The sequence below is a fragment of the Azospirillum sp. A23 genome, from assembly GCF_042938965.1.
In the GTDB taxonomy this organism is placed as follows: Bacteria; Pseudomonadota; Alphaproteobacteria; order Azospirillales; family Azospirillaceae; genus Azospirillum; species Azospirillum melinis.
In genome coordinates, this window is record NZ_CP170664.1 from 281711 (window position 1) to 337451 (window position 55741).

At 68.3% G+C, this 55741-nt stretch carries 51 protein-coding genes (2 of these 51 cut by a window edge); 13 read left to right on the plus strand and 38 right to left on the minus strand.

The annotated features are described in order from the left end of the window. Window positions 1–215, minus strand: partial view of a LysR family transcriptional regulator gene (locus ABNQ40_RS06670; RefSeq protein ID WP_109048559.1) — the 5' end (the start) only. It extends 730 nt beyond the left edge of the window; 215 of the gene's 945 nt are visible here — the first part of the coding sequence; its start codon is at window positions 213–215; its stop codon lies beyond the left edge, outside the window. Window positions 216–336: 121 nt separating this feature from the next. Here ABNQ40_RS06670 and ABNQ40_RS06675 point away from each other — a divergent pair, with 121 nt between their 5' ends. Both ABNQ40_RS06675 and ABNQ40_RS06680 read left to right on the plus strand, forming a co-directional pair. Continuing rightward, complete coding sequence (locus ABNQ40_RS06675) at window positions 337–888, plus strand: hypothetical protein (RefSeq protein WP_109048560.1); 552 nt, start codon at window positions 337–339, stop codon at window positions 886–888. Continuing rightward, on the plus strand, window positions 885–1868 hold the full coding sequence (locus ABNQ40_RS06680) for an NAD(P)H-quinone oxidoreductase (RefSeq protein WP_109048561.1): 984 nt from the start codon (window positions 885–887) through the stop codon (window positions 1866–1868). The genes ABNQ40_RS06675 and ABNQ40_RS06680 overlap by 4 nt, the downstream gene beginning before the upstream one ends. A gap of 59 nt (window positions 1869–1927) precedes the next feature. On the opposite strand, the gene ABNQ40_RS06685 is transcribed toward ABNQ40_RS06680, so the two are convergent. The 3 genes from ABNQ40_RS06685 to hyi all read right to left on the minus strand — a co-directional run bounded on the left by ABNQ40_RS06685 (window position 1928) and on the right by hyi (window position 5050). Further along, window positions 1928–3217 (minus strand): glycerate kinase, encoded by a 1290-nt coding sequence (locus ABNQ40_RS06685; protein WP_109048562.1) that lies wholly within the window; start codon window positions 3215–3217, stop codon window positions 1928–1930. A gap of 117 nt (window positions 3218–3334) precedes the next feature. Next, entirely contained in the window at window positions 3335–4219 is an 885-nt protein-coding gene (glxR, locus tag ABNQ40_RS06690) for a 2-hydroxy-3-oxopropionate reductase (RefSeq protein ID WP_109048563.1), read from the minus strand. A 36-nt stretch (window positions 4220–4255) separates the two neighbouring features. After that, window positions 4256–5050 carry a hydroxypyruvate isomerase gene (gene hyi, locus ABNQ40_RS06695; RefSeq protein ID WP_109048564.1) on the minus strand — a complete coding sequence of 265 codons (795 nt, stop codon included), beginning with the start codon at window positions 5048–5050 and terminating at the stop codon, window positions 4256–4258. Window positions 5051–5346: 296 nt separating this feature from the next. Here hyi and ABNQ40_RS06700 point away from each other — a divergent pair, with 296 nt between their 5' ends. Continuing rightward, the gene (locus ABNQ40_RS06700) at window positions 5347–7392 is read left to right on the plus strand and encodes an NADPH-dependent 2,4-dienoyl-CoA reductase (RefSeq protein WP_109490783.1); all 2046 of its coding nucleotides are present in this window, start codon (window positions 5347–5349) and stop codon (window positions 7390–7392) included. Window positions 7393–7418: 26 nt separating this feature from the next. Here ABNQ40_RS06700 and ogt read toward each other — a convergent pair whose 3' ends face one another. Beyond that, complete coding sequence (gene ogt / locus ABNQ40_RS06705; protein ID WP_109048565.1) at window positions 7419–7955, minus strand: methylated-DNA--[protein]-cysteine S-methyltransferase; 537 nt, start codon at window positions 7953–7955, stop codon at window positions 7419–7421. Window positions 7956–8299: 344 nt separating this feature from the next. Between ogt and ABNQ40_RS06710 the strand changes: the two genes are divergently transcribed. From ABNQ40_RS06710 to hydA, 5 genes are read left to right on the plus strand one after another with little or no spacing between them, the layout of a single operon-like run. Continuing rightward, window positions 8300–9610 carry an NAD(P)-dependent oxidoreductase gene (locus tag ABNQ40_RS06710; RefSeq protein ID WP_109048566.1) on the plus strand — a complete coding sequence of 437 codons (1311 nt, stop codon included), beginning with the start codon at window positions 8300–8302 and terminating at the stop codon, window positions 9608–9610. A 17-nt stretch (window positions 9611–9627) separates the two neighbouring features. Beyond that, window positions 9628–10911 carry an NAD-dependent dihydropyrimidine dehydrogenase subunit PreA gene (gene preA, locus ABNQ40_RS06715; RefSeq protein ID WP_109048567.1) on the plus strand — a complete coding sequence of 428 codons (1284 nt, stop codon included), beginning with the start codon at window positions 9628–9630 and terminating at the stop codon, window positions 10909–10911. 39 nt (window positions 10912–10950) lie between these two features. Then, window positions 10951–12222 (plus strand): Zn-dependent hydrolase, encoded by a 1272-nt coding sequence (locus tag ABNQ40_RS06720; RefSeq protein ID WP_109048568.1) that lies wholly within the window; start codon window positions 10951–10953, stop codon window positions 12220–12222. A 56-nt stretch (window positions 12223–12278) separates the two neighbouring features. Continuing rightward, on the plus strand, window positions 12279–12995 hold the full coding sequence (locus ABNQ40_RS06725) for a TetR/AcrR family transcriptional regulator (protein ID WP_247879637.1): 717 nt from the start codon (window positions 12279–12281) through the stop codon (window positions 12993–12995). A 14-nt stretch (window positions 12996–13009) separates the two neighbouring features. Then, entirely contained in the window at window positions 13010–14452 is a 1443-nt protein-coding gene (gene hydA, locus ABNQ40_RS06730) for a dihydropyrimidinase (RefSeq protein WP_109048570.1), read from the plus strand. Window positions 14453–14500: 48 nt separating this feature from the next. Here hydA and ABNQ40_RS06735 read toward each other — a convergent pair whose 3' ends face one another. The 8 genes from ABNQ40_RS06735 to bdcA all read right to left on the minus strand — a co-directional run bounded on the left by ABNQ40_RS06735 (window position 14501) and on the right by bdcA (window position 24692). Next, a complete protein-coding gene (locus tag ABNQ40_RS06735) occupies window positions 14501–17083 on the minus strand; it encodes a DUF4347 domain-containing protein (RefSeq protein WP_109048571.1) in 2583 nt (860 codons plus the stop codon). A 390-nt stretch (window positions 17084–17473) separates the two neighbouring features. After that, entirely contained in the window at window positions 17474–18757 is a 1284-nt protein-coding gene (locus tag ABNQ40_RS06740; protein WP_098735921.1) for a TRAP transporter large permease, read from the minus strand. After that, window positions 18748–19287 (minus strand): TRAP transporter small permease, encoded by a 540-nt coding sequence (locus tag ABNQ40_RS06745; RefSeq protein ID WP_109048572.1) that lies wholly within the window; start codon window positions 19285–19287, stop codon window positions 18748–18750. Before ABNQ40_RS06745 ends, ABNQ40_RS06740 begins: the two co-directional genes overlap by 10 nt. A gap of 98 nt (window positions 19288–19385) precedes the next feature. Continuing rightward, a complete protein-coding gene (locus ABNQ40_RS06750; protein WP_109048573.1) occupies window positions 19386–20390 on the minus strand; it encodes a TRAP transporter substrate-binding protein in 1005 nt (334 codons plus the stop codon). Between the two features lie 529 nt (window positions 20391–20919). After that, a complete protein-coding gene (locus ABNQ40_RS06755; RefSeq protein ID WP_109048574.1) occupies window positions 20920–21558 on the minus strand; it encodes a TerC family protein in 639 nt (212 codons plus the stop codon). A 267-nt stretch (window positions 21559–21825) separates the two neighbouring features. Beyond that, window positions 21826–22881, minus strand: coding sequence for a Gfo/Idh/MocA family protein (locus ABNQ40_RS06760; RefSeq protein WP_109048575.1), 1056 nt, complete (start codon window positions 22879–22881; stop codon window positions 21826–21828). Further along, complete coding sequence (locus ABNQ40_RS06765) at window positions 22878–23729, minus strand: GntR family transcriptional regulator (protein WP_109048576.1); 852 nt, start codon at window positions 23727–23729, stop codon at window positions 22878–22880. Before ABNQ40_RS06765 ends, ABNQ40_RS06760 begins: the two co-directional genes overlap by 4 nt. 249 nt (window positions 23730–23978) lie before the next feature. Next, the gene (bdcA, locus tag ABNQ40_RS06770; RefSeq protein ID WP_109048577.1) at window positions 23979–24692 is read right to left on the minus strand and encodes an SDR family oxidoreductase; all 714 of its coding nucleotides are present in this window, start codon (window positions 24690–24692) and stop codon (window positions 23979–23981) included. Between the two features lie 73 nt (window positions 24693–24765). Here bdcA and ABNQ40_RS06775 point away from each other — a divergent pair, with 73 nt between their 5' ends. Next, entirely contained in the window at window positions 24766–25380 is a 615-nt protein-coding gene (locus tag ABNQ40_RS06775; protein ID WP_247879638.1) for a TetR/AcrR family transcriptional regulator, read from the plus strand. A gap of 34 nt (window positions 25381–25414) precedes the next feature. Here ABNQ40_RS06775 and ABNQ40_RS06780 read toward each other — a convergent pair whose 3' ends face one another. From ABNQ40_RS06780 to uxaC, 4 genes are all read right to left on the minus strand, one after another. Further along, window positions 25415–26335, minus strand: a complete 921-nt coding sequence (locus ABNQ40_RS06780; RefSeq protein WP_109048579.1) for a sugar kinase — start codon at window positions 26333–26335, stop codon at window positions 25415–25417. A gap of 43 nt (window positions 26336–26378) precedes the next feature. Next, complete coding sequence (locus tag ABNQ40_RS06785; protein ID WP_109048580.1) at window positions 26379–27359, minus strand: DMT family transporter; 981 nt, start codon at window positions 27357–27359, stop codon at window positions 26379–26381. Window positions 27360–27401: 42 nt separating this feature from the next. Beyond that, window positions 27402–28925 carry a UxaA family hydrolase gene (locus tag ABNQ40_RS06790; protein WP_109048581.1) on the minus strand — a complete coding sequence of 508 codons (1524 nt, stop codon included), beginning with the start codon at window positions 28923–28925 and terminating at the stop codon, window positions 27402–27404. 222 nt (window positions 28926–29147) lie between these two features. Continuing rightward, entirely contained in the window at window positions 29148–30548 is a 1401-nt protein-coding gene (uxaC, locus tag ABNQ40_RS06795) for a glucuronate isomerase (protein ID WP_391345858.1), read from the minus strand. Window positions 30549–30882: 334 nt separating this feature from the next. Between uxaC and ABNQ40_RS06800 the strand changes: the two genes are divergently transcribed. Next, window positions 30883–31665, plus strand: coding sequence for a GntR family transcriptional regulator (locus tag ABNQ40_RS06800; protein WP_109051578.1), 783 nt, complete (start codon window positions 30883–30885; stop codon window positions 31663–31665). An 83-nt stretch (window positions 31666–31748) separates the two neighbouring features. On the opposite strand, the gene ABNQ40_RS06805 is transcribed toward ABNQ40_RS06800, so the two are convergent. The 3 genes from ABNQ40_RS06805 to kduI form a co-directional block, all read right to left on the minus strand. Further along, complete coding sequence (locus ABNQ40_RS06805) at window positions 31749–32132, minus strand: cupin domain-containing protein (protein ID WP_109051579.1); 384 nt, start codon at window positions 32130–32132, stop codon at window positions 31749–31751. Between the two features lie 70 nt (window positions 32133–32202). Beyond that, a complete protein-coding gene (gene kduD, locus ABNQ40_RS06810) occupies window positions 32203–32961 on the minus strand; it encodes a 2-dehydro-3-deoxy-D-gluconate 5-dehydrogenase KduD (RefSeq protein ID WP_109051580.1) in 759 nt (252 codons plus the stop codon). Between the two features lie 46 nt (window positions 32962–33007). Further along, window positions 33008–33844: a 5-dehydro-4-deoxy-D-glucuronate isomerase gene (kduI, locus tag ABNQ40_RS06815; RefSeq protein ID WP_391345861.1), complete on the minus strand. Its 837-nt coding sequence runs from the start codon at window positions 33842–33844 to the stop codon at window positions 33008–33010. A gap of 236 nt (window positions 33845–34080) precedes the next feature. Between kduI and ABNQ40_RS06820 the strand changes: the two genes are divergently transcribed. Next, entirely contained in the window at window positions 34081–34536 is a 456-nt protein-coding gene (locus ABNQ40_RS06820) for a methylglyoxal synthase (RefSeq protein ID WP_109051582.1), read from the plus strand. Window positions 34537–34551: 15 nt separating this feature from the next. Here ABNQ40_RS06820 and ABNQ40_RS06825 read toward each other — a convergent pair whose 3' ends face one another. The 5 genes from ABNQ40_RS06825 to ABNQ40_RS06845 all read right to left on the minus strand — a co-directional run bounded on the left by ABNQ40_RS06825 (window position 34552) and on the right by ABNQ40_RS06845 (window position 39363). Next, window positions 34552–35310: a GntR family transcriptional regulator gene (locus tag ABNQ40_RS06825; protein ID WP_376967157.1), complete on the minus strand. Its 759-nt coding sequence runs from the start codon at window positions 35308–35310 to the stop codon at window positions 34552–34554. A gap of 154 nt (window positions 35311–35464) precedes the next feature. Continuing rightward, window positions 35465–36481, minus strand: a complete 1017-nt coding sequence (locus ABNQ40_RS06830) for an ABC transporter substrate-binding protein (RefSeq protein WP_109051584.1) — start codon at window positions 36479–36481, stop codon at window positions 35465–35467. A gap of 66 nt (window positions 36482–36547) precedes the next feature. After that, window positions 36548–37420 (minus strand): ABC transporter permease, encoded by an 873-nt coding sequence (locus ABNQ40_RS06835; RefSeq protein ID WP_391345863.1) that lies wholly within the window; start codon window positions 37418–37420, stop codon window positions 36548–36550. 268 nt (window positions 37421–37688) lie between these two features. Beyond that, window positions 37689–38561, minus strand: coding sequence for an ABC transporter permease (locus ABNQ40_RS06840; protein WP_109051585.1), 873 nt, complete (start codon window positions 38559–38561; stop codon window positions 37689–37691). Then, complete coding sequence (locus ABNQ40_RS06845; RefSeq protein ID WP_199235600.1) at window positions 38551–39363, minus strand: ABC transporter ATP-binding protein; 813 nt, start codon at window positions 39361–39363, stop codon at window positions 38551–38553. Before ABNQ40_RS06845 ends, ABNQ40_RS06840 begins: the two co-directional genes overlap by 11 nt. A 476-nt stretch (window positions 39364–39839) precedes the next feature. Between ABNQ40_RS06845 and ABNQ40_RS06850 the strand changes: the two genes are divergently transcribed. Beyond that, complete coding sequence (locus tag ABNQ40_RS06850) at window positions 39840–40502, plus strand: MarC family protein (RefSeq protein WP_391345866.1); 663 nt, start codon at window positions 39840–39842, stop codon at window positions 40500–40502. 2 nt (window positions 40503–40504) lie between these two features. On the opposite strand, the gene paaK is transcribed toward ABNQ40_RS06850, so the two are convergent. The 12 genes from paaK to ABNQ40_RS06910 form a co-directional block, all read right to left on the minus strand. Then, window positions 40505–41827, minus strand: coding sequence for a phenylacetate--CoA ligase PaaK (gene paaK, locus ABNQ40_RS06855; protein WP_391345868.1), 1323 nt, complete (start codon window positions 41825–41827; stop codon window positions 40505–40507). A gap of 74 nt (window positions 41828–41901) precedes the next feature. Beyond that, window positions 41902–43110 carry a 3-oxoadipyl-CoA thiolase gene (gene pcaF / locus ABNQ40_RS06860; RefSeq protein WP_109051589.1) on the minus strand — a complete coding sequence of 403 codons (1209 nt, stop codon included), beginning with the start codon at window positions 43108–43110 and terminating at the stop codon, window positions 41902–41904. Then, window positions 43103–43561: a hydroxyphenylacetyl-CoA thioesterase PaaI gene (gene paaI / locus ABNQ40_RS06865; RefSeq protein ID WP_109051590.1), complete on the minus strand. Its 459-nt coding sequence runs from the start codon at window positions 43559–43561 to the stop codon at window positions 43103–43105. The genes pcaF and paaI overlap by 8 nt, the downstream gene beginning before the upstream one ends. Beyond that, on the minus strand, window positions 43551–45281 hold the full coding sequence (gene paaH, locus ABNQ40_RS06870) for a 3-hydroxyacyl-CoA dehydrogenase PaaH (RefSeq protein ID WP_109051591.1): 1731 nt from the start codon (window positions 45279–45281) through the stop codon (window positions 43551–43553). Before paaH ends, paaI begins: the two co-directional genes overlap by 11 nt. After that, window positions 45281–46072, minus strand: a complete 792-nt coding sequence (gene paaG / locus ABNQ40_RS06875; RefSeq protein ID WP_109051592.1) for a 2-(1,2-epoxy-1,2-dihydrophenyl)acetyl-CoA isomerase PaaG — start codon at window positions 46070–46072, stop codon at window positions 45281–45283. Before paaG ends, paaH begins: the two co-directional genes overlap by 1 nt. Continuing rightward, window positions 46069–47760: a phenylacetic acid degradation protein PaaN gene (gene paaN / locus ABNQ40_RS06880; RefSeq protein ID WP_109051593.1), complete on the minus strand. Its 1692-nt coding sequence runs from the start codon at window positions 47758–47760 to the stop codon at window positions 46069–46071. Before paaN ends, paaG begins: the two co-directional genes overlap by 4 nt. 55 nt (window positions 47761–47815) lie before the next feature. Then, the gene (gene paaE / locus ABNQ40_RS06885) at window positions 47816–48895 is read right to left on the minus strand and encodes a 1,2-phenylacetyl-CoA epoxidase subunit PaaE (RefSeq protein WP_109051594.1); all 1080 of its coding nucleotides are present in this window, start codon (window positions 48893–48895) and stop codon (window positions 47816–47818) included. Window positions 48896–48956: 61 nt separating this feature from the next. After that, on the minus strand, window positions 48957–49478 hold the full coding sequence (paaD, locus tag ABNQ40_RS06890) for a 1,2-phenylacetyl-CoA epoxidase subunit PaaD (protein ID WP_109051595.1): 522 nt from the start codon (window positions 49476–49478) through the stop codon (window positions 48957–48959). Window positions 49479–49485: 7 nt separating this feature from the next. Further along, a complete protein-coding gene (gene paaC / locus ABNQ40_RS06895) occupies window positions 49486–50250 on the minus strand; it encodes a 1,2-phenylacetyl-CoA epoxidase subunit PaaC (protein ID WP_109051596.1) in 765 nt (254 codons plus the stop codon). Window positions 50251–50265: 15 nt separating this feature from the next. Further along, window positions 50266–50553 carry a 1,2-phenylacetyl-CoA epoxidase subunit PaaB gene (gene paaB / locus ABNQ40_RS06900; RefSeq protein WP_109051597.1) on the minus strand — a complete coding sequence of 96 codons (288 nt, stop codon included), beginning with the start codon at window positions 50551–50553 and terminating at the stop codon, window positions 50266–50268. A gap of 26 nt (window positions 50554–50579) precedes the next feature. Then, window positions 50580–51593: a 1,2-phenylacetyl-CoA epoxidase subunit PaaA gene (gene paaA / locus ABNQ40_RS06905; protein WP_109051598.1), complete on the minus strand. Its 1014-nt coding sequence runs from the start codon at window positions 51591–51593 to the stop codon at window positions 50580–50582. A gap of 471 nt (window positions 51594–52064) precedes the next feature. Continuing rightward, entirely contained in the window at window positions 52065–52664 is a 600-nt protein-coding gene (locus tag ABNQ40_RS06910; RefSeq protein WP_161957998.1) for a Crp/Fnr family transcriptional regulator, read from the minus strand. A gap of 457 nt (window positions 52665–53121) precedes the next feature. Between ABNQ40_RS06910 and ABNQ40_RS06915 the strand changes: the two genes are divergently transcribed. Next, a complete protein-coding gene (locus ABNQ40_RS06915) occupies window positions 53122–53340 on the plus strand; it encodes a hypothetical protein (protein ID WP_391345873.1) in 219 nt (72 codons plus the stop codon). An 84-nt stretch (window positions 53341–53424) separates the two neighbouring features. Here the strand turns inward: ABNQ40_RS06915 and ABNQ40_RS06920 are convergent, their stop codons facing one another. Beyond that, window positions 53425–55741, minus strand: partial view of a hybrid sensor histidine kinase/response regulator gene (locus ABNQ40_RS06920; RefSeq protein ID WP_109047844.1) — the 3' portion only. The gene runs 38 nt beyond the window's last position; only the last 2317 of its 2355 coding nucleotides appear in the window; its start codon lies off the right edge, out of view — the gene reads right to left on this strand; its stop codon occupies window positions 53425–53427.

A 55741-nucleotide genomic window follows, 5' to 3' on the forward strand; every position in this document is an offset into this window, starting at 1 on the left:
GCGCGTTCGAAGAGCCGCTCACCGGCATCGGTCATCGCCAGTGCGCGCGTCGAGCGGACAAAGAGCGGCACGCCGACGCTGTGTTCCAGCGCGTCGATCTGGCGGGCGATGGCGGAGGGCGTCAGCCCGCGCCGCCGCGCCGCGTTGGAGAAGCTGCCGCCCCGGACCACGTCGACGAAGACCGTCAGGTGCTCTGCGAAGCGCGGATCCATCATCTTTGCGTTTCCGGCAAAAAGGTTTCGACATCTGCCTGCATTCTCGCACCTGCGGAGGCTGCGTAAGGTCCATTCCACGAGCCGGGCGCCGGAGCCTGACCGAAGCGAAATGGAGAGTACAATGAAAGTCCTGGATCGCATCCTGTCCCAATCCGCCTATTCGGCCGAGATCGACGTGCCGCTGGATCGGGTGGACATCGAGGAATGGCTGTTCTCCCTGCCGGAGGCCGAATATCAACGCTGCTGCGCACCCGACCATATCGCCGCCGGCATCACCACGACCGATGACGGCCGCCGGATGTCGATCAATGTCGAGATGATCGGTACAGGGCTCGTGGTCCAGCATTACGTGGCCGAGGAAGCCGGCCCGACCTATGTGCGGATGAATTCGATCTCGGACGTCTTCACGGCCAACGGCCGCACGCAGGTCAACGTCGTCTGGGAACTGATGGCCGAAGCCATCGAAAATGGCCGGACCCGCTACACGAACCGGGTGACCGCGCATCCCACGGATGCCTTCATGGATTTTCTGGAGGCGCATCAGCTGTCCTACGAAGCCGCTGCCGCCGCCCGTCAAGCCGCCGGTGGCGACCACAACCGGCGCGAGACGCCCCTTTTCGCGGCCAGCATCGCGCGTCGCGCCGAAGCGCGGGCGCTGGAGGGTGTGAAGTGAGAGCGGCGGTCTTCCAGGACTTCGGCGGGGCGGATGTTCTCCGTCTCGCCGAAGTGCCGGCCCCGGAGATCCGGCCGACGGATCTGTTGGTGCGGGTGCGTGCCGCCGGTGTGAACCGGGCCGATCTTCTGCAGCGGCAGGGGGCCTATGGAACGGAGAGTTACGGCGACAGCCCGCTTCTCGGGCTGGAACTGGCCGGCGAGGTCGTGGAGGTCGGCGGGGCGGTGACGGGGTTCCGCCGCGGCGACCTGGTGATGGCGATCACCGGTGGCGGCGCCTATGCGGAGGTCGCGCGAGTCGATCAGGCGCTGGCTGTCCGCATGCCCGAGCATCTCGGCTTTATCGAGGCGGCGGCAGTGATGGAATCCTTCGTCACCGCCTATGAGGTCGTTGGACATCTGGCGGGTCTCGGCACCGGGCAGACCGTGCTCGTCCACGCCGCGGCGGGTGGTGTCGGCTCCGCCATGGTGCAGGTCGCCCGCGCCTTGGGGGGCCGTGTTCTGGCGACGGCCGGTGCCGGTCGCCTCGGCGATGTCCTCTCGCTGGGTGCCGAGGCGGTCGTCGACTACCGGTCAGGGGATTTCGAGGCGGAGGCCCGGTGGTTCACGGCAGGCCGGGGTCTCGACGCGGTGGTCGATTTCATCGGCGGCGGCACGCTCGCCGGCAACCTGCGCAGCCTGCGGCCGGGCGGGATCCTGGTGCAGGTCGGGCTGATGGGAGGCGGAGGCGATGCGCCAATTCCTCTCGGCCTGCTTCTTCACAACCATCTGCGGCTGGTGGGAACGGTGATGAAGTCGCGGCAGCCGAATGAGAAGCGCGCGATGGTTCAGCGCTTTGCCGACCGTATGCTGCCGCTCGTCGCCTCCGGCACCCTGCGCGCCGTGGTTTCGCAGGTATTTCCCCTGGCAGACGTCGTGCAGGCGCACGAGGCGATGGAGCGCGGCGGCGGTTTCGGAAAGATTGTGCTCACATTGCCTTGAGGAGGGCCTGCACAGGCGCACCTCCTCCAGTATTGACAGTCGATATTGGTCGCGATTCGTCAGGCCGGATCGATCACGATCACCCGGAAGTCGTTCACGTTGGTCCGCGTCGGGCCGGTGACGACCAGATCGCCGAGCGCCTTGAAGAAGCTGTAGCCGTCGTTGTTGGCGAGGAAGGCCTTGGCGTCCAGCCCCATCGCCTCGGCGCGGGCCAGCGTGTCGGGGCGCAGGACGGCGCCGGCATTGTCCTCCGTCCCGTCGATGCCGTCGGTGTCGAAGGCGGCGGCCCGGATGCCGGGATGGCCGTCGAGCGCCACCGCCAGCGCCAGCAGGAATTCGACGTTGCGGCCGCCGCGGCCCTGGCCGCGCACCGTCACCGTGGTCTCGCCGCCGGACAGGATCACGGCGGGAACCGGGGCCGGCTGGCCGTGGCGGGCGACCTGCCGGGCGATGCCGGCATGGACCTTGGCGACTTCGCGCGATTCGCCCTCGATGGCGTCGCCCAGGATGACCGGGGTGTAGCCGCGGTCTCGGGCCAGCGCCGCCGCTGCCTCCAGCGCGTCCTGCGGGGTGGCGATGATGGTGGTCTCGGCACCGGCCAGACGCGGGTCGCCGGGCTTCGGCGTTTCGTCCTCGGCGGCCTCCAGGAAGGCGGCGACGGCCGGCGGCGGGGTGATGCCGTATTTCGCCAGGATGGCGCGGGCATCGGCGAAGCTGGTCGGGTCGGGCACGGTCGGGCCGCTGGCGATCACCGACGGATCGTCGCCCGGCACGTCGGAGACCAGAAGCGACACGACGCGGGCCGGGTGGGCCATGGCGGCGAGCCGGCCGCCCTTCACCGCCGACAGATGCTTGCGCACGCAGTTCATCTCGCCGATGTCGGCGCCGCTCTTCAGCAGAGCCTTGGCGACGGCGCGCTTGTCCTCCAGCGTGATGCCGGGAGCCGGCAGCGCCAGCAGGGCGGAGCCGCCGCCCGAGATCAGGCAGAGCACGAGGTCGTCGGCGGTCAGCCCCTGCACCATGTCGACGATGCGGCGCGCCGCCTCCTGCCCCGCGGCGTCGGGCACCGGGTGGCTGGCCTGCACCACCTCGATCCGTTCGGTCGGCAGATCATGGTCGTAGCGGGTGACGACCAGCCCGGTCAGCGGCCCCAGCCAGTGGTTCTCCACCGTCTTCGCCATCGCCGCCGCCGCCTTGCCGGCGCCGATGACCACCGTGCGGCCCTTCGGGGGCTGCGGCAGGGCCGCCGGCAGCCGGGTCTCGGCGGTCACCGCGGTGAGCGCCGCCTGGAACAGGTCGTGGAGCAGGGCGTCGGCAGTTGGGGCGGCAGTGGGGGCGGTGGCGGTCATGGTCGCTCGGGCGTCGTGGATGGCGGGGCGCTTAGAATGCACGCGAATGGTTGGCAGGCCAATGGTTTGGGTGGGGCGCCATCGGCGGCATCGTCCGCCGGCGGCGCCCCCGAGCCCTTACTTCGACCCGACTTCGTGCCCGGCCAACAGTTCCAGCGCGCGGAGCATGCCGGAATGGTCCCAGGCCGCCCCGCCCTGCGCGGCGCAGGCGTTGAACAGCTGCTGGCAGCTGGCGGTGTGCGGCAGCGACAGGTTCAGCGCCTTGGCGCCGCTCAGCGCCAGGTTCAGATCCTTCTGGTGCAGCTCGATGCGGAAGCCGGGGGTGAAGTTGCGGTTGATCATCCGCTCGCCATGGACCTCCAGGATGCGCGAGGAGGCGAAGCCGCCCATCAGCGCCTGACGGACCTTGGCCGGGTCGGCGCCGGCCTTGGAGGCGAACAGCAGGGCTTCGGCCACCGCCTCGATGGTCAGCGCGACGATGATCTGGTTGGCGACCTTGGTGGTCTGGCCGTCGCCGTTGCCGCCGACCAGCGTGATGTTCTTGCCCATCTTCTCGAACAGCGGCTTGACCGTGTCGAAGGCCTCCTGCGGGCCGCCGACCATGATGGTCAGCGAGGCGGCCTTGGCCCCGACCTCGCCGCCCGACACCGGCGCGTCGAGGTAGGAGCAGCCGAGATCGTTGATGCGCTTGGCGTATTCCTTGGTCTCGATGGGGGAGATCGAGGACATGTCGACCACGATCTTGCCCGCCGACAGGCCGGCGGCAACGCCGTTTTCGCTGAACAGGGCGGCGCCGACATGGGGGGTGTCCGGCACCATGGTGATGATGACCTCGGCCGCCGCCGCGACCTCCGCGCCGCTCGGGCAGGGGATGGCGCCCTTGGTCGTAAGCTCGGCCGGGACCGGCTTGATGTCGTGGACATAGAGCGTGTGACCGGCGTCCAGCAGATGCCCCGCCATCGGGGTGCCCATGATGCCGAGACCGATGAAACCGACCTTCATGACGATAGTCCTTCTCTTTGAATGGATGGGGGCGTCTCAGGCGTGCGCCGGTTCGGTCTTGTAGGGGGCGAACCAGCCGAGCCCCTCGTCCGTCGTCGTCTTCGGCTTGTATTCGCAGCCGACCCAGCCGCTGTAGCCGATGGCGTCCAGATGCTTGAACAGGAAGGGATAATTGATCTCGCCGGTGCCCGGTTCGAAGCGGCCGGGGTTGTCGGCCAGCTGGACATGGGCGATGCGGGCGAGGTTGGCCTCGATGGTGCGGGCCAGATCGCCTTCCATGATCTGCATGTGGTAGATGTCGTACTGCACGAAGAGATTGTCGGAGCCGACCTTGGCGATCAGGTCCAGCGCCTGCTTCGTGCGGGTCAGGTAGAAGCCGGGGATGTCGCGGGTGTTGATCGGCTCGACCAGCAGCCTGATCCCGGCGCCGGCCAGCGCGTCGGCGGCATAGGCGAGGTTGGCGGTCAGCGTGCTTTCCGCCGTGGCGGCATCGGCACCTTGCGGCAGGATGCCGACGAGGCAGTTGACCTGTTTGCAGCCCAGCGTGCCGGCATAGTCGATGGCGCGGGCGACGCCGTCGCGGAATTCCTGCACGCGGTCGGGCAGGATGGCGATGCCGCGCTCGCCGCCACCCCAGTTGCCGGCCGGCAGATTGTGCAGGACCTGGGTCAGGCCATGCTGGCGCAGCTTCTCCGCCAGCGCGTCGGCGGCGAAATCATAGGGAAACAGATACTCGACCCCACGGAAGCCGGCATCGGCCGCCGCGGCGAATCGGTCGAGGAAGGGATGCTCGTTGTAGAGCATCGTCAGGTTGGCGGCGAACTGCACCATGACCGAACTCCCGGTTACGCAAATCGGCCGCCGGGGATGGAGGGGCGGCCCTTGGGTTGGGAGCTTGACCGCCGCGCAGGCCCTTGAGCCAGTTCGCCGAACGGCTTTTTCACACAGCGGAAAGCGGGGTGCGCGAACGATCGGGGCTCGATCGGCCTTCCAGGGGCGCTGGCGGATGCCGCGGAACCTGATTGACGCATACGTCACCCTGAATTAGGATTTGCGCCACCAATCATCAGCCTGCCCAGCGCCGCCAGAAGCGCGGGTTCGATAACCGGAGGACGCGTCCCGTGACCATGCCCGGCTCCCAGCCCTACCCGCATCTGCTGGCCCCGCTCGATCTCGGCTTCACGGTGCTGAAGAACCGGGTGCTGATGGGGTCGATGCACACCGGGCTTGAGGACCGGCGCCGCCATTTCCCGCGGCTGGCCGCCTATTTCGCCGAGCGGGCGCGTGGCGGGGTCGGGCTGATGGTTACCGGCGGCTTCTCGCCCAATGTGGAGGGCTGGCTGTCGCCCTTCGGCTCCACCCTGGCGCGGCATGGCGCGGCACGGGCGCATCGGGTCATCACCGACGCCGTGCATGCCGAAGACGGCAAGATCGCGCTGCAGATCCTGCATGCCGGCCGCTACGCCTACAGCCCGCTGTCGGTGGCGCCGTCGCGCATCAAGTCGCCGATCACCCCCTTCACCCCGCGTGCCCTGACCGCACGGGGGGTGGAGCGCCAGATCCGCGCCTATGTCCGCTGCGCCGAACTGGCGCGCGAGGCCGGCTATGACGGGGTCGAGGTGATGGGGTCGGAAGGCTACCTGATCAACCAGTTCCTGGTGACCCACACCAACCGGCGCACCGACAAATGGGGCGGGCCTTACGAGAACCGCATGCGCTTTCCGGTGGAGATCGTGTCGCGCATGCGCGAGGCGGTCGGGCGCGATTTCGTCATCATCTACCGCCTGTCGATGCTGGACCTGATCCCCGACGGCAGCACATGGGAAGAGGTCGTGCAGCTGGCCCAGGCCATCGAGCAGGCGGGGGCCACCATCATCAACACCGGCATCGGCTGGCACGAGGCGCGGGTGCCGACCATCGCCACCAGCGTGCCGCGCGCCAACTTCGCCTGGGTGACGGGCAAGCTGAAAGAGGCGGTGTCGATCCCGCTCTGCACCACCAACCGCATCAACACGCCGGAGGTCGGCGACGCGGTGATCGGCGAGGGGCTGGCCGACATGGTGTCGATGGCGCGGCCCTTCCTGGCCGACCCGGACTTCGTCGCCAAGGCGGCGGCGGGCAGGGCGGCGGCGATCAACACCTGCATCGCCTGCAACCAGGCCTGCCTGGACCACATCTTCTCCGGCAAGACGGCGAGCTGTCTGGTCAACCCGCGCGCCTGCCACGAGACGGAACTGACGATTGCGCCGGCCATCAAGCGCAAGCGCGTCGCCGTGGTCGGCGCCGGGCCGGCTGGCCTCGCCTGCGCCACCACCGCTGCGGAGCGCGGGCACGAGGTGCATCTGTTCGACGCGGCCGACGAAATCGGCGGCCAGTTCAACATGGCAAAGCTGGTCCCCGGCAAGGAGGAGTTCCACGAGACGCTGCGCTATTTCCGCCACCGGCTGGCGGAGACCGGGGTGGCGCTGCATCTGGGGCGGCGGGTGAGCGCCGATGAGCTGGCCGGCGCCGGATACGACGAGGTGGTGCTGGCGACCGGAGTGGTTCCACGCGACCCGAAGATCCCCGGTCAGGACCATCCCAAGGTGCTGACCTACATCGACGTGCTGCGCGGTGCCAAGCCGGTCGGCCGGCGCGTTGCCGTGGTGGGCGCCGGCGGCATCGGCTTCGACGTCAGCGAATTTCTGGTCCAGGAAGCGCCGTCGCCCAGCCTGGACCCGGCGCTGTGGCGGGCCGAATGGGGCGTCGCCGATCCCGCCGAGGCGCGCGGCGGCGTCGCCGGCATCCGCCCGCACCTGACGCCACCCGCCCGCGAGGTCGTGCTGCTCCAGCGCAAGGCGAGCAAGCCCGGCGCGGGGCTGGGCAAGACCACCGGCTGGATCCACCGGGCTCAGCTGAAGATGAAGAACATCCAGGCGCTGTCCGGCGTGAATTACGAGCGCATCGACGACGAGGGGCTGACCGTCAGCTTCGGCGAGAAGCGCGAGCGGGTGCAGACGCTCGCGGTGGACAGCATCGTCCTGTGCACGGGGCAGGAGCCGTTGCGCGAGCTGCACGCCCCGCTGGAGGCCGCCGGCATCGCCGTCCACCTGATCGGCGGTGCCGACGTCGCGGCCGAACTGGACGCCAAGCGCGCCATCGCCCAGGGCACCAGGCTGGCGGCGGGGCTGTAGGGGAGCGGCTCGAACCTGTTCGACCGTCATCCCTGCGAAGGGGGATTTGCCGCTGCCCTCTCATGCGTCAGCAGCCAGCGCTTGCGCTCCACCCCGCCGCCATAGCCGGTCAGCGTTCCATCCGATCCGATCACCCGGTGACAGGGCACCACGATGCCGACCGGGTTGGCGCCGTTGGCATGTCCCGCCGCCCGCACCGCCGCCGGACGCCCGGCCAGCGCCGCCAGCTCGCGGTAGCTGACGGTGCCGCCGCAGGGAATCCCGCGCAGCGCCGCCCACACCGCGCGCTGGAACGGTGTCCCGCCGGTGCGCACCGGCAGCCGGTCGATGACGGAAAGCTCGCCCGCGAAATAGGCATCCATCGCCCGCGTCAGCCCGCCTGGATCGCCGGCCGGCCGCAGCTCGTAGCCGCCGGGATGGTGCAGGCGCAGCAGCCGGTGCAGCCGGTCCTCATGGTCGGTCCAGTCGATGGCGCGCAGGGCGCCGTCCCCGTCCGCCACCACGATCAACTCGCCGATGGGCGTCGCGGTGCGGTCGATCAGCAGACTTGAGAAAGTGGACATGGCGGCACCTCCTATCTCGCTTGCACAGGTGCGCTGCCGAAATTGAAGGCAGAGCCCCGGCGATGCAACCCTTTGATACAGCGTAATTTCCTGATTCTGCGTTTGCGAATTCCCATGCGTTTCTTGCGTATCGCCGCCAAAAGAGGCGCCAAAAGGCTGAGTTGCGTGCAATCCGCATGGCTGGCATGATGAAGCCATGCCTGTCCATACCGTCAGTTTTTGACCGAACAGTCAGCTTTTCCGCCGCCCGTCTCCGTTGGCAGTGCTGGTTGGTTCTCTTGGCACGCGGGTTGCTGATGCTTCGGTAGACACGCCGCTCTGCGACCGAAGGGAAGCCATCCGCCATGACCCTGATCGCTACGCTTGCCATCACCGGAGACAATTCGGCTTCGCCCTACACCGACCTGACCCCGGCGATGACGCCGGTGCAGGCGCTGGCCGAGTCGAACCGCTGCCTGTTCTGCTACGACGCTCCCTGCATCAAGGCCTGCCCGACCGGGATCGATATCCCGGCCTTCATCCGCTCAATCGCCACCGGCAACCTGAAGGGCGCCGCGACGACGATCCTGTCGGAGAACATCATGGGCGGCACCTGCGGCCGCGTCTGCCCGACCGAGACGCTGTGCGAGCAGGCTTGCGTCCGCAACCGGGCGGAGGATCGCCCCGTCGCCATCGGCCGGCTGCAACGCCACGCCACCGACCGGCTGATCGACGGCGAGCCGGCCCACCCCTTCCCGCGCGCCGCCGCCACCGGAAAGCGCGTCGCCGTGGTCGGTGCCGGTCCGGCCGGCCTGTCCTGCGCCCACCGCCTCGCCACGCTCGGCCATGAGGTCACGGTGTTCGAGGCCAAGGCGAAGTCCGGCGGCCTCAACGAATATGGCCTCGCCCCCTACAAGATGGCTGACGATTTCGCCCAGCGCGAGGTTGCCTTCATCCTCGGCGTCGGCGGCATCAGTGTGGAGCATAGCCGCAGGCTGGGCGCCGACCTGTCGCTCGACAGCCTGCGCGCCGACTTCGACGCCGTCTTCCTCGGCGTCGGCCTGGGGTCCAACAACCGCCTCGGCATCCCCGGCGAGGAGCGTGCGGGCGTCGAGGACGCCACCGCCTTCATCGAGCGGGTGCGCCAAGCCCCGCCCGGCCAGCCGCCGGCAGTGGGGCGCAGCGTCGTGGTGATCGGCGGCGGCAACACCGCGGTGGACGCCGCCATCCAGGCCAAGCGCCTGGGTGCGGAGGACGTCACCCTGGTCTACCGCCGCGGCCGGGCCCAGATGGGCGCCACCGGCTGGGAGCAGGAGCTGGCCCAGACCGAGGGCGTCGTGCTGAAGACCTTCGCCGCGCCTTCGGTGATCGGCGACACCGACATCACCTTCGAACGCACGCGCTTGAACGACGGCAAGCTGTCCGGCACCGGCGAGACCTTCACCCTCCAGGCCGACATGGTGCTGAAGGCGGTCGGGCAGAAACTGTCGGCCGACGCCCTGTCCGGCCTTGAGGTCACCGGCGGCAAGATCGCCATCGACAGCGCCTATCGCACGACGCTTGCCAAGGTCTGGGCCGGCGGCGACTGCGTCGCCACGGGCGAGGACCTGACGGTCCAGTCCGTGCAGGACGGCAAGCTCGCCGCCCTCGCCATCCACAGCCACCTGACCGCCTGAGGAAAGGGAGCCACATCATGGCCGATCTCAGCAGCACCATCGCCGGCATCCGCTCCCCCAACCCCTTCTGGCTGGCCTCGGCCCCGCCGACCGACAAGGCCTACAACGTCGTCCGCGCCTTCAAGGCGGGCTGGGGCGGTGTGGTGTGGAAGACGCTGGGCGAGGACCCGCCGGTGGTCAACGTCTCCAGCCGCTACGGCGCGCATCTCGACACCGACCGCCGGATGATCGGTTTCAACAACATCGAGCTGATCTCCGACCGGCCGCTCGAGGTGAATTTGCAGGAGATCATCGAGGTCAAGCGCGATTGGCCCGACCGCGCCATGGTCGTCTCGCTGATGGCCCGCATCGAGGAGGAGGCCTGGGCCAACCTCGCCCGCCGCATCGCCGAGACGGGGGTGGCCGACGGGCTGGAACTCAACCTCGGCTGCCCGCACGGCATGTGCGAGCGCGGCATGGGCTCCGCCATCGGGCAGGTGCCGGAGATGGTGGAGCAGGTCACCCGCTGGGTGAAGAACGCCGTCAATTTGCCGGTGATTGTCAAGCTGACCCCCAACATCACCAACATCCTGTGGTCGGCGGAAGCGGCCAAGCGCGGGGGCGCCGACGCGGTGTCGCTGATCAACACGGTGAACTCCATCGTCGCGGTCGATCTCGACGCCATGGCGCCGACCCCGGTGGTCGACGGAAAGGGCAGCCATGGCGGCTATTGCGGCCCGGCGGTGAAGCCCATCGCGCTGAACATGGTGGCGGAGATCGCCCGCAACCCCGACACGCACGGCCTGCCGGTCAGTGGCATCGGCGGCATCACCACATGGCGCGACGCGGCGGAGTTCCTGGCGCTGGGCGCCACCAACGTCCAGGTCTGCACCGCCGCCATGACCTACGGCTTCAAGATCGTCGAGGACATGATCGGCGGCCTGTCCAACTGGATGGACGAGAAGGGATACCGGACTCTCGACGAGCTGAGCGGCCGTGCCGTGCGCAACGTCGTCAACTGGAATGATCTGAACATGAACTTCTCGACCAAGGCGGTGATCGACCCCGCCTTGTGCATCGATTGCGGCCGCTGCCACATCGTCTGCGAGGACACCTCGCACCAGGCGATCCGCATCGACCAAGGAGAAGGCCGCCGCGTCTTCACCGTGGTCAACGAGGAGTGCGTCGGCTGTAACCTGTGCAGCCATGTCTGCCCGGTGCCGGACTGCATCACCATGGTGCCGGAGCAGACCGACCTGCCCTACGTCACCTGGCCCAACGACGCCCGCAACCCGATGCGCGTCCCGGAAGCCGCCGAATAATCAGCCGCCGAACAAGAACGACGTTCAGGAGAGAGCAACATGTCCACCCCGCAGAATGTCGCCGTGAACGGCTCGCGCCTGTGGCAGAGCCTGATGGACATGGCGCAGATCGGCGCCACGCCCAAGGGCGGCGTGTGCCGGCTGGCGCTGACCGACCTCGACAAACAGAGCCGCGACCTGTTCGTGCGCTGGTGCGAGGAGGCTGGCTGCACGATTTCGGTCGATAGGATGGGCAACATCTTCGCCCGCCGCCCCGGCCGCGACGACAGCCTGCCCCCGGTCATCATGGGCAGCCATCTCGACAGCCAGCCGACCGGCGGCAAGTATGACGGCGTCTATGGCGTGCTGGCCGGGCTGGAGGTGGTGCGCAGCCTGAACGACATGAACTACGTCACCGAGGCGCCGGTGGAGGTCGCGGTCTGGACCAACGAGGAGGGGTCGCGCTTCGCCCCCGCCATGGTGTCGTCCGGCGTCTTCGCCGGGGTGTTCGACCTGGAGTACGGCCTGTCCCGCGCCGACCTCGACGGCAAGACGATGGGCGAGGAGCTGGCCCGCATCGGCTATGCCGGCGACCAGGAGGTCGGCGGCCGCAAGGTCGGCGCCTATTTCGAGGCCCACATCGAGCAGGGTCCGATCCTGGAGATCGAAGGCAAGACCATCGGCGTCGTCACCGACTGCCAGGGCCAGCGCTGGTACGAGATCACCTTCACCGGCCAGGAGGCCCATGCCGGCCCGACCCCGATGGTCCGTCGCAAGGACGCGCTGCTGGGCGCCGCCCGCGTGGTGGATGCGGTGAACCGGATCGGCATGAAGTACGGCCCGCTCGCCTGCGCCACGGTCGGGCTGATGCAGATCCACCCCAACAGCCGCAACGTCATCCCCGGCCGCGTCTTCTTCACCGTCGACTTCCGCCACCCGGACGACGGCATCCTCAAAGCCATGGACGGCGAGCTGCGCGCCGAGGTGGAGCGCATCGCCGGCGAGATCGGGCTGGAGAGCGATTTCCAGCAGATCTGGTACTACGCCCCGATCAGGTTCGACGAGACCTGCGTCGCCGCCGTCCGCAAGGGGGTGGAGCGCACCGGCCACAGCTTCCGCGACATCGTGTCGGGCGCCGGCCACGACGCCTGTTACCTGTCGAAGGTCGCGCCGACCGCCATGGTCTTCATCCCCTGCATCGACGGCATCAGCCACAACGAGGTCGAGGAGACGACCCCGGAATGGTCGACCGCCGGCTGCGAGGTGCTGCTGCACGCGGTGCTGGACCGCGCGAATGCCATGGCCGAGCAGGTGAAAGCATCCGCGGAGTGATACGCTCCCTCTCCCGGGACGGGAGAGGGCACTTAGCAACAGCGATGGCGAAAGCGATGGCGCGAACGGCTGCCGAAACCACGGACACCACACAGCCCCAAGGACGCATCCGGCGTGAGAATGTCGAGCGCATCCTGAAGGCGGCCGAGCGCGTCTTCGCCGAGGCCGGCTTTGCCGGCGCCACCATGGCCGACATCGCCGAGCGGGCCGGCCTGCCCAAGGCCAACCTGCATTACTATTTCGGCACCAAGGACGATCTCTACCGCGCGGTGCTCGACAACATCCTGCAGATGTGGCTGGCCCCCATCGGCTCCTTCACCCCCGACGCCGACCCGGCGGCGACGCTGACCGCCTATGTCACCGCCAAGATGGAGGCGTCGCGCACGCGGCCGCATGCCTCCAAGGTCTTCGCCAACGAGATCCTGCATGGCGGCACCCAGGTCGAGCGCTTCCTGGCGGAGGATCTGAAAGCGCTGGTCGACGCCAAGGCCGCGGTGATCGACGGCTGGGTCGCCGCCGGCCGCATGGCACCGGTGGATGCCCGCCAGTTCCTGTTCATGATCTGGGCGGTGACCCAGCATTACGCCGACTTCGACATCCAGATCCGCAAGGTGCTGGGCCGCCGGACCCTGACCCGCCAGGACTTCGCCGCCATGACGGCGGAGGTGCTGCGGCTGGTCCTGCGCGCCGCCGGCCTGCCGGAAGCACAGATGGCCGAGCCGCAAATCGCCGAAACCGAAACGCCCACCGACTCCGTCCCATCCATTTCCTGAGGGAGCGCCCGAGCATGTCCACCATCCTGATCCGCGGCGGCACCGTCGTCACCGCCGAGCAAACCCGCCGTGCCGACGTCCTCTGCCAGGACGGCATCATCACCGCGGTGGGCGACACTCTCGACGTGCCGGCGGGGGCGGAGGTGGTGGAGGCCGGCGGCTGCTACGTCATGCCCGGCGGCATCGACCCGCACACCCACATGGAACTGCCCTTCATGGGCACGGTGACGACGGAGGATTTCTTCAGCGGCACCGCCGCCGGCTTTGCCGGAGGGACGACGACGATCATCGACTTCGTCATTCCCAACCCGAAGCAGAGCCTGATGGAGGCCTATCACACCTGGCGCGGCTGGGCGGAGAAGGCGGCCGGCGACTACAGCTTCCACGTCGCCGTGACCTGGTGGGATGAGAGCGTGCGGCAGGACATGGGTACGCTGGTCGCCGACCATGGCGTGAACAGCTTCAAGCACTTCATGGCCTACAAGAACGCCATCATGGCCGATGACGAGACGCTGGTGAACAGCTTCCAGCGCTGCCTGGAACTCGGCGCCATCCCCACCGTCCATGCCGAGAACGGCGAGCTGGTCTTCCAGCTCCAGAAGAAGCTGCTCGCCCAGGGCCTGACCGGTCCGGAGGCCCACCCGCTCTCCCGCCCGCCGGAGGTCGAGGGCGAGGCCGCCAACCGCGCCATCCAGGTGGCGAAGGTGTTCGGCGTGCCGGTCTACATCGTTCATGTCTCGGCCAAGGAGGCGCTCGCCGCCATCGAGCGCGGCCAGAACGACGGGCAGCGCGTGTTCGGCGAGGTGCTGGCCGGCCATCTGCTGATCGATGACGGGGTCTACCGCAGCCCCGACTGGGACTTTGCCGCCGGCCATGTCATGAGCCCGCCCTTCCGCCCGAAGGAGCATCAGGACGCGCTGTGGCGGGGCCTCCAGGCCGGTCACCTGCACACCACCGCCACCGACCATTGCTGTTTCTGCGCGGAACAGAAGGCGATGGGCCGCAACGACTTCACCAAGATCCCGAACGGCACGGCCGGCATCGAGGACCGCATGACCGCGCTGTGGACGCACGGCGTCAACACCGGCCGGCTGACGATGAACGAGTTCGTTGCGGTGACCTCCGCCAATGCGGCGAAGATCTTCAACCTCTACCCGCGCAAGGGCTCGGTCAGCGTCGGCGCCGATGCCGATCTGGTGGTGTGGGACCCGAAGGCGACCAAGACCATCTCGGCCAAGACCCAGATGCAGAAGGTCGGCCTGAATATCTTCGAGGGCATGACGGTCACCGGCACCCCGGCCTACACGCTGAGCCAGGGCCGCATCGTCCACGCGCTGGGCGAGAGCCGCGCGTTGCGCGGCGCCGGCCGCTACATCAACCGCCCCGCCTTCCCGCCGGTCTACGAGGCGGTGTCGAAACGCAACGCCCTGAACGTCCCGGTGGCGGTGGAGCGGTAGAGCGATAGCGCCCTCTCCCGCTCGGGGAGAGGGCGCTATCCCCCCCGATCACCCCACCGAGCTGGCGAGCAGGAAGTTCTCCGCGGTCAGGCTGTTGCGGTCGACGCCCATCAGCTTGATCGAGTTGAACGCACCCAGGTCGATGGACAGGTCGGCGCCGTCCTGCGTCGAGTGGGTCAGCACGCTGTTCAGGCTGGTGAAGCCGCTGATGCTGCGGATGTCGATCACATCGCCGCCGGTGCCGGCCTGGAAGTCGCCGATGACGTCCCAGCCGTCGCTGGCATGCTGGACGAAGGTGTCGCGCCCGGCGCCGCCGATCATGTAGTCGTTGCCGGCATTGCCGGTGATGGTGTCGTTGCCGCTGCCGCCGGCCAGATACTCGCCGGCCGAGGCGCCGGTGATGGCCTGGCCCGGCGTGCCGCCGGTGGACCCGCCGGTTGAACCACCCGTGCTGCCGCCGGTCGCGGTGAAGGAGAAGTTGGCGGCGGTCAGGCTGCTGCGGGTGACGTTGGCGAGGATGGCGCTGTTGTTGTTGTCGAAGTTGACGACGGTGTTGGCGCCGTCCTGCACGGTGACGGCCATCACCGACGCGAAGTCCTTGAAGCCGCCCCAGCCCGCGACGTTCAGCACGTCGCCGCCGCTGCCGGCCTGGAAGTCGCCGACATAGTCCCAGCCGTCGCCCGGCTTGAAGACGAAGGTGTCGCTGCCGGCCCCGCCGGTCATGTAGTCGTCGCCGGCGTTGCTGATGATGGTGTCGTTGCCGCTGCCGCCGGCCAGATAGTCGCGGCCGTCGGTGCCGGTCAGCGTCTGGCCGCCAGTACCGCCCGTCCCACCGCCGGTGTTGCCACCACCCGTGTTGCCACCCCCCGTATCGCCGCCGCCGGTCGAACCGCTGCCGGATCCGCTCCCTTGGCCCAGCGTGATGGTGTTGCCGGACAGGCCGATGCTGGACGCGGCGAAGCTGCCGGCGATGCGCAGGGTCAGGTCGGAGCCGGCGGTGCCGTCGAGCCCGACATGGACCAGCGTGACGCCGTTCACCGTCTCCGCCTGGACCTTGCCGGCGGTCAGCGTGCTGCCGTTGCCGCTGCCGACCGTCCCCGACAGCGCGGCGCCGACGATGGCGAAGGCGTCGCCGGTGGCGGCGCCGGTGATGCTGCCGAAGCCGTTGCCCTGGGCCGCCGTCATCGTCACGGTGTGGCGCTGGCTGCCGGTCAGGGCCAACGTCTCGACGCTGGTCAGCGTCATGCCGCTGATATCGATCTTCGGCGAGGCGACGTCGTTGTAATATTCGAGATTGTAGCCGTTGTAGCTGGTCAAATTGTCCGACCGCAGCTCCAGCGTGTCGGTGCCGGCGCCGCCGTCGAAGCTGACCGTCCCGGCATCGTACTGGCTGACCACGATGTAGCGGTCGTTGCCGGCATCGCCATAGATCAGGTCGTTCTGGGTCTGGGCATAGCTGCCGGAACTGACGATGCCGGCCAGGATGGTGTCGTCGCCGTCGCCGCCATAGACGGTGTCGCGCTCCCAGTCGCCCTTCAGCAGGTCGTTGCCGGCATCGCCGTAGATCAGGTCGGCACCGCCGCCGCCGGCCACCGTGTCGTTGCCGAGTTCGCCATGCAGCTGGTCGTTGTCGGCGCGGCCGTACATCAGGTCGTTGCCGCCGCCGCCGAAGACGCTGTCGTTGCCGTCGCCGGCCTCCAGCGTGTCGTTGCCGGCACCGCCATGCTCGACGTCGTTGCCGCCATGGCCCCAGAACCAGACGGCGGTGTCGCCGGCGGTCAGGCTGTCGGCATATTCGGAGCCGATCCAGCGCTGGATGTTAACGAAGGTGTCGCCCGCCGCCTCGCCGGTGTTGTTGGCGCCGTTGGTCAGGTCCAGCGTCAGGCCGCTGGTGGCGTTCTCGTAGGTGACGATGTTGAAGCCGCTGCCGCCGACATAATGGTCGGCGCCCAGCCCGCCATTCATGGTGTCGCCGGCCGACTGGCCCGTATTGCCGCCGCCGACCAGCGTGTCGTTGCCGATGCCGCCGATCAGGCTGTCGTTGCCGGTGCCGCCGACGATGCTGTCGTTGCCGGCCAGCCCGTTGATGGTGTTGCCGCCGTTGTCGCCGATCAGCGTGTCGTTGCCGCTGGTGGCGGTGCCGCTGTAGCCGAGCCGGTGCGGCCAGGCCTCCGCGCCTGCGAACGGGCGGGCCGCCAGGATCGGGCCGGTCACCACGTCGAGATCCCAGGACGCGCCCTGGTCCACATGACCCACCGGGTGGCTGGCGGCGGCGACGCGCGCGCCGGTGACGGCGGCCAGACGCTCCACGAAGCGGCGGCCGTTGCGTCCGGCGCCGACGTCGCAGGCATGGATCAGAATCTCGCAGCCGGTCGCATCGGGCCAGCGGCGGTCGAACAGGGCGCTGGTGTCGAGCGGCGTCGCCCCCAGCTTCACCACGCCGGGCGCGCCATGGGCGATCAGGTGGACCGCCGCCGGGCCTGCCTCGCGGGCGGCCTCCAGGGCGTCGGCCAACAGGCTCAGGGCGTCCTCGTCCGCGGTGACCCGGACCACCGTCACGTCCGGCGCGTGCCGGCCGATCAGCGCATCGATGTCGGCCAGAGCGGCGTCGGCAAGAATGATCCCGTGCATGAAAACCCCTTTCTGGGGAATTGTTGGAAGTCGTTTGCGCGTTCTGTGATGTACGGGATCATGTCCACCGAACAACATCCAATAAGCCCATCATTCCTTGGGAAGCATCCACTCCGGCCGGGCGATCTGTTTTCTCCGTCATAGCGAAAGCGGTGCGGTCTCTTTCGATTTCGACGCCATCCGGCCGGTTGGGCTTGTTGCGGCGGCTTGCCACTCTTTTTCCAGATTGGGGGATATCACTTGGCGACTACCACCAATTCGGGGGGGGAGGCCGGCTAGGTTGGGCGGAGCGCGCACAAAAAAACAGGGCCATCGGGAAGATCCCGATGGCCCAGTCCAGGAGAGAAGTCGTTCAGGGGTGCGGGAGCGCCGCCTGTTTCCCGGTCCGCCTCAGTGCATCAGCATGCGCGGCAGCCACAGCGAGAAGGCCGGGACATAGGTGACCAGCAGAAGCGCCACAAACAGCGCCCCGTAGAAGGGCGTGATGGAGCGCATCACCTCGCCCACCGACACGCCGCCGATGGCGCAGCCGATGAACTGGGTGGTGCCGACCGGCGGGGTGTTCAGGCCGAGCGCGCAGTTGATCAGCATGACGATGCCGAACTGCACCGGGTCCATGCCGTACTGCATGGCGATCGGCAGGAAGATCGGCGTGCAGATCAGGATCGTGCTGGCCATGTCCATGAAGGTGCCCAGCAGGAACAGGATGATGTTGATCAGCAGGAAGATCATCAGCGGGTTGGTCGACACGCCGGCCAGCAGCTCGCCGGTCATGTCCGCCACCTCATAGAGACCCATGAGGTACTGGAACATGGTCGACACGCCGATCAGCAGCAGCACGACGCCGGTGGTCTTCACCGTCTTGGCGGCGGCGGCCAGGAACTTCTCCCAGCTCAGCGTGCGGTAGACGAAGGTGGTCAGCAGCAGCGCGTAGATCACGGCCACCGAGGCCGACTCGGTCGCGGTGAACACGCCGGTGGTGATGCCGGCCAGGATGATGACGACGATCAGCAGGCCGGGGGCCGCGGCGGCGAAGGAATGCCCCAGGATGTCCCAGCCGGGGAAGGTCCCCTTGGGATAGCCGCGCTTCACCGCGACGTAATAGGCGGCACCCAGGTTGCAGACCATCAGCAGCAGCGCCGGCATCAGGCCCGCGGCGATCAGCGCGCCGATGGACGCCTTTCCGCCGGCGGCCAGTGCATAGATGATCATGTTGTGGCTGGTCGGCATCAGCGCGCCGACGAGCGCGGCGTGGGTGGTGACGTTGACCGCGTAGTCGGCGTGGTAGCCTTCCCGCTTCATCATCGGGATCATCACGGCGCCCATGGCCGACACGTCGGCGACCGGCGATCCGGCGACGCCGCCGAACAGCGTGCAGGCCACGACGTTGGACATGCCAAGCCCGCCGCGGATGTGGCCGACCATGCTCTTGGCCGCGGTGACGATCTTGTCGGCGACGCCGCCATGCAGCATCAGCTCGCCGGAGAAGACGAAGAAGGGAATGGCGAGGAACGAGAAGACGTTCATGCCCGACATCATCTGCTGGAAGACCACCGCGACCGGCAGGCCTTCATAGAGGATGGTGCAGAGCGCCGACAGGCCGATGGCGAAGGCGACCGGAATGCCGAGGATGAGGAAGCCGAAGAAGGTGATCGAAAGGATGGTCAGTTCCATGACGGCTTGACCTCCTCGCCGCGCACGATGGCGACGATATGCTCGATGGAGAAGAGAACGATCAGCACGCCCGACAGCACCAGCGGCACGTAGCGGAAGGCTTCGGAGATGTGAAGGTTCGGGATGGTGTAGGAGGCGACCGAGCTGCCCAGGATCCAGCCATTGTAGGCCATGCAGCCGCCGAAGATGCCGACCAGAGCGTAGATCAGCACGTCCATCTTGCGGCGCGCGCTGTCCGACAGCATCACCAGCAGCGACTCCAGCCCGATATGGCCGGCATCGCGGACGCCGACGGCCGCACCGATCAGCGTGACGTAGAGCACCAGCACGATGGCCAGGCTTTCCGCCCAGGTCGGCGAGCTGTTCAGCACGTAGCGGCCGAACACCTGATAAAAGACGACGCACACGATCATCATCAGGCCGATGATGGCGACATACATGCCGGTCTTGGCCAGCGCCGCGTTCATGCGGGTCAACCAGCCGGCCGCATGCGGCGGGCTGACGTCCATTGCTTGCAGCTCGATATCCATGCTGCGGCTCCCCACTCCTGAGACCCCGGCGGTGCGCGGTCCGTCCCGGACGGGACGAAGCCGCGCGCCGCCTTGTTCTTGGCGTTACAGAAAGGTCGTTACTTGGTTTCCTGGACGCGCTGGACGAGGCTCTGCAGCTTCGGCGTGTTCGCGAACTGGGTGTAGACCGGCTTCATGGCGTCGATGAATTCCTGCTTGTTCGGAACCTCGACGATCTGGGCGCCGGCCTGGGTCACGATCTCCTTCGACTTCAGCTCGCGCTCGTCCCACAGCTTGCGCATGTATGGCACGGAGTCCTTGGCGGCCTTGCGGACCGTGGCCTGATCGTCCTTCGACAGGCGGTCCCAGGCGACCTTGGAGAAGACCAGCACTTCCGGAGCCATCGCGTGTTCGGTCAGGGTAAAGTACTTGGCCGCCTCGAAGTGGCGGGAGGATTCGTAGGACGGGTAGTTGTTCTCGGCGGCATCGACGATGCCGGTCTTGAGCGCGGTGTAGACCTCGCCGAAGGGCATCGGCGTGGCGTTGGCGCCCAGCGCCTGGATCATGGCGACGAACAGGTCGGACTGCTGGACGCGGATCTTGGCGCCCTTCATGTCGGCCAGCGTCTTGTAGGGCTTGGCGGCCGAATACATGCTGCGCGAGCCGCTGTCGTAGAAGGCCAGGCCGATCATGCCCTGGCTTTCCATCGCCGCCAGGATTTCGTCGCCGATCGGGCCGTCCAGGACGCGGCGCATGTGGCCGGTGTCGCGGAAGATGAAGGGCAGCGCGGTGACCATCGTCTCCGGCACCACGTTGTTCAGCGGCGCCACGTTGATGCGCATCATCTCCAGCGCACCGATCTTCAGCTGCTCGATGGTGTCCTTTTCGGTGCCGAGCGCGCCGTTCGGGAACACCTTGATGCCGAGCTTGCCGTTGCTGCGCTCAGCCACCAGCTTGCCGACATAGCGGACCGCCTCGACGGTCGGGTAGTCGGTCGGGTGGATGTCGGCGGACCGGAAGTCGCGCGCGTCGGCCGGCGCAGACAGCATCGGGGCGGCCAGGATGCCGCAGACGGCACAGGCGGCCAGCAGCGCGGTGCGGACCGGAGTCAGCGAAAACTTCATAGGTTCTCCTCCTGATGGTGGGGACGAAGCCTGTTGCGGCCCGTCCTTTCTTGTTCTGGCGTTGCCCGTTGGCCTGAAGGGCGAATGGGCCGCCTGCACACTCGACTGCACGTACCGTGGACGGGTGACAGACGAAGCGTGGAAGGTGGGGCTTGCGGCGGTCGGCTTTCGCAGCGCTGCGACAGCGCGGCGCGCGACCGGGCATATGCATGGCCGACACCGGCCCCGCCCCCATCTTCCTTCAGCCCCCCGGCTAACCTTGCGCCGCCCCCTGTTCACTGTACTTAGGATATTAGTATATCAATCTGCGCGCAACCCTGAAAGTTCAAAGCGGCAACAACCGTTCGGACTTTATCGCGATCAGGATTGCGGGGAGAGGGACAAAGTGACTGCTGGCGCGGGTTTCAGCCAGACCACGGATCGCCGCAGGGGGGCGGGTGCGACATTCGGCCCCAGCGTCCGCCGCAGCCTGCCCCCCAGTCACTCGGATGCGGCGGCGGACGCCTTCGGTCCTTTGAAACCGGGCCGGTCAGGCGTGCCCGTTCACAAGAGGCCAAACCTCCAGGGCGCCGCGATAGATCATGTGCAGGGCGACATAGAGGATGATGGCGAGGCCGACATAGGCCAGCCAGCGGTGCTTGTGCAGGATGCGGGCGATGAAGCTGGCGGCGAGGCCCATCAGGGCGATCGACAGGGTCAGGCCGATGACCAGCACCCCCAGATGCTCGCGCGCCGCCCCGGCGACGGCCAGCACATTGTCGAGCGACATCGACACGTCGGCGACGACGATCTGCCAGACCGCCTGACCCAGCGTCTTGCGCGGGCCGGATGCCGCGGCGTCATCGTTCTCCAGCGCCTCGACCGCCTCGTCCTCGTCCTGGGACTGGCGCAGCTCGCGCCACATCTTCCAGCACACCCACAACAGCAGCACGCCGCCGGCCAGCAGCAGCCCGATGATCTGGAGAAGCTGGGTGGTGACGGCGGCGAAGGCGATGCGCAGCACGGTGGCGGCCAGGATGCCGATCAGGATCGCCTTGCCGCGCTGGTCCTTCGGCAGGCCGGCGGCGGCCAGACCGATGACGATGGCGTTGTCGCCGGCCAGCACCAGATCGATCATGATGACCTGGAGCAGCGCGAACAGCGCATCGGTGGTGAAGAGTTCCGTCATTTGGGCACGAGTCCTCGCATCACGATCAGTGTGGGAGGAGAGGCCGCACGGGGTCTTCCGATGACCGGCCGGGCCGCGCCGAAGGCGTCGGACGGGAAGCGCCGGTCAAGGGCAAAAGGCGCGGGCCGCTCCTGATGTTCCCAGTCCGACATCGCAACCGGTGAAGGTTGCCAGAGGGGCCCGGCCTGGTTCTGGCGCTTTACGCCAAAGCTGTGGATTGCGCAAGGCCGCGCTTGCGGCCGATGGGAGTTCTGGTTGGACTGCCGATCAGGGCGTGCCGACCTCCACGGTTTCGCCGCGGCCCGACGCCTCCAGCATGGCCTCGATCAGCCGGTGGACCTTCAGCGCCTCGCGCCCGTCCACCCGCGGCCGGCGTCCTTCGTCCAGCGCGTCGAGGAAGTCGGACAGCACCGCGCGGTGATGCTGGTGGGAGAAGGCCATCGGGTCGGCGCCGCCGCCCAGCGTGGCGCCGTCCGCCCCGGCGGTTATGCGCTCGCCATTGACCAGCTGCACCTCCAGCCGGTCGCCGGCCAGCACGGCGGAGCCCTCGGTTCCGGCGATTTCGATCCGCTCCGGATGGCCCGGATAAACGGCGGTGGTGGCGTTCACGGTCGCCAGCATGCCGTTGCCGTAGCGCAGGGCCGTAGTGACCACGTCCTCCGTGTCCATGCCCACAGCCGGGTCCGACTTGCGCAGGACGCTGGTGGCGGCGAAACCGGCGACCCGGTCCGGCAGGCCGACGAGGCCGACGAAGGCGTCCAGCGTGTGGATCGCCTGGGTCAGCAGCACGCCGCCGCCGTCGCGCGCCTTCATGCCGCGGCCGGGCTGGGCGTAATAGGCATTGTCGCGCCACCAGCGCACCGACACCGCTGCGGTCAGCGGCCGGCCCAGCGCGCCGTCGCGCATCAGTGCCGCCAGCCGCTCGACCGAGGCACGGAAGCGGTGCTGCAACACCACGCCGAGCGTCAGCCCGCCTCCTTCCATGGCGGAGACCACCGCCCGCGCGCCCTCCGGCGTCGCGTCCAGCGGCTTTTCCAGCAGCACATGCTTGCCGGCGGCGGCACAGCGCGCCACCAGCGCGGCATGGCTGTCGGGCGGGGTCAGCAGCAGGACGGCCGACAGCGCCGGGTCCTCCAGCAGGGTTTCCAGCCGGTCGACCACCGGCAGGCCGTGGCGGGCGGCGAAGGCGGCGCGGCGGTCGGTCGACGGGCTGAAGCAGCCCGCCACCTCCACCCGGTCGGCCAGATCGATCAGGCTCTGCGCGTGCGGCGCCGACGCCATGCCGAGGCCGACGACACCGATGCGGCGACGGGAACCGGTCATCGAAGCGCTCCGTCCAGGGTGGTCGTCCCGGCAGCGATGTCGGCGGTCAGGCTGCCTGAGAAATAGAGCGGAGCGGCGTTGCGCACGTCGTCCACCGTGATCTGCAGATTGTCCAGATGGCGCACCAGGCTCTGTTCGGCCCGGTCGGGATCGTGGCCGGCGATGGCCTCGACGATGGCCTCATGCTCGGCGATGACCGTGCGCATGCGGCCGGGGACCGGCAGGGTCAGGCGGCGGCAGCGGTCGAGCTGGACCTTGGCCTGCTGGATGATGCCCCAGAAGCCGGGATATCCCGCCATCTCGGTGATCTGGGCGTGGAAGGCCTCGTCGGCCTGATGGAATCCGTCGGCATCGCCCACCGCATCGACCTCGCGCTGATGCTCCAGGCAGGCGCGCAAGGCGGCGATCTGGCTGCGGCTGGCGCGTTCGGCGGCGAAGCGCACGGTCGCCCGTTCCAGCACCTTGCGGATCACGCCGGCTTCCGGCAGAGCGCCCAGCGGAATGCGGGCGACGAAGGTGCCGGATTGCGGGAAGATCTCGATCAGCCCCTCGTCGGCCAGCCGCAGCACCGCCTCGCGCACCGGCGTGCGGCTGACGCCATAGGCCTCGGCGATCTGCTTTTCGGCGATGGGCTCGCCCGGCTTGCGTTTCAGCGACACGATCTCCGCCCGCAGGTCGCGGTGGATGGCATCGGCGGCGGTCGGACCGCGCCGCATGTCCCGGCGCGCCGGCGGGCGGACCAGCAGCGGGGCGGCCTTGGCCGGCATGACCGGCGTTGTCGATGGCATGGTCGATGGCGGTGTCGCCGCGATGGAACCGGTTTTGGCCGGCGGGTTGCCCGATGGCATGGCGTCCAGCCTCCTCAGAAGCACATGCCTCAGAATACTAATATATCAGCTAGCGCGGCAAGCAATTTCGCTCGTCCCCCGTTCGGATCCGGGTGTGACAAAGGCGCCCCCATTCCCGTCATGGCTGTGGGGCGGTGGGGAGCCGGGCATGAGTGCCGAAAGAAACGTCCCAGCCGTCATTTCCGCCAAGGCGGGGAATGACGACCGGGACGGGGCGGGTCCAGCTTCGACTGCAATCGAACCCGTCGGTCAGGCGCCGAAGCCGCCGTCGATGGTCTGGAACGAACCGGTGATCATCCCGGCATGCGGGCCGGCGACGTAGGCGGTCAGTTCGGCGACTTCGTCGGCGTCGATGTGGCGCTTGATCGCCATGAAGCTGTGCATGGCGGGCGCCATCGGGCCGTCTGCCGGGTTCATGTCGCTATGGGTCGGACCCGGCTGGATGGCGTTCACGGTGATGCCGCGGTCGCCGAAATCGCGGGCGAGGCCGCGCACCATGCCCTGGACCGCCGATTTTGTCAGGGCGTAGGCGGCCCCGCCGGCAAACGGCATGCGGTCGCCGTTGACCGAGCCGATGACGATGATGCGCCCGCCGTCGTTCATGCGCCGGGCCGCTTCGACCGCCGCGTGGTAGGGCGCCCGGACGTTGATGTCGATCATCCGGTCGACCGCGTCGGGGTCGAAGGTCAGCGGATCGCCGAGGATCGCCGTGCCGGCATTGACGACCAGCACGTCCAGCGCGCCGCGGTCGGCCACCGTCGCGATCAGGGCGTCGCGGTCGGCGCTGTCGGTGCGGATGGCCTCCGCGCCGGTTTCGGCGGCCAGAGCCTCGGCGGCGTCCTTCGACCCGGCATAGGTGAAGGCGACCGCGCCGCCGGCCTTGGCGAAGCGGCGGACGATGGCCTTGCCGATGCCGCGGCTGCCGCCGAGGACCAGGATCTTGCGGCCGGTGAACTCACCCATGATGTGCTCCTTGAAGAAATGTAGTGAGCGCTATATAAATACAGGCAGCGGATTTGCGCAAGGAGAAAATATAGTGGTCGCTACAGAACCATCCGAATCGAGGGCCGGATCGCGGGGACGGCGGCGGTCCTTCGATGTGGACGAGGCGGTCGAGACCGCGATGAAGCTGTTCCATGCCCGCGGCTACGACGCCGTGGGCGTCGCCGAGCTGGGAACCGAACTGGGGATCAAGCCGCCGAGCTTCTATGCCGCCTTCGGCAGCAAGGCCGGGCTGTTCGAGCGGGCGCTTCGGCGCTATGCGGCGGGGGAAGCGAACATCTTCACCCGTGCGCAGGCCGAGGGCGGCGGCGTAGCCGAGGTGATCGAGCGCACGCTGCTGCTGGCGGCGCGGCTCTATCCGGAGCGCAATGGGGTGGCGGGCTGTCTGGTGCTGGACGGGGCGCGCAACAGCGCCGACCCGGAGGCGTGCGCGCTGGCCGAGACGATGAGAAAGGCCGGCGTGTCGGCGATCCGAGACTTCATCGCCACGGAGCAGCCGGAACGGGCTGACGCGCTGGCGGACTTCGTCGCAATCACGATGAAGGGAATGTCGGCGGCGGCGCGCGACGGCATGGGCGAGGAGGCGCTTACCGTCGTCGCCCGGATGGCGGGCCGCGCCTTCCGCCGCGAACTGGCGGCGGAAGGGTGATATCAGGCGTTCGAACCGAAGGAAAAGCGTCGATTTAGGCCGGCATGGCGTCGCGCGGGATGATGGCGCCTCGGTGCTGGATGACGGCGGCGGCCAGCTTGTGGGCGGCGCGGGCGGCATCGGCCGGACCCTCGCCGCGCAGGCGGGCAGCGAGATAACCCGCGCTGAAGCTGTCGCCGGCCGCCGTGGTGTCGACCACCGTGGCGACCTTCTGCGCCGGCACCTCGACCGCCTCGCCATTCTCGATCACCACGCAGCCGGGCTGTTCCAGCTTCAGGACGATCTCGGCGACGCCGGCCTTGCGGACGCGGGCCAGCACGGCGTCGGCGTCGGCGTCGCCATAGAGGTCGCGCAGGTCGGTGACGCCGGGCAGCGCGATGTCGGTCAGCGCCAGCATGCGGTCGAAGGCGGCCCGCGCGGTGTCGAGGTCCGGCCACAGGCGCGGCCGCCAGTTGGTGTCGAAGGCGACCTTGCCGCCGCGCGCCCGCACCCGCTCCAGCACCTCGAACAGCCGCTCGCGGCCCTCTTCGCCCAGGATGGCGATGCTGATGCCGGACAGATAGACGATGCCGTAGCCCTCCAGCGCCTTGGACAGTTCCGGCGTCTGGGGCAGGGCGAACAGCTCGCGCGCAGGCGCGCGGTCGCGCCAGTAGAGGAAGCGGCGCTCGCCGCTGGCATCGGTTTCGATCAGGTAGAGGCCGGGCAGGCGGTTCGGCACGCGCAGGACATGGCCGGTGCCGACGCCCTCGGCCGCCCAGGCCGCCACCATGTCGTCGCTGATGCTGTCGTCGCCGAGCGCGGTGACATAGTCGACCGGCGTGCCCAGACGCGCCAGATAGACCGCGGTGTTCAGCGTGTCGCCGCCGAACCCCATGGTCAGCGACCCGTCCGGCCGCCGGAACATCTCGATCATGCATTCGCCGAGGGCGGCGACGCGGTTGGGCGTGTCGGTCATGCTTCCTCTCCACAAGCCGGGGAACGCCCCGGCAAATCCCATTTCAGGCAATTGAACGGCGTTCCCGCGCCCGCATCCGCTCGCGATGCGCGGTGTAGAGTCCGCTGGCGATGATCACGCCGGTGCCGACGAAGGTCCAATGGTCGGGCACCGCGCCGAAGACGACGAATCCCAGAGCCGTGGACCAGATCAGCTGGACATAGGTGAAGGGCGCCAGCACCGATGCCTCGCCCTGGCGGTAGGCCAGGATCAGCAGCCATTGCGCCAGGGTGTAGACCAGCCCGATGAAGGCCCCCAGCAGCATCTCCCACGGGGTCGGCCACGCCGCATGCAGCGGCAGCAGCGCCGTCAGGGCGATCAGGCCGGTGAGCGCGCTCCACACCATGGTGGTCAGCGGGTTCTCCTGCACCGTCATCTTGCGCGTCGCCACCAGATCCAGGGCCCAGCTGAAGGCGGTCAGGATCGGCAGCAGCGAGGCCGGTTGGAACCCCTCCGCCCCCGGCCGGATGACGATGATGACGCCGGCCAGCCCGACCAGCAGCGCCGCCCAGCGGCGGACGCCGACCTTCTCGGCCAGCAGCAGGATCGACAGCACGGTGACGAAGACGGGAGAGACGAAGCTGATCGCCGCGGCCTCGGCCAGCGGCAGATGTTGCATCGCCATGATGAAGAACAGCGCCGAGCCCAGCATGCCCAGCCCGCGCACCACCTGAAGCCCCGGCCGCGTCGTCTTCAGCACGCTCAGCGAGCCGCCGCGCAGAGCCAGCGGCATCACCAATGCGGTGAAGACGACATAGCGCATCCAGGCGATCTCGGCCGGCGGCAGGGTGCGGCCGAGATATTTCGCCGTGGCGTCGGAGCAGGACAGGCAGGCCACCCCCAGCACCACCAGCAGGATCGCCCGCATCGGCTCCGTGCCCTTGGACCCAGAGCCGGTGGGCTGGATCGGGGTCTGCGGCGCGTTCACCGGCGAGGGGCCGGCATCGGTGCGGGGACCGGGGAGAGGGGTGGAACTGTCGGGCATGGCGCCGGCTCTTCAACGGTTTCCGATAAGGGGGCGGACCCCTTACATAACCGCTCCCATCTGCCAAGGAGCAAATTCGTCGGCGCCGACGCCGAGTTCCTCGCTCTTGGTCTTGCGGCCCGACGCGGTGTCGAGCACCAGTTGGAAGATCGCGCGGCCGACCTCCTCGATGGAGGCGTCGCCGGTGGCGATGGCGCCGCAATCGATGTCCATGTCGTCCGGCATCCGGCGGAACAGCGTGCTGTTGGTCGCCAGCTTCAGGCTGGGCGTCGGCTTGCAGCCGAACACCGAGCCGCGGCCGGTGGTGAAGCACAGCACGTTGGCGCCGCCCGCCACCTGTCCGGTCGCCGAGACGGGATCGTAGCCGGGCGTGTCCATGAAGACGAAGCCCTTGTCGGTGATCGGCTCGGCATAGCGGTAGACGGCGGTCATCGGGGTGGTGCCGCCCTTGGCGACCGCGCCCAGCGACTTCTCCAGGATGGTGGTCAGGCCGCCCTTCTTGTTGCCGGGCGACGGGTTGTTGTTCATCTCGCCGCCGGTGCGGCTGGTGTATTCCTCCCACCAGCCGATGCGCTCGACCAGCGCCTCGCCCACCTCGCGGCGGACGGCGCGGCGGGTCAGCAGATGCTCGGCGCCATAGACCTCCGGCGTCTCGCTCAGCACGGCGGTGCCGCCGTTGCGGACCAGCAGGTCGACGGCATAGCCCAGCGCCGGGTTGGCGGTGATGCCCGAATAGCCGTCGGAGCCGCCGCATTGCAGCGCCAGCGTCAGGTGGCTGGCCGGCAGGGTCTGGCGGGTGACGTCGTTGATCTCCGGCAGCAGCGCCTCGATCCGGCGGATGCCCTCGCGGGCCGCCGCGGCGGTGCCGCCCATGTCCTGGATGCCGATGGGGATGACGCGGGCGCCCTCCTCAAGGCCGGTGGCCTCCATCAGCTTGTCGATCTGGTTCACCTCGCAGCCGAGACCCAGCAGGATCACCGCGGCGAAGTTCGGGTGGCGGGCATAGCCGGCGATGGTCCGGCGCAGCGTGTCCATCACCTCGCCGCTGCCGGCCATGCCGCAGCCGTAGCCGTGGGTCAGCGCGACGACGCCGTCGATGTTGGGATAGGCGGCCAGAGCCGACCCGCGGAAATGGTCGGCGATCATCCGCGCCGCGGTGGCGGAGCAATTCACCGAGGTCAGCACGCCGATGTAGTTGCGGGTGGCGACGCGGCCGTCCGGGCGAACGATGCCCTGGAAGGTGGCGCGCTCGGCCTCCGGGATCGGCTCGACCGGATGGACGTCGGCGCCGAAGGCGTAGTCGCGCTCGAAATCGCTGCCCATGCCCATGTTGTGGACGTGGACATGATCGCCCGGCTGGATCGCCGCGGTGGCGAAGCCGATGACCTGATTGTACTTGCGCACCGGTTCGCCCAGTGCGATGGCGCGCACCGCGACCTTGTGCCCGGCCGGCACCGGCCCGGTGGTCGCGACGTCAGTGCCGGGAAGGGCGATGCCGGGCTCCAGGTCGGCGCCGGCGACGACGACGTTGTCGGCGGGGTGCAGGCGGATGGTCAGCGATGCCATGGGAAGATGTCCTTGAGGCGCGAAGGAGACGTGATGTCCCCTCTCCCCCCGCTCACGCGCAAACTTCGTTTGCGCTGACGCGACAGGCGGACCTCCGGTCCGCCGAAAGCGGGGAGAGGGTTAGGGTGAGGGGGGAGCGTGGCGGGACCTTTGGGAAAATCCTGCGGTGCATCCCCCTCACCCCGACCCTCTCCCCGGGGGGGGGAGAGGGGGATTGGGCCGTTACAGCTTGTAGGCGTTCTTGGCGAGGCGGTAGGCGAGGTCGACGGCCAGTTCCGCGGCCTCGTCCTCTTCCATCCGGTGCTCGGAGACCAGACGGGCGAGGAAGCTGCAATCGACGCGACGCGACACGTCGTGGCGGGCCGGGATCGAGCAGAAGGCGCGGGTGTCGTCGTTGAAGCCGACCGTGTTGTAGAAGCCGGCGGTTTCCGTGATCATCTCGCGGTAGCGGCGCATGCCCTCGGGGCTGTCGTGGAACCACCAGGCCGGGCCGACGCGCAGCGCCGGGTAATGGCCGGCCAGCGGCGCCAGCTCGCGGGAATAGCTGTCCTCATCCAGGGTGAACAGGATGATGGTCAGGTCGCGCTCGTTGCCGAAGCGGTCGAGCAGCGGCTTCAGCGCCCGCACATACTCGGTGCCGCTCGGGATGTCGGCACCCTTGTCGCGGCCGAAGCGCTGGAACACCACGTCGTTGTGGTTGCGGAAGCTGCCGGGGTGGATCTGCATGACCAGACCGTCCTCCAGGCTCATCCGCGCCATTTCGGTCAGCATCTGGGCGCGGAACAGCTCGGATTCCTCGGCCGTCGCACCGCCGCGGCGGACGATGTCGAACAGCTTCTCGGCCTCAGCCCGCGGCAGGTCGGCGGTCGCCGCCGTCGGGTGGCCGTGGTCGGTCGAGGTGGCGCCATAGCTCTTGAAATAGAGGCGGCGGTCGGCCAGCGCGGCGAGGTAGCCGTCCCAGGTCGCGGTGTCCTTGCCGGTGATGCGGGCCAGCTCGGCGAGGTTGTCGCGGAAGCCCTCGAACTCCGGATCGACGACCGGGTCGGGGCGGAAGGCGGTGATGACCCGGCCCTTCCAGCCGCTCTCGCGGATCGCCTTGTGGTGCACCAGCGGATCGAGCGGCGATTTGGTGGTCGCCAGCACTTCGAGGTTGAAGCGCTCGAACAGGGCGCGCGGACGGTATTCCGGCTTGCGCAGGCACTCTTCGATCTGGTCGTAGATGCGGTCGGCGCTGGCGGCGCTCAGACGCTCGGTGACGCCGAACACCGTCTCGAAGGCATGGGTCAGCCACATCGAGGTCGGCGTGCCGCGGAACAGGTGCCAGTTGCTGGCGAGCAGGCGCCAGATGGCGCGCGAATTGGACGAAGTCTCCCCGCCGTCCTTGCGCGGAACGCCCAGCTGCTCCAGCGGAATTCCCTGGCTGTAGAGCATGCGGAATGCATAATGGTCGGGCTTGACGAACAGGCTCGCCGGATCGGGGAACGCCTCATTCTGCGCGAACCAGGACGGATCGGTGTGGCCGTGCGGGCTGACGATCGGCAGGGCGGCGACTTCGCCGTACAGGCGGCGCGCGATGGCACGTTGCGTCGGGTCGCTCGGGAAAAGACGGTCGGGGTGAAGCATCGGAAGCCTCTACGCTGCAAGAGAAGGGCAAAAGCAGGGTGGGGAAAAGGCGGGGTCCGTGCGGGGGACCGTCCCTACCGGCTGGCTGTATAATATTAATATATCAGATCTGATTGCAAGCCCAATCGTTCCGCCGGAGGGGCATTTGGGCCGGTGAAGGCTGCGCCCAGTCGCCGCACCCGATCCGGAAGGGAAACCGGCCCGCAAGGCCGTCCCGCAAGGAAAGCTGGCGATGGGTTTGACGTTGACGAAGAGGGGCGGGTAGATTGCTGGAGATGAGGAACATCTCGCGGGTGGTGGACCGCCACCCCACGACATCTGTATGTTTGCCGCAATGGAGCCATCGGTGAAGAAGGTCGCGACGACAGAGGATGAAGGCGGCGTGACCTCCGCAGCCGTGCGCCGCCCCGCGGCCCCTGCCCCTGCGGTGCGCCCGCCCCGCCGCGCCGCCACCGTCGCGTCGCGCATCTACCGCGACCTGCGCGGCGAGATCGTCTCGCTGAAGCGCAAGCCCGGCGACGCCATCGCCGAGAAGCAGATCGCCGAGACCTATGGCGTCAGCCGCACGCCGGTGCGCGAGGCGGTGCTGAAGCTGGCCGACGAGGGGCTGATCGAGATTTTCCCGCAGTCCGGCACCTTCGTGTCGCGCATCCCGCTGGACGCCCTGCCGGAAGCCTTCGCCATCCGCAAGGCGCTGGAGGAGGCGACGGTGCGCTATGCGGCGGCGCGCGCCAGCCGCAGCCAGATCGCGGCGTTGCGCGCCAATCTGGAATTGCAGCGCGAGATGCAGGAAACCGCCAACTATGAAGGGTTCCATCAGGCCGACGAGGCCTTCCACGCGCTGATCGCGGAGATCGCCGGCTATCCCGGCTTCTGGACGCTGATCCAGCAGACCAAGGTGCAGATCGACCGCTACCGACTGCTGACCCTGCCGGTGCGCGGCCGCATCGCCGAGGTGATCGCCGAGCACACGGCCATCCTCGACGCGATGGCGGCGAACGACCCCGCCGCCGCCATCAAGGCGCTGGACGACCATCTGGACGATTTGCAGATCTCGGTCGCCGACATCCGTCGCGACTACCCGCGCTATTTCACGGCGCCGGGCGATCCGATCTGAGGGGGCCGATTTGAAAAGGCCGATCTGAAAAGGCCGGGACGACGGGCCGGTCCGAAAACCGGCCTGCGCCGAAACTGGGAGATTTATTTCGCGTCGGCTTCGGCGGCGTAGGCGACCGGCTCACCCAGGAAATCCTCGCGGATCGGCGTGAAGATATCGAGCAGGATGCCCGGCTCCAGCGCCACCACGCCATGCAGGACGTTGGACGGCACCATATAGCCGTCGCCGGTGTTCAGCCGCTTGGTGCGGCCGTCGATGGTGACGTCGAAGGAACCCTTCTCCACCACGGCGCACTGGACATGGGGATGGCGATGCTGCGCGCCGATGGCGCCGGCCTCGAATTCCACCCGCACCATCATCATCGTGTCGTTGTAGCCGAGGATCTTGCGGCGCACGCCGTCGCCCAGATCCTGCCACGGGATGTCGCCCGCGGTCAGGAACACATCGGTCGCCGTTGCGGTGGTCATTTTCCGGTTTCCTCCCCCAATGGAAAAGCCCTCCTCCGCCCGTGAGGGGCGGGGAGGGCTGCTTTTGCGGTCAGCGCGCCAGCCAGCCGCCGTCGACCGGCAGGATGGTGCCGTGGATGTAGTCGGCGGCATCCGACGCCAGGAACACCGCCGGGCCGCCGATGTCGGACGGCACGCTCCAGCGGCCGGCCGGGATGCGGCCGAGGATCTCGGCGCTGCGGTTCTCGTCGGCGCGCAGAGCCGCGGTGTTGTTGGTGGCGACATAGCCCGGCGCGATGGCATTCACGTTGATGCCCTTGCCGGCCCATTCGCAGGCCAGAAGCTTGGTGATGCCGGCGACGCCGCTCTTGGAGGCGGTGTAGGACGGCACGCGGATACCGCCCTGGAAGGACAGCATCGAGGCGATGTTGATGATCTTGCCCTTGCGGCCCGCGCCGATGGCGTAGCGGCCGAAGGCCTGGCAGAGGAAGAACACCGTCTTGATGTTGAGGTTCATCACGGCGTCCCAGTCGGCCTCACTGAAGTCGACGGCGTCGGCGCGGCGGATCATGCCGGCGTTGTTGACCAGGATGTCCAGCCCGCCGAGCTTGGCGACCGTCTCCTCCACCAGCCCCTGGACCGGGGCGATGGAGGTCAGGTCGGCGTGGATGCCGAGGAACTTGCGGCCGGTCGCCTCGACCAGCCCCTTGGTCTCGTCCAGCGACACGACGTCGACGGCGGCGATGTCGGCGCCGGCCTCGGCCAGCGCCAGGGCGATGCCCTGGCCGATGCCGGTGTTGGCGCCGGTGACCAGCGCCACCTTGCCGGTCAGGTCGAACGAAATGCTCATGGTCGGTTTCCGTTCTTATAGCTTCGTTGTTGACTGGGGTGGCGCGTCAGCGCAGGCGGTCCATGGCGACGAAGTCCATGTCCGTGAAGTCCTGGTTGTCGCCGCCCATCGCCCAAATGAAGGTGTAGTTGCGGGTGCCGACGCCGGAATGGATCGACCAGGGCGGCGAGATCACCGCCTGCTCGTTGGCGACCACGATGTGGCGGGTCTGTTCCGGCTCGCCCATCAGGTGGACGACGCGCGCCTCTTCCGGCAGGTCGAAGTAGAAATAGACCTCGCAGCGCCGGTCATGGGTGTGGCACGGCATCGTGTTCCACATGTTGTTCGGCTTCAGCACCGTCATGCCCAGAACCAGCTGCGCGGTGCGGACCACGTCCGGGTGGATCATCTGGTAGATGGTGCGCTCGTTCGACTGGGCCGGGTCGCCGAGATGCACGGCCTTGGCCTGGCCGATCGAGATCTTCATCGTCTCGAACCGGGCATGGGCGGGTGTGCTGTTCAGGTAGAACTTGGCCGGCTCGCGGCGATCCAGGCTTTCGAAGACGACGTCCTTGCTGCCCATCGCGACATAGAGCGCGTCGCGCGGCGCCAGTTCATAGACGGCGCCATCGACGGTGACCCGGCCGGCACCGCCGACATTGACCACGCCAAGCTCGCGCCGGTCGAGGAAGTTGGGCGAGCCGATCTCCTTGGAGGACTTTAGCTTCACCGGGCCAGCGACCGGCATGGCGCCGCCGACCACGAACCGGTCGATGTGGCTGTAGGTGAAGACGGTCTCGTCAGCCTCGAACAGGGTCGGGACCAGGAAATGGTCGCGCAGCGTCTCGGTGTCGAAGCCGCGGACCGCGTCGGGATGGGAAGCATGCCGGACGGAGATTTTCATGGGAGAGGTCCTTTTAAAATCTGTGCAGCCGGCGTCCCGGCAGGTCTGGCGCCATCATACTAATATACTAGTAAGCCGGGCAAGCTCTAATGATGGAGTGCCGGACATTTCAGGCGGCGGAGGGTGCGACAAAGTCGCTGGTCCGAGCGGGCTCCGGAGGCAGCGGCGGGAGGGCGCGTTGCACCGGCTTCAAAGGTAATATATTAGTGATCGGTCTTCGTCAGGAGTGTCCAGCCATGACCGCCCAACCGTCCGTCCCGCCGCGCAAGCGCATCGCCCTCGTCGCCCACGACGCCCGCAAGGCGGACCTCATCGCCTGGATCGGCGTCAACATCGGCGCGCTGGACGGCCATGCCTTCTGGGCGACCGGCACCACCGGGCAGAAGGTGCGCGCCGCCCATCCCGGCCTGGACATCACCCCGTTGAAAAGCGGCCCGCTGGGCGGCGACCAGCAGATCGGCGCGATGATCGCCGAGGGGCGGATCGACCTGCTGGTCTTCTTCGTCGATCCGATGACCGCCCAGCCGCACGATGTCGATGTGAAGGCGCTGACCCGGCTGGCGACGCTCTACAACATCCCGATGGCCTGCAACGAGGCCACCGCCGACATGATCGTCTCCTCCGCCCATTTCGCCAGCGGCTACGCCCCACGCGCCGCCAGCTTCACCGATTACGAGACGCGCAAGGTGTGAGCGCGTCCTGCCCGCTCATTCCGTGAAATATTGCGGATAGCTCCGCCGGACCTCGGCGATGCCCAGTTGCAGGTCGGTCAAATGGTGGCGCAGCTCGCCCACCGCGCGGTCGGGGTCGCGGGCGGCGACGGCCTCGACGATGGCGCCATGTTCGGCCAGCGCCTTGTCCATCCGGCCGGCCGCCGGCAGGGTCAGGTGGCGGTAGCGGTCGACCTGCCGCTTCACCTGCTGGGTCACCGCCCAGAAGCCGGGATAGCCGGAGATCTCCGCCAGCAGGGCGTGGAACGCCTCGTCGGCCTCGTGGAAGCCGTCGAAATTGCCGGATTCCTTCATCTCGCGCTGGAGTTCCAGGTTGGCGCGCAGCCGTGCCACCTGGCTGCCGCTCGCCTGTTCGGCGGCGTAGCGCACGGTGGCCTCCTCCAGCGCGCGGCGGATGGCGATGGCCTCCGGCAGGCCGCTGATGGGAATGCGGGCGACGAAGGTTCCGGACTGCGGGAACACCTCCACCAGACCTTCGTCGGCGAGTTTCAGCATCGCCTCGCGCACCGGAGTGCGGCTGACGCCATAGGTTTCCGCGACCTCCTTCTCGATCACCGGCTCGCCCGGCTTGCGCCGCAGGGAGACGATGTCGTCGCGCAGGTCGCGGTAGATGGTGCCCGAGACCGTGGCACCGCGGTGGGCGGGCCTTGCAGTGGCGCTGGCGGGCCGGCGGCGGCGGCGGCGCACCGGTGCGGCCACGGCCACCATGTTCGTATCGCCCGCGTTGGAGTTCATAATCGTCCCATTCAATTCATCGGCGGTCGATACCAAGAGGCCGCGCTTACTAATATATCGCTGCGCGTCCGCAGGCGGAAAGTCTTTTGCCGCATGAAATTCATGGGTGGGGGAGCGGGCACGGCGCAGCGCCCGCTCCCCGAAACCTGACCCCTTACAGCTTGGCCGCCGCGTCGAACACCGCGTGGCTGTAGGCGCCTTCCGGCTTCTTGGAGATCACCGGGGCAGACGCGCCCGACATCAGGATGCCGACGGTGCGGTCGAAATCGGCCGGGTCGAGATAGCCCGTGCCCTTGGCGCCGCCCTCGATCAGCTTGGCGACCTCCTGCATCATGGTGGTCTGGTGTTCCTCGGTCTGGGCGCCGGTGGTGTCGTTCTCAAGCACGATCTTCACCGCCTCGGCCTGGTTCTTGGCGGCATATTCCCAGCCCTTGGCCGAGGCCTTGACGAACTTCGCCAGCTTCTCGACGATTTTCGGGTCGGACAGCGCCTTCTCGGTGGCGTAGAGGCCGTCCTCCAGCGTGGCCACGCCCTGCTCCTGATACTTGAAGATCGTCAGTTCGTCGGCCTTCATGCCGGCTTCGATCAGCTGCCAATATTCATTGTAGGTCATGGTGGAGATGCAGGCCGCCTGCTTTTGCAGCAGCGGATCGACGTTGAAGCCCTGCTTCAGAACCTTCACGTCCGGGCTGGAGCCGGAGGTGGAGTAGCCCAGCTTGCTCATCCAGGCCAGGAACGGATATTCGTTGCCGGAGAACCAGACGCCCAGCGTGTTGCCCTTGAAATCCTTGGGATCCTTGATGTTGGCGTCCTTGCGGCAGGTCAGCATCATGCCCGACTTCTGGAACATCTGGGCGATGTTGACCAGCGGTACGCCCTTCTCGCGGCTGGCGAGCGCCGATGGCATCCAGTCGACGATCACGTCGGCGCCGCCGGCGGCGATGACCTGGGTCGGGTTGATGTCGGGGCCGCCGGCCTTGATGGTGACGTCCAGCCCGGCGTCCTTGTAGAAGCCCTTGGCCGAGGCGACGTAATAGCCGGCGAACTGGGCCTGGGTGACCCATTTCAGCTGCAGCGTCAGCGCATCGGCAGCGGCGGCCGGCGCGCCCCAGCCGGCGAGGCCGGTGAGCGCGGTGGCGGCGAGCAGGACGGCGGAGGCAAGGGTCTTCATCGCGTTCGATCCTCTTCTGGCTGGGTTTTGTTTTGTGGCTGCGGAAGGATGGCGAAAGGAGGGATGTCAGCGTTTGCGGAAAGACGGGTGCCAGGCGGTGACATGCCGCTCCGCCAGTGCCAGCGCACCGTAGAGCAGCGATCCGGTCAGGGCGGCGACGGCGATCGTCGCCCAGACCACGTCCAAATTCATCCGGGCGACCTGGGTGGAGATGCGGAAGCCCATCCCCACCACCGGCGTGCCGAAGAACTCGGCGACGATGGCCCCGATCAGAGCCAGGGTTGAGTTGATCTTCAGTCCGTTGAACAAAAAGGGCAAGGCGCAGGGAAGCCGCAGCATCGCCAGCGTGCGCCAATAGCCCGCGCCATAGGAGCGCATCAGGTCGAGCTGGATGCGCTCCGCACTCTGCAAGCCGGCCAGCGTGTTGATCAGCATGGGGAAGAAGGTCATCACCACGATGACGGCGGCCTTGGATTGCCAGTCGAAGCCGAACCACATCACCATGATCGGCGCGATGCCCACCACCGGCACGGCGCTGGCGAGATTGCCGAGCGGCAGCAGCCCGCGCGCCAGGAAGGGCACCCGGTCGGCCAGGATCGCAACGAGGAAGCCGGCGCCGCAGCCGATCAGATAGCCGCGCAGGACCGAAATCAGCACCGTCTGGCGGAAATCGTCCCACAAATCGGCGGCATTGGCGGCGAAGGCGGTTGCCACGAGACCAGGCGGCGGCAGCAGGATGGTCGGCACCTGGAAGCCGCGGGTCAGGATTTCCCACAGCATGACCAGCGCCAGCCCGAACAAAGCGGGGCCGGCCAGCCGCGCCGGACCGGCGACGCCCGCCAGCAGGGCGAGGACCCGCCACAGCAGCAGGGTGGCGCCGGTGAGGTAGAGCCAGAGACCGCCGGCCTGGGCGAGGGCGTGGCCTTGGCGCAGCAGCACCAGCGGGGCGGCATAGGCGGCGGCGACTCGGCCAGCAGGAGCAGGGCCTCGCCCAGCGCGGAGCCGGGCAGGCGGCGGGCGAGGATCGTCGCGACGGTCAGGGCGAAGAGGGCCAGGGCCGCCGGTATCTGCGGCAGATACAGGGCGGCACCGTCCTGCGCGGCGAAGGGCAGCAGCGGGGCGGCCAGCATCACCAGCGGCCACGGAGCCATATAGGAGTGGGCCATATAGGAGTGGGCCATAGAGGGGCGGGCCATGGTGGGGCGGCTCATCGCGCACCTCCCCGGACGCCCGGCACCAGCGCCCGCTCGGCGAGGCCGACGGCGGCGACCAGCGTGACGCTCAGCAAGGCGGCCATCACCAGGGCGCTCCAGATTTGCACGGTCTGGCCGTAATAGGAGCCGGACAGCAGCCGGGCGCCCAATCCCGCCTGCCCGCCGGTCGGCAGCTCGGCGACGATGGCGCCGACGACGCTGGCGGCCACCGCGATCTTCAGGCTGGTGAACAGGTAGGGCAGGGAGGCCGGCAGGCGCAGCAGGCGGAAGGTCTGGGCGGTGCCGGCGCTGTAGGTCCGCATCAGGTCGAGCGTCAGCGGATCGGCGGAGCGCAGCCCCTTGACCATGCCGATGGTGATCGGGAAGAAGCACAGATACATGGCGATGATCGCCTTGGGCAGCAGGCCGGTGAAGCCCAGATTGCCGAGGATCACCACGATCATCGGCGCAATCGCCAGGATCGGCACGGTCTGCGAGGCGATGACCCAGGGCAGCAGGCTCGATTCCAGCGTGCGCGCCTGGACGATCCCCGCCGCCAGCGCCACCCCCAGCACCACCCCCATGCCGAAGCCGGCCAGCGCCGCCCCGGCGGTGACGCCGGTGTGGTAGAGCAGGTTGCGGATGCTGGTCACCGGATAGCCGGTCAGGGAATTGTAGAGGTCGAGCGCCACCTGATCCGGCGTCGGCAGGATCGGGCGCTTCATCGCCAGGGTGGTGCGGATCAGGTCGGCGGTGGTCCAGCTTTGGCCGGCGCGGTTCAGCGCATCGGTCGCCGTCGGCGCGTTCAGCCAGACCGCGCCCAAGTACCACAGCACCAGCACCGCCAGCGCCATGACGACCACCGGCAGCGTCTTCCTAGTCGTCATAGCTGTGGCCCTCCATCAGCCCTTCGCGGACGCGGTGGGCAATGCGCTGGAACTCCGGGCTTTCGCGGATGTCGAGCGTGCGCTCGCGCGGCAGGTCGCGGTCGCAGTCGATGATGTCGAGGATGCGGCCGGGGCGCGGGCTCATCACCACGATGCGGGTGGACAGGAACACCGCCTCGGCGATGGAGTGGGTGACGAAGATGCAGGTCTTGCGGGTGCCGAGCCACAGTCGGGTGAGCTGCAAATTCAGATGGTCGCGGGTGATCTCGTCGAGCGCGCCGAACGGCTCGTCCATCAGAAGCAGGTCGGGGTTGAAGGCCAGCGCGCGGGCGATGGACACCCGCTGCTGCATGCCGCCCGACAGCTGCCAGGGGAATTTGCGCTCGAAGCTGGACAGCCCGACGAGGTCGAGCTGCTCGCGGGCGCGCTGCTGCCGTTCGGCCCTGGGCAGCCCCATGATCTCCAGCGGCAGCATGACGTTGCGCTCCACTGTCCGCCACGGGTAGAGCGCCGGGGCCTGGAAGACATAGCCGTAGGCGCGCTTCAGCCGTGCCTGTTCCGGCGTCATGCCGTTGACCGTCACCTCGCCGGAAGTCGGCTGTTCGAGGTCGGCGACCACCCGCATCAGGGTCGTCTTGCCGCAGCCGCTGGGGCCGATCAGCGAGATGAAATCGCCCTTGGATATCGACAGGCTGACGTCGCTCAGCGCGTAGACCGGATGGTCGGCGGCCTGATAGGTCAGGGTCAGGTTGCGGACATCGACGATGGTGCGCCGCGCCGCGTCTGCGGCCGGCGGAACCAGAGTGAGCGGTGCGGGCTGGGCGGCTGGCACGGCGTTCGTCCCTTCGCGTTGTCGTCTCTCGGCGGGGAAGAGAGCAAGAAGCGAGCCAGAGGGTGCAGAGGTTCAATATTTGGCGGATAGGGCTTTGTTTCCACGAAGAGAAAACTTGTCCATCGAGACAGGAACTGACGGTGTGGACAGTGTTCGGGCAGGTGTGCTTTTCGTAAGGCGCACAATTTTCGGGCTGAGGGTCTTTCGCTGGTGAATTTTCGGGCAGTGGAGGAGGGTATCTCCCTCTCCCCCCCGGGGAGAGGGTCGGGGTGAGGGGGATGCACCGCGTGGATTTTTGTGAAGGGCCGCCGCGCGACCCCCTCACCCTAACCCTCTCCCCGGGGGGGAGAGGGGATTAAGGGGCGGGAGAGGGTGTTCGAACCCCCCTTGCCAGTCCTGCCCAGTCCCCGCTAACTGTTCAAACGGCCGACAAACGCACGGGTCCCATGCTCGACAGCTTCCTGCTCGCCTTCACCGCCTTGTTCTCCATCGTCAATCCGCTGGCGATGGCGCTGATCTTCAGTCAGGTGACGGCGGACAGCAGTCCGCGCGACCGGGCGCGGCTGGCTGGGCTGGTCAGCCTCTATTCGGCCATCGTCATGCTGACCGCGCTGTGGGCGGGTGCCTATGTGCTGAACTTCTTCGGCGTGTCGATGGCGGCGCTGCGGATTGCCGGCGGTTTCGTGGTGGCCGAACGGGCCTGGGCGCTGCTGACGGCGCCTGAACGGCACGAGGCGCGCAAGCAGGAACAGGCAGCACCCACCGGCGACAACGACCGGCTGGCGGAATTGGCCTTCTTCCCGATGACGATCCCCTTCACCACCGGGCCGGGCACCATCTCGGTCGCCATCGCGCTGGGCTCAACCCGCCCGACGCGCGGGGCCGGCGGGCTGATGGAGTTCTTCCTCGGCATGTCGGGGGCGGCGCTGGCGATTGCCGCCCTGATCTGGCTGTCCTACCGCTCCGCCGACCGCATCGTCGCCTTCCTCGGCCCGACGCGGGTGCGGGTGCTGACCCGGCTGTTCGCCTTCCTGCTGTTCTGCGTCGGCGTCCAGATCCTGCTGACCGGTGTCCTGGACGCCTTCCCGCTGCTGTCGCAGAAGGGCTGAATTCAGCTCTTCGGGCGCAGGTCCTGCACCCGCTTGGCCTTGCCGATGGACCGGGCGATGCCGCCGGGCTCGACCACCTCGACGCGGGTGCTGATGCCGATCAGCGACTTGATCGAGTGCTGGAGATGCTTGGCGTGGCCGTCCCATTCCGACGGATGGATGCCGTCATGCATCTCCACGCGGACGGCGAGGTTGTCCATATGGCCGTCGCGGCTCACCACCAGTTCGTAGTGGGGAGCGAGCGCCGGGATCTTGCAGATCAGCTCCTCGACCTGGGTCGGGAAGACGTTCACGCCGCGGATGATGAGCATGTCGTCGGAGCGGCCCGTGATCTTGTCCATCCGCCGCATGCCGCGCGAAGTCGGCGGCAGCAGCCGGGTCAGGTCGCGGGTGCGGTAGCGGATGACCGGCATGCCCTGCTTGGTCAGGGTGGTGAAGACCAGCTCGCCGTAGGAGCCGTCGGGCAGCACCTCGCCTGAGTTGGGGTCGATGATCTCGGGATAGAAATGGTCCTCCCAGATCACCGGGCCGTCCTTGGTCTCGACGCATTCGGACGCGACACCCGGACCCATCACCTCCGACAGGCCGTAGATGTCCACCGCGTGGATGTTGAAGGTGCGCTCGATCTCCTCGCGCAGCGCGCCGGTCCAGGGCTCGGCGCCGAAGATGCCGACGCGCAGGCTGGTGCTGCGCGGGTCGATGCCCTGGCGGCGCATCTCGTCGGCGATGTTCAGCATGTAGGACGGCGTGACCATGATGATGGTCGGCTTGAAATCCTGGATCAGCTGGACCTGCTTCTCGGTCTGGCCACCCGACATCGGCACCACGGCACAGCCCAGCCGCTCCGCCCCGTAATGGGCGCCGAGACCGCCGGTGAACAGGCCGTAACCATAGGCGATGTGCACGATGTCGCTGCGCGTGCCGCCCGCCGCCCGGATGGAGCGGGCGACGACCTCCGACCACACGTCGATGTCGCCCTTGGTGTAGCCGACCACCGTCGGCCGTCCGGTGGTGCCGCTGGAGGCATGGACGCGGACGATGTCCTCCATCGGCACGGCGAACATGCCGTAGGGGTAGGCGCGGCGCAGATCGTCCTTCACCGTGAAGGGGAACAGCGCCAGATCCTTCAATTCCTTGAAGTCGTCGGGATGAACGCCCTTCGCCTCGCATTTGGCGCGGAAGGATTCGACATTGGCGTAAGAGTGACGCAGCGACCATGCCAGCCGCTCCGTCTGCATCGCCACGATTTCGTCGCGGCTGGCGAACTCGTAGCGGTCCATGCCGGCCTTGCTCTGGTTCACGCCGCTGTCGGTCATGATGGACATGGTGCGCTTCTCCCTTCGTGCTGATGCCCGGCGCTTGACGGCCGGTGTTGGCCCTTATTCGATGCCGGTGCCGTTCAGACCCGCTCCACCATCATGGCGATGCCCTGGCCGACGCCGATGCACATGGTGCAGAGCGCGCGGGTCGCCTTGCGGTCTTCCAGCTCCATCACCGCGCTGGCGACCAGACGGGTGCCGCTGGCGCCCAGCGGATGGCCGAGCGCGATGGCGCCGCCGTTGGGGTTCACATGCTCTGCATCGTCGGGCAGGCCGAGCATGCGCAGCACGGCGAGGCCTTGGGCGGCGAAGGCCTCGTTCAGCTCGATCACGTCGACATCGCCGATGGAGAGACCGAGGCGGGCCAGCAGCTTCTGCGTCGCCGGGGCGGGGCCGATGCCCATCACGCGCGGCGCCACGCCGGCCACTGCGGTGCCGACGACACGGGCACGCGGGGTCAGGCCGTAGCGCTTCACGGCGTCGGCAGAGGCGACGATCACCGCGGCGGCGCCGTCATTGACGCCCGAGGCATTGCCGGCGGTGACGCTGCCGCCCTCCTTGCGGAAGGGGGTGGAGAGCTTGGCCAGCGCCTCCAGCGCGGTGTCGGGGCGCAGATGCTCGTCGGCGGAGATTATCGTCGGCTCGCCCTTGCGGCGCGGGATGGCGACCGGGACGATCTCGCGGGCCAGACGCCCGGATTCCTGGGCGCGGCCGGCGCGCTGCTGGCTGCGGACGGCGAAGGCGTCCTGGTCGGCGCGCGAAATGCCGTAGTCGGCGGCGACGTTCTCCGCCGTCTCCGGCATGCTGTCGATGCCGAATCGTGCCTTCATCAGCGGATTGACGAAGCGCCAGCCGATGGTTGTGTCGAAGATCTCGGCCTGACGGGAGAAGGCGCTGTCGGACTTGCCCATGACGAAGGGGGCGCGGGTCATGCTCTCGACGCCGCCGGCGACGATCAGCTCGGCCTCGCCTGCCTTGATGGCGCGGGCAGCCATGCCGATGCTGTCCATGCCGGAGCCGCAGAGGCGGTTGACCGTGGTGCCGGGCACCGTTTCGGGCAATCCCGCCAGCAGCGCCGCCATGCGGGCGACGTTGCGGTTGTCCTCGCCGGCCTGGTTGGCGCAGCCGAGGATCACGTCGTCGACCGCGGACCATTCGACGCCGGGGTTGCGCTCCATCAGCGCCTTCAACGGCACCGCGGCGAGGTCGTCCGGGCGCACCGGAGCCAGCCCGCCGCCGTAGCGGCCGAAGGGGGTGCGGACGGCGTCGCAGATGTAGGCTTCACGCATGGGAGGCTCCGGGAACGGGGATCACGCTGCCGGCGAGACGCGCCGACTGGCCGCGGAACAGGCCGACGACGGTGCCGTCCTGATTGGTGACGGTGACGTCGTAGACGCCGGAACGGCCGCGCTTGTGCACTTCGCGGCATTCGGCGGTCAGCAGGTCGCCCAGCCTGGCCGGGGCCGGGAAGGTGATGGAGCAGCCCGCCGCCACCGTCACCTCGTTCGCCGCGTTGCAGGCATAGGCGAAGGCGGTGTCGGCCAGCGTGAAGGTCATGCCGCCATGGCCGATGTCGTGGCCGTTCACCATGTCCTTGCGCACGGTCATGTTCATGCGGGCATAGCCGGGAGCGATCTCCAGCAGCTCGATGCCATGGGCCTGGGCGCAATGGTCGCGCTCGTACATGCCGCGGCCGACCGCTTCGGCGAGGGATTGGGGATCTTGGAGATCAGTGCTCATTGGAGCGGCTCCTTACCCCCTCTCCCCCCGGGGAGAGGGTTGGGGTGAGGGGGATGCGCGGCGTGGAGTCAGTGGTGTTTGTGGCGTTTCCGCTGCTTGCTGATCCACCCAATGCGCCCCCCTCACCCTGACCCTCTCCCCGCTCTCGGCGGACCGAAGGTCCGCCTGCCGCGTCAGCGCAAACTTCGTTTGCGCGTGAGCGGGGAGGAGAGGGGATACGGGATGCGGCGATCCTCCGGCGCAGCAGAGCCGACGCGCGGTAGCGGTCCTCGCCGTAGGTGCGGGCCAGCGCGTCGAGCACGGCCAGCACATGGGGCAGGCCGATGCGGTCGGCCCAGGCAAGCGGACCCAGCGGGTAGTTCACGCCCTTGGTCATCGCGATGTCGATGTCGGCGGCGCTGGCGACGCCTTGCATCGCCGCGTCGGCCGCCTCGCTGGCGAGCATGGCGACGGTGCGCATCACCACCAGACCGGGGGCGTCGTCGATCACCGACACCGCCTTGCCCAGTGCCTGGAACAGCCCGGCGGCGACGGCGAGCGCCTCGGGCGGCGTGCCGTCGGCAGGGGCCAGCGCGACGCGGGTCGCCTTGGCGTAGTCCAGCGCGAGGTCGAACAGCACCAGCGGAGCGATGCCGTCCTCCGCCGCCCGCGCGGTGGCGGTGCGACCGTCGGTCAGGGCCAGGGTAACGCCATCGGCGACGAGCAGGCCGGGGCCGGCGGTTTTCTCCACCGCGATGCCGGCCTCGCGCAGCAGTCCGACCAGCGATGCGGCAGGGCCGAGGTCGCCTTGCACCAGCACGCGGTCAGGTTTCGCGGCCGGTTCGGCGTTGCGCGGCGCCGGCTTGGCGGCGCCGGGGCCGTGGTCGTAGAAGCCGCGGCCGGTCTTGCGGCCGAGACGCCCGGCCTCGACCAGCTCCTGCTGGATCAGCGAGGGCTGGAAGCGCGGGTCGCCGAAATAGGCGGTGTGGACCGAGCGGGTGACGGCGAAGTTCACGTCATGGCCGATCAAATCCATCAGCTCGAACGGCCCCATGCGGAAGCCGCCGGCCTCGCGGGCGACGGCGTCGATGGTGGCGGGATCGGCGGCCTGCTCCTGCACCAGCCGCAGCCCTTCGGCGTAGAAGGGGCGGGCGACCCGGTTGACGATGAAGCCGGGGGTGGAGCGGCAGCGCACCGGGCTCTTGCCCCACGCCTTCGCCGTGTCGAACAGCGTGCCCAGCACCGCGGCGTCTGTGGCGAGGCCGCTGACGATCTCGACCAGCGCCATCAGCGGCGCGGGGTTGAAGAAATGCAGGCCCGCCAGCCGCTCCGGCCGCCGCACCCCGGCGCCGATGGCGGTGACCGGCAGCGACGAGGTGTTGGTGGCGAGGATGGCGCCCGCGCCGACGATGCCCTCAAGCTCGGCGAACAGGCGGCGCTTGACGTCGAGGTCCTCGACGATGGCCTCCACCACCAGACCGGCGGGGGCGAGGTCGGACAGTCCGTCCACCGCGCGCAGCCGGTCCATTGTGGCGTCGCGCTCCGCCGCCGTGCGCTTGCCCTTCTCGACCAGCGCGGTCAGCGCCTTGGCGATGGACCTGACGGCGGCCTGGGCGGCACCGGGGCGGGTATCGACCAGCAGGACCGGGTGGCCGGCCTGGGCCGCGACCTGGGCGATGCCCTGGCCCATGGCGCCGGTCCCGACCACCGCGACGGTGACGGAGGGATCGAGCGCCGCCATCACCGCCCCTCGAACTTCGGCGCACGCTTCTCCACGAAGGCCGACACGCCTTCGCGATAGTCGTGCGAGCGGCCGGCCTCGCGCTGGAGGTCGCGCTCCAGGTCGAGCTGGGTATCGAGGTCGTTGGCCGAGGAGGCGTTGAGCGCCTGCTTGATAAAGGCCAGACCACGCGTCGGCTGGGTGGCGAGATGGCGGGCGAGCGCGCCGGCCTCCGCCATCAGCGTGTCGTCGTCCACCGCCTTCCAGATCATGCCCCAGGCTGCCGCCTGCTCGGCCGGGACCTTGTCGCCCAGCATGGCGAGGCCCATGGCGCGGGCATGGCCGACCAGACGCGGCAGGGTCCAGGTGCCGCCGCTGTCGGGGATCAGCCCGATCTTGCAGAAGGCCTGGATGAAGCTGGCCGAGCGTGCCGCGAGCACGATGTCGCAGGCCAGCGCGATGTTGGCCCCCGCCCCGGCGGCAACGCCGTTCACCGCGCAGACCACCGGCATCGGCAGGCTGCGCAGGCTGCGGATCAGCGGGTTGTAGTTGGTCTCGATCGACACGCCGAGGTCGGGACCCTGGGCGCCGGGCGCGACGGCACGGTCGGACAGATCCTGTCCGGCGCAGAAGCCGCGCCCGGCGCCGGTCAGCAGCAGGCAGCGCATCGACTTGTCGTCGCGCACCTCGGCGATGGCCTCGCGCAACTCCTCATGCATCGCCGCGGTGAAGCTGTTCAGCCGGTCGGGCCGGTTCAGCGTGATGGTGGCGACGCCGTCGGCGATGTCGAGAAGGATCGTTTTGTCGGTCATTGCACGGCTTCCTTCTCGACGGCCAGCACCGGAACGCGGCTCTGCACCACACGGAAGCGGTTGGCGACGAAGGCAAGGTCGCACAGCGCGGCATTGGCCGCCGGGTTGGCACCGGTGCCGTGGAAGTCGCTGAAGGCCGCCGACTGGTTGACGAAGACGCCGCCGGTCAGATTGACCGACAGGGCGACGCCGGCCTCGACGAACAGGTCGGCCGCCTGCTCGATCAGCTGCGGGTCGGTGCTGTAGAGGCCGGTGGTCAAAGCGCCCTTGGTGCGGGTCAGGCGGGCGGCGCGCTCCAGGCTGTCGGCGGTGCTGTCGGTCTTCACGACGATGGAGATCGGGCCGAACAGCTCATGGCCGTACTTGTCCTCGTCGGCCGCGTCCATGGTCAGGATCAGCGGCGTGCGGATGCGGGCGTCCGGGAATTTTGGATGCGTGATGGCGCGAGACGGCAGCACGACGGTGCCGAGCTTGGCGGCCTCGTCGATGCGGGCGAGCGTGGCGTCGGACTGGATGGCGCCCAGCACCTCGACCGCACGCTCCGGGTCGGACAGGAACTTGTCGACGCCGCCGGCCAGGGCCGAGACCACCTGATCAAAAGTCATGTGCTCGCCGCCGGCCTGGATGCCGTCCTTGGGCACGAAGATGACCTGGGTCGTCGTGCACATCTGCCCGGAATAGAGGCTGAGCGTGAAGGCGAGGTTGCGCACCATGCCCTTGGGGTCGTCGGTGCCGTCGATGACCACCGTGTTGACGCCGGCCTTCTCGGTGTAGACCTGGGCCTGACGGGCGTTCTGCTCCAGCCAGTCGCCGAAGCCGGTGGAGCCGGTGTAGTCGATCACCGCCACTTCCGGCCGCAGCGCCAGATCCTTGGCGACGGTGTCGCCGATGGCGAGCGTGACGAGGTTGGGGTCGAGCCCGCACTCCGCCAGCACTTCGCGCGCGATTTTCACGGTGATGGCGAGCGGCAGGATGGCGGTCGGGCCGGGCTTCACGATCACCGGGTTGCCGGTGACGAGGCTGGCGAACAGGCCGGGATAGCCGTTCCAGGTCGGGAAGGTGGCGCAGCCGATGACCAGCCCGACGCCGCGGCCGACCACCTCGAACCGCTTGTCCATCACCAGCGGCGGGTTCTTGCCCTGCGGCTTCTCCCAGCGCGCCGCCGGGGCCTGGTCGGTCATCGCCTTCCAGCCATAGGCGACGGCCTCCAGCCCGCGGTCCTGGGCGTGCGGGGCGCCGGCCTGGAAGGCCATCATGAAGGCCTGCCCGGTGGTGTGCATCACCGCGTTGGCGATCTCGAAGCTGCGCGCGTTCAGCCGCTTCAGGATTTCCAGGCAGACGCCGGCCCGGCCGTTCGGCCCCGCCTTGCGCCAGCCCGGCATCGCCGCCTTGGCCGCAGTCACCAGCGCCTCGACGTCCGACACCGGATAGGCGATGCCGAGGTCGAAGCCGAAGGGCGAGCGTTCGCCCCCCGCCGTTCCGGTCACGCCCGGCTGGTCCAGTTCGAAGGGCTTGTCGCGGTAGGCCGCGAAGGCCGCCTCGCCATCGGCCGCCGCCGTCTCGCCATAGGCGCGCGGGCTCGGCATTTCGGGGAAGGCCGACCAGTAGGCGCGGCTGCGGCAGGCCTCGACGGCCTTCTGCAGCGTCGCCTCGTGCGTCTCGAACAGGGCTTGCGGGGTGGTGGTCATGGCGGGGCGTTTCCTTTTTCTCGTTGGCTGAACGGCGTTGGCTAGGCGGCGTCGGTCAGGCGGCGTCGAAGTCGATGACGACCCGCTCGGTCAGCGGGCGCGACTGGCAGGTCAGGACATAGCCGGCCTCGATCTCCCACGGTTCCAGCGAGTAGTTCTCGGCCATCTCGACCTTGCCTTCGCGCACCTTGGCGCGGCAGGTGCAGCAGACGCCGGACTTGCAGGAATAGGGCAGGTCGGCGCCATGCCGGTGGGCGGCCTCGAGGATGCTCTCGCCGTCGTAAGCCAGGGTGAATTCCTTGCGCTTGCCGTCCTGAAGAACGGCGATGGTGGCGGCATCGGTGGGGCTGTCGGTTGCCGCCTTCTTCGCCGCGGGCCGCGCGGCGGTCATGGTGCCGAACAGCTCGACATGGATGTTGGCGGCCGGCGTGCCGCAGGCGGCCAGCGCGTCGCGCACCTCCTCCACCATCGGCTGGGGGCCGCAGAGGAAGGCGGCGTCGATGTCTTCCGCTTTCAGCGGTCCGGCGCACAGCTCGCGGACCAGAGCGGCGCCGATGCGCCCGCCCAGCAGCCCGGCCTCTTCCGGTTCGCGGCTCAGCACATGGTGGATGACCAGCCGGCCGATATAGCGGTTCTTCAGATCCTCCAGCTCTTCCCGGAAGATGATGGAGGAGACGGTGCGGTTGCCGTAGACCAGCACGAACCGGCTCTTCGGTTCCTGCGCCAGCACGGTCTTCAGGATCGACATCACCGGGGTGATGCCGCTGCCGGCGGCGAAGGCGACGTAGGTGCGGGCGGCGTCCGGATCGACGGGGGTGTGGAAGCGCCCCATCGGCGTCATCACCTCCAGCACGGCGCCCGGCGCCAGCGACTGGTTGGCGTGGGTGGAGAACAGACCGCCATCCACCTTCTTCACCGCCACGCGCAGCTCGCCCTCACCCACACCGGAGCAGATGGAGTAGGAGCGCCGCACCTCCTCATCCCCGATATGGGTCTTGAGGGTCAGGTACTGGCCCTGGAGGAAGCGGAAGCGGTCGGCGAGATCGGCCGGCACGTCGAAGGCGATCGACACGGTGTCCGCGGTCTCCCGGCGGCACTCGCGGATGGTCAGCGGGTGGAAGCTGGGGCTGGTCATGGGTTCCCGTTCCTTGCGGTGCGGAGGGGGCCTCCGCCGGAGCCGCTCAATGGCATTTGAATCAATGGCATTTGAACACGTCGAACGGTTCGAGGCAGGCGTTGCAGGCGTGCAGCGCCTTACAGGCGGTGGAGCCGAAGCGGCTGATCTGGCGGGTGTCCTCCGATCCGCAGCGCGGGCAGGCGATCACCTCGTCCGGCGCCGTCAGCGCCCGCTTGCCGGAGTGCGGCGGCGGGACGATGCCGACCTCGGCCAGCTTTTCCCGGCCGGCGTCGCTGATCCAGTCGGTCGTCCAGGGCGGGGCGATCACCACCGAGACGCGGGCGTCGAGGCGCGCGCGGGCGAGCGCGGTTTCCGCCTCCAGCACGATCACGCCGGTCGCCGGGCAGCCGGAATAGGTTGGCGTCAGGGCCACCGACAGCCGCCCGTCCGCATCGGCCGAGACGGCGCGGACGATGCCGAGATCGACGATGCTCAGCACCGGGATCTCCGGATCCATCACCCCGGCCAGAGCGTCCCAGGCGGCCTTCACCACCGCATCGGCGCCCGGCTCCGGTCCCCAGCAGCCCGCTGCATCCGGCATCTCGCCCTCACCAGTTCGCGTCGGGATAGGCGCGCGGCAGGAACTGCATCTCGGCCAGCAGATAGCCCAGATGCTCGCTGTGCTCGCCGCGGCGGCCGCCCTTCTGCATCCAGCCGTCGGCCGGACGGTCGAGCGTCGCCTCTTCCAGCACCGCCTCGACGCGGGCGGTCCAGGCGGCCTTCAGCTCTGCCGGGTCTGGAACGATGCCGGCGGCGACCAGCGCCAGTTCGGCCTCGTCGCGCTCGACCATCTCGCCGGTGTAGGGCCAGAGCCGGGCCAGCGCGTCGGCGACCTTGGCATGGCTGACATCGGTGCCGTCGCCCAGCCGCACCAGCCAGTCGCCGCTGTGCCGGACATGGTAGCGCACCTCCTTCACCGCCTTGGCGGCGATGCCGGCCAGCGTCTCGTCCGTCGAGGCGCAGAGCCGCCCGTACAGCTCCACCGCCCAGGCGTCGTGCAGGAACTGGCGGACGATGGTGTGGCCGAAGTCCCGGTTGGGCTGCTCGACCAGCAGGTGGTTGCGATAGTCGAAGACGTCGCGGCGGTAGGCCAGACGGTCCTCGTCGCGGCCCTTGCCCTCCAGCTCGCCGGCATAGGTCAGCAGCATGCGGGCATGGCCGACGAGGTCAAGCGCGACGTTGGTCAGCGCGATGTCCTCTTCCAGCTCCGGTGCATGGCCGCACCATTCCGACAGGCGGTGCCCGAGCACCAGCGAGGTGTCGCCCAGCCGCAGCGTGTAGCCGAACAGGGCCTCCTTGAGATCCGTGCTCATCAGATGGTCTTCCGGCTAGATGTTTTTGACGTCTGCGGGGATGTCGTAGAAGGTCGGGTGGCGGTAGACCTTGTCGTCGGCCGGGTCGAACAGGCTGGCCTTGTCGGTCGGGTCCGACGCCGCGATGCTGGCGGCGGGGACTGCCCAGATGCTGACGCCTTCGCCGCGGCGGGTGTAGACGTCGCGGGCGTTGTCCAGCGCCATGCGGGCGTCGGCGGCGTGCAGGCTGCCGACATGCTTGTGCGACAACCCGTTCTTCGGCCGGATGAAGATCTCGAACAGCGGCCAGTCCTTGCGATCCATAATCTCGTCCCCTCGGAAATCTTCGGTCAGCCGGCCTTCTTCAGGGCGCGCTGCTGGCGTTTGGTCGCATGGGCGACGGCGGCCTCGCGGACCCAGGCGCCGTCGTCCCACGCCTTGCGGCGGGCCTCGATGCGCTCGCGGTTGCAGGGGCCGTTGCCCTTCAGGATCTCGTTGAACTCGGTCCAGTCGATGGCGCCGAATTCGTAATGGCCGGTCCCGGCGTTGAAGCGCAGCTCCGGGTCCGGGATGGTCAATCCCAGGAACTCCGCCTGCGGCACGGTGGCGTCGACGAAGCGCTGGCGCAGCTCGTCGTTGGAGAAGCGCTTGATCTTCCAGGCCATGTTCTGGGCGGAGTGGGCGGACTGGTCGTCCGACGGGCCGAACATCATCAGCGACGGCCACCACCAGCGGTTCAGCGCGTCCTGCGCCATCCGCTTCTGCTCCGCAGTGCCCTGGGCCAGCGCCAGCATCAACTCGTAGCCCTGGCGCTGGTGGAAGCTCTCCTCGCGGCAGATGCGGACCATGGCGCGGGCATAGGGACCGTAGGAGCAGCGGCAGAGCGGCACCTGGTTCATGATCGCCGCGCCGTCGACCAGCCAGCCGATGGCGCCGATGTCGGCCCAGGTCGGCGTCGGGTAATTGAAGATGCTGGAATATTTGGCCTTGCCCGCCAGCAGCTGGCCGACCAGCTCGTCGCGCGACACGCCCAGCGTCTCGGCGGCGCTGTAGAGGTAGAGGCCGTGCCCGCCCTCGTCCTGCACCTTCGCCAGCAGGGCCACCTTGCGGCGCAGGGTCGGCGCCCGGGTGACCCAGTTCCCTTCCGGCAGCATGCCGACGATTTCCGAATGGGCGTGCTGCGAGATCTGGCGGACCAGCGTGCGGCGGTAGCCTTCCGGCATCCAGTCGCGCGGCTCGATCTTCTCCTCGGCGTCGACGCGCTCCTGGAAGCGGCCCTGGAGAGCGGCCTCCTGCTCCGTCACCAGTCGGGGAGACGGTTGAGCGCCCTGCTCGGTCTTGGCATCCAAACCCTGCGTGTACATCGGCATCCCCGAGATGGATTGCGCGTCCAGCGAACAATTTCTGAAGGAAAAATATGATACAGATCAACGACTGTAAAGAGGAATTGTGTGTCGCTTTACGGGTGGGGCGTTTGGATCGCAGAAAAGCGTTTTATAACAAAGAATTGATTTGAAAATCCCAGGCGTATGCCGGGGTGGTCCGTGGGGCGAATGGGCGCATGAATCCAACCACCGATACACCGGAGCTGTGGTTTTGCGGATTTTGTGCGGCGCAGAAAAGGCTGGTCGGGCAGGGAGGACGGCTGCCGGACCGATGGTTGACCCCAGCGCTGCGGATTGGGCGCTGCGGAACGCATCGGTCGGGCGCAGGCGTCCCGACAGGAGCCGCTCCGCCGGGTGGGGGAGGGCTCTGCTGACGGGGAACTGCGACGCTAGCGGATCGGGAGGCGAAGCCGAGGCTTCGGGGGGATTTGAACGGCCGAAGCCAGCGCCTTAGGCGCCGGCGCCGGAAAAGGTGCGCTCCAGGCGACGGGGGGCGCGGATCAAGTGGAGGTACAGCTCGTCGAACTGCCCGACGGAGGCGAGCTGGCGCACGTCGTTGACGGTGATGCGCTGGCCGTTCACTTCGATCAGGCCGCTGTCGCGCAGCCGGCGCAGGGTCCGGTTGATGTGGACGATGCTCAGACCCAGCGCGTCGGCCAGGATCTCCTGCGTCACCGGCAGGACGAAATGTCCGTCGGTCACCATGTTGACGATGCTGAGGCGGCGCAGAAGCTCGACCAGCAGGTGAGCGGTGCGTTCCAGCGCCGTCCGCCGGCCCAGGCTGAGCAGCCGTTCGGCCAGGATCGCCTCCTCCCGTGCTCCCGACCAGGCGAGCGCCGCCGCGAGGCGTGGGAAGGAACGGAACATCTCGCCGATCCGCTCCGGCGGAAAGCTCGCCACCTCGACCTGGGTCAGGGTGGTGACGCTGTGGTCGGCGGATTCGAACAGCGTGCAATACATGCCGATGATATCGCCCGGCAGGACGAAGTTAACGACCTGACGCCGGCCGTCGGGCAAGGCCTTGTGGCGGATCGCCCAGCCGTCCCGCATGATCCGCACGTCCCGATATCTTTCACCCTGTTGGAGTAGATCGGTGCGTGGCGATACACGAGCAATTGTCCTTTCCAAATCGGTAAGGTACAACTTCTCCTCATCCGACAGGATGAGGTAGCTGCTTAATTTAAGCCACAATGGAGTGGGTTCCAGGGCGCGGCTCGCCGGTGCGCGAGTCATGGTCGTCTTTGCCTTCTTTGTCCTAATATTGGCGCTCTGATAAACGGACGCGCAGTTAACCCGGTTCCGCGTGAACTCGAACGTTTATGGTTTTCGGCAAAGGCGGCCACAACATAGGTTAATCAGCGAAATATTTTTCTCGAACGGTCTGTGACGCGCGGCCGACCGTGGTGTTGTTCCCTATGCAATTGGACCTACCGGCAGCATGGCCGGACGGTAAGCACCATCCAATCACACGGGGGGCATGATGACGGCGGAGGATGGAGCGGCGGGGATGGCCGCTCTCTCGATTTGTGAATCGTTGGTGATCGCCATGATCGAAAAGGGCCTCCTTACGGTGGAGGAGGCCCGGGGCGTGCTTGAGGATGCGGCGGCGGCTCATCTGCGGCAGGAGACTGCCGGATTGGCGGACGGGTATCAGCAAAGCGCCGTGCGGGCGATAGAACGGCTGGTTCTGCAGGTGGACGCGGCGGGGCAATCCGGCCGAAGATGACCTGAAGCGGCACGTCGGCCCACTCGAACCGGTTCAATCGGTCAACCGGTTCGAATGGGGCCGGTTCGAGTGGAGCCGGCGCGATCAGCCCGGCAGGATGACCGGATTGCGCCGGCTGCCGGTCTTCCGCCCACCCTCGGTTCCGGTCCGCTCAAGAACGGCGTCGCTCAGCAGTTGCGCGACTTCCTTGGCGGCGATGGGCTTGTGCATGATGCGGTAACCGCTGGCTTCCGCGTCGGCGATGCGCTGCGGTGCGGTGTCCCCGGTCAGAACCACACTGGTCGGAACCGCGAAGCCCCGGCCGCGCAGGGCGACCTCGACCGCCTGGATGGCCTGCAGGCCGGTGGCCCCCGCCTCCAGCCGGTAATCGGCGATCACCAGATCGGGCGGACGGTCCTGGCCGCTCAGCAGGCGCAGCGCATGGCCGGCGCTGTCGGCCGCGGTCACCCTCCAGCCGAAATCCTCGATCAGCAGGGTCAAGCCTTCGCGGACCAGCGGGTCGTCGTCGATGACCAGGGCGGTGCCGCGTCCCGGCTCCGGCGCCTGTTCGGCCGGTGCGGGGGCGGACGGCGTCTCGATGGCCGCTTGTGCCGGGGTGGGGATCTCCAGCGTGAAGCAGGACCCCTTGTTCGGCCGGGAGGCGACATGAACGCGGTAGCCGAGCAGCCGCGCCAGCCGGTCGACGATGGCCAGCCCCAGCCCCAGCCCCTTGCCGCGGTCGCGGGTGGGGTTGGAGACCTGATAGAACTCGTGGAAGATCCGCTCCAGATGTTCGGGCGGGATGCCGATGCCGGTGTCGTAGACCTGGATGCGCAGAACACCGCGGGCATGGCGGCAGCCCAGCAGGATGCGGCCATGGTCGGTGTAGCGCAGCGCGTTCTCCACCAGATTGCGGATGATCCGCTCCAGCAGCGCGGCGTCGGCATTCAGCATCACGCCGGTGGGAACGCTGCGGAAGGCCACCCCCTTCTCCGCGGCGCGCAGGCGGTACTCGCCCTCCAGCCGCGCGAAGATGGTGCCGAGCGACACCGCCTGCACATTGGGCGACACCGTGCCGGCATCCAGCTTGGAGATGTCGAGAATGGCGTCGAGCAGGCGGCACAGCGCGTCCATCGACGCCTCGATGCTGCCGACCAGGGAGGCCGCAGGATGGTCGCCCAGCCGGATCGCCAGTGCCGACGTCAGCAGGACCAGCGACTGCACCGGCTGGCGCAGGTCGTGGCTGGCCGCGGCCAGGAAATGCGTCTTGGCGGCATTGGCGCGCTCCGCCACCATCAGCGCCATCACCGCTTCCTGGCGCGAGCGTTCGGTTTCGTTGCGTGCGCTTTCCGCCTCGGCGCGGGCCTGCTCGGCGCGCTCGGCCAGCGTGCGCTGGATGGTGATCTCCTCCGCCGCGCGCATCTCGCGGTCGCGCTGGATGCCGGCGATGTGGTCCAGCATGGCGTTGAAGCCGCGCGCCAGGGCGGACACCTCGTCGTTGCCGCGCACTTCGGCGCGCTGGCCGGTGAAACCGTCGGAGGCGATGGCGCCGGCCAGCCGCTCCAGTTCGCGCAGGGAGCGGGTCATGTGGTTGCCGACGGCGCGGCTGCCGACATAGATCGCCAGCAGCGCGGCCAGCCCCACCATCCCATAGGCGGGCAGCATCCAGGACAGCAGCGCCAGGGTCGGCGTTTCCGGCGCCTCCAGCCGCAGCGTCAGCCCCAGCGAGGCCAGCCGTTCCGGCACGGTCAGCGGCACCGTCACCGCCATCATGTCGGGCGGCGGCGGTTTCGGTGCGTCGCCGGCGTAGAGAAGTTCCGCCTCCGGGTGCAGCACCAGGAAGTCGAGCGGCACCTTGTAGAGCAGCGCCCCTTCCGGCGACATGGTGCGGGAATAGATCAGCATCTCCGCCGCCAGCAGGAACTGCGTGTCGCCCTGCTGGACCACGCGGGCGGCCGGCTTGCCGGCGGCGATGGCGGCGCGCAGCCAGGCCATGTCGGCCGGCGCAATCGCCAGCGGATCGGCATGGCGGCCGTTGTCGGCGATCGGCTCCCCTTCGAAATCGGTGAAGACCAGGGCGACCGGAACGCTGGCGATGTGGTTGAAGCTGCCCAGGAAGGGGATCAGGTAGGTTTCCTTGCCGGCGGAATCGACCAGGGCGGTGGCGAGCATGCTGTTGTTCGCCAACTCGCGCACCGTGGTCACCAGCGTGTTCAGCAGCCCTTCGGTCTGGCGGGCGGCGAGGCTGGCGTTCGCCTCCACATTGGCATGGTGCTGGCGGGCCAGATGGCGGCTGGACACCACATACAGGCTGGCGCCGATCAGGATGGCGATCAGCACGCCCAGCATCAGCGACACCAGCGCGAAGCGGCGCGCCAGACGGCCGGAGGTCAGCATCCGCTGCGCGGTGCGTGGGACGCTG

Bases quoted from the DNA above. Each gene is read 5' to 3' on its own strand.
- ABNQ40_RS06675 (WP_109048560.1), top strand. From the start codon at position 337: ATGAAAGTCCTGGATCGCATCCTGTCCCAATCCGCCTATTCGGCCGAG.
- ABNQ40_RS06685 (WP_109048562.1), bottom strand. From the start codon at position 3,217: ATGACCGCCACCGCCCCCACTGCCGCCCCAACTGCCGACGCCCTGCTC.
- glxR (WP_109048563.1), bottom strand. From the start codon at position 4,219: ATGAAGGTCGGTTTCATCGGTCTCGGCATCATGGGCACCCCGATGGCG.
- hyi (WP_109048564.1), bottom strand. From the start codon at position 5,050: ATGGTGCAGTTCGCCGCCAACCTGACGATGCTCTACAACGAGCATCCC.
- ABNQ40_RS06700 (WP_109490783.1), top strand. From the start codon at position 5,347: ATGCCCGGCTCCCAGCCCTACCCGCATCTGCTGGCCCCGCTCGATCTC.
- ogt (WP_109048565.1), bottom strand. From the start codon at position 7,955: ATGTCCACTTTCTCAAGTCTGCTGATCGACCGCACCGCGACGCCCATC.
- ABNQ40_RS06710 (WP_109048566.1), top strand. From the start codon at position 8,300: ATGACCCTGATCGCTACGCTTGCCATCACCGGAGACAATTCGGCTTCG.
- preA (WP_109048567.1), top strand. From the start codon at position 9,628: ATGGCCGATCTCAGCAGCACCATCGCCGGCATCCGCTCCCCCAACCCC.
- ABNQ40_RS06720 (WP_109048568.1), top strand. From the start codon at position 10,951: ATGTCCACCCCGCAGAATGTCGCCGTGAACGGCTCGCGCCTGTGGCAG.
- ABNQ40_RS06725 (WP_247879637.1), top strand. From the start codon at position 12,279: ATGGCGCGAACGGCTGCCGAAACCACGGACACCACACAGCCCCAAGGA.
- hydA (WP_109048570.1), top strand. From the start codon at position 13,010: ATGTCCACCATCCTGATCCGCGGCGGCACCGTCGTCACCGCCGAGCAA.
- ABNQ40_RS06735 (WP_109048571.1), bottom strand. From the start codon at position 17,083: ATGCACGGGATCATTCTTGCCGACGCCGCTCTGGCCGACATCGATGCG.
- ABNQ40_RS06740 (WP_098735921.1), bottom strand. From the start codon at position 18,757: ATGGAACTGACCATCCTTTCGATCACCTTCTTCGGCTTCCTCATCCTC.
- ABNQ40_RS06745 (WP_109048572.1), bottom strand. From the start codon at position 19,287: ATGGATATCGAGCTGCAAGCAATGGACGTCAGCCCGCCGCATGCGGCC.
- ABNQ40_RS06750 (WP_109048573.1), bottom strand. From the start codon at position 20,390: ATGAAGTTTTCGCTGACTCCGGTCCGCACCGCGCTGCTGGCCGCCTGT.
- ABNQ40_RS06755 (WP_109048574.1), bottom strand. From the start codon at position 21,558: ATGACGGAACTCTTCACCACCGATGCGCTGTTCGCGCTGCTCCAGGTC.
- ABNQ40_RS06760 (WP_109048575.1), bottom strand. From the start codon at position 22,881: ATGACCGGTTCCCGTCGCCGCATCGGTGTCGTCGGCCTCGGCATGGCG.
- ABNQ40_RS06765 (WP_109048576.1), bottom strand. From the start codon at position 23,729: ATGCCATCGGGCAACCCGCCGGCCAAAACCGGTTCCATCGCGGCGACA.
- bdcA (WP_109048577.1), bottom strand. From the start codon at position 24,692: ATGGGTGAGTTCACCGGCCGCAAGATCCTGGTCCTCGGCGGCAGCCGC.
- ABNQ40_RS06780 (WP_109048579.1), bottom strand. From the start codon at position 26,335: ATGACCGACACGCCCAACCGCGTCGCCGCCCTCGGCGAATGCATGATC.
- ABNQ40_RS06785 (WP_109048580.1), bottom strand. From the start codon at position 27,359: ATGCCCGACAGTTCCACCCCTCTCCCCGGTCCCCGCACCGATGCCGGC.
- ABNQ40_RS06790 (WP_109048581.1), bottom strand. From the start codon at position 28,925: ATGGCATCGCTGACCATCCGCCTGCACCCCGCCGACAACGTCGTCGTC.
- uxaC (WP_391345858.1), bottom strand. From the start codon at position 30,548: ATGCTTCACCCCGACCGTCTTTTCCCGAGCGACCCGACGCAACGTGCC.
- ABNQ40_RS06800 (WP_109051578.1), top strand. From the start codon at position 30,883: ATGGAGCCATCGGTGAAGAAGGTCGCGACGACAGAGGATGAAGGCGGC.
- ABNQ40_RS06805 (WP_109051579.1), bottom strand. From the start codon at position 32,132: ATGACCACCGCAACGGCGACCGATGTGTTCCTGACCGCGGGCGACATC.
- kduD (WP_109051580.1), bottom strand. From the start codon at position 32,961: ATGAGCATTTCGTTCGACCTGACCGGCAAGGTGGCGCTGGTCACCGGC.
- kduI (WP_391345861.1), bottom strand. From the start codon at position 33,844: ATGAAAATCTCCGTCCGGCATGCTTCCCATCCCGACGCGGTCCGCGGC.
- ABNQ40_RS06820 (WP_109051582.1), top strand. From the start codon at position 34,081: ATGACCGCCCAACCGTCCGTCCCGCCGCGCAAGCGCATCGCCCTCGTC.
- ABNQ40_RS06825 (WP_376967157.1), bottom strand. From the start codon at position 35,310: ATGAACTCCAACGCGGGCGATACGAACATGGTGGCCGTGGCCGCACCG.
- ABNQ40_RS06830 (WP_109051584.1), bottom strand. From the start codon at position 36,481: ATGAAGACCCTTGCCTCCGCCGTCCTGCTCGCCGCCACCGCGCTCACC.
- ABNQ40_RS06840 (WP_109051585.1), bottom strand. From the start codon at position 38,561: ATGACGACTAGGAAGACGCTGCCGGTGGTCGTCATGGCGCTGGCGGTG.
- ABNQ40_RS06850 (WP_391345866.1), top strand. From the start codon at position 39,840: ATGCTCGACAGCTTCCTGCTCGCCTTCACCGCCTTGTTCTCCATCGTC.
- paaK (WP_391345868.1), bottom strand. From the start codon at position 41,827: ATGTCCATCATGACCGACAGCGGCGTGAACCAGAGCAAGGCCGGCATG.
- pcaF (WP_109051589.1), bottom strand. From the start codon at position 43,110: ATGCGTGAAGCCTACATCTGCGACGCCGTCCGCACCCCCTTCGGCCGC.
- paaI (WP_109051590.1), bottom strand. From the start codon at position 43,561: ATGAGCACTGATCTCCAAGATCCCCAATCCCTCGCCGAAGCGGTCGGC.
- paaH (WP_109051591.1), bottom strand. From the start codon at position 45,281: ATGGCGGCGCTCGATCCCTCCGTCACCGTCGCGGTGGTCGGGACCGGC.
- paaG (WP_109051592.1), bottom strand. From the start codon at position 46,072: ATGACCGACAAAACGATCCTTCTCGACATCGCCGACGGCGTCGCCACC.
- paaN (WP_109051593.1), bottom strand. From the start codon at position 47,760: ATGACCACCACCCCGCAAGCCCTGTTCGAGACGCACGAGGCGACGCTG.
- paaE (WP_109051594.1), bottom strand. From the start codon at position 48,895: ATGACCAGCCCCAGCTTCCACCCGCTGACCATCCGCGAGTGCCGCCGG.
- paaD (WP_109051595.1), bottom strand. From the start codon at position 49,478: ATGCCGGATGCAGCGGGCTGCTGGGGACCGGAGCCGGGCGCCGATGCG.
- paaC (WP_109051596.1), bottom strand. From the start codon at position 50,250: ATGAGCACGGATCTCAAGGAGGCCCTGTTCGGCTACACGCTGCGGCTG.
- paaB (WP_109051597.1), bottom strand. From the start codon at position 50,553: ATGGATCGCAAGGACTGGCCGCTGTTCGAGATCTTCATCCGGCCGAAG.
- paaA (WP_109051598.1), bottom strand. From the start codon at position 51,593: ATGTACACGCAGGGTTTGGATGCCAAGACCGAGCAGGGCGCTCAACCG.
- ABNQ40_RS06910 (WP_161957998.1), bottom strand. From the start codon at position 52,664: ATGCGGGACGGCTGGGCGATCCGCCACAAGGCCTTGCCCGACGGCCGG.
- ABNQ40_RS06915 (WP_391345873.1), top strand. From the start codon at position 53,122: ATGGCCGCTCTCTCGATTTGTGAATCGTTGGTGATCGCCATGATCGAA.